Below are 56,329 nucleotides of genomic sequence, written 5' to 3'. Positions count from 1 at the left end.
TCGGGGGTCCTGGCGGATCGGAGTATCGGCCTTCACCCGGGCAGGGTAAGGGCTCCGGCGGGGCGTCCATGCGGTGGATCGGGCCGCCGGGGCAGGGTGCGGCCGGCGGCGGGTCGGCGTCGTGATCGCGAATAACCTAGTCAACCGATCGGTTTTGTCCTATATTCTCTTGCTGATTTCGACCTGGCAAGGAGCTTGGACACATGCGTCGCATCATCGCCGCCCTCACGGGACTCTTCCTGCTGCTCGGATCGGGAGCGCTCACCGCGTGCGGGGGTGAGCGGGAGGCCGGCGCGTCCGGTGGGGCACTGCGCGTCGGCTACCAGCGGTTCGGCGGGCTCAGCCTGCTCAAAGTGCGCAACGCGGCGCCGCGGGGCACGAGCTGGTCGCTGTTCGAGAGCGGCCCGGCGCTCACCGAGGCGCTCAAGGCCGGATCGATCGACATCGGCCAGGTCGGCGAGGCGCCGCCGATCTTCGCGGCGGCCGGACGCGCCGACTTCAAGATCATCGGCACCTCGGCGCCCGTCCCCAAGGGGGAGGCGGTGCTGGTGAAAGAGAGCAGGGGGTTCCGGTCGTTCAAGGACCTCAGGGGCAAGACGATCGGGCTCAACAAGGGCTCCAACGTGCACTGGCTGCTGCTCCGGCTGCTGGAGTCCAACGGGATGACGATCAAGGACGTCCAGGTCAGGTATCTCAAGCCGGCCGAGGGACGGCCCGCGTTCGACAACGACCAGATCGACGCCTGGGTCATCTGGGATCCGTACTTCGCGCTGGCCGAGCGGCCCGGGGTGAAGATCCTCGCGGACGCGAGCGGGCTGGCGAACAACCGCGAGTACGTCCTGGTCTCGCCCGAGGCGCTGAAGGAGAAGCCCGATCAGCTGAAGGCGTTCCTGCAGCAGTACCGGCAGGTCACCGACTGGGGCATCGCCAACCCGGCGGAGCGCGCGAGGATCCTGGCGCCGGAGCTGAAGATCTCCGAGGACACCGCCGAGCGGGCGCTGGCCCGCAGCGCGCAGCCGCTCGCCCCCGTGGACGCCGCGGTCGGCGCCGAGCTGCAGAGGATCGCGGACGGGTTCACCGGGCTGGAACTGATCCCCGGCGAGGTCGACATGAAGGCCCGGGTGGACGAGCGGTACTCGGGGATCTTCAAGTGAGCCTCCGGGTCCGGCGGCTGACCACGCCGATCACGCTGCTGGCGCTCTGGGAGGGGACGGCGCGCGCGGGCGTCCTGGCCCCGGACAAGCTGCCCCCGCCCAGCGCGGTGCTGGAGGCGGCGTGGCGGCTGTCCCGGGACGGCACGCTCGGCGCCTCCCTGCTCGACTCGCTGCAGCGGGCGGTGCTCGGGCTGCTGATCGGCGGCACGCTCGCGCTGGTCCTCGGCGCGGTCGCGGGGCTGGTGCGCGCCGGCGACGACCTGGTCGACCCGACCGTCCAGGCGGCCCGGATGCTGCCGCACCTCGGGCTGGTGCCGCTACTGATCATCTGGCTGGGCATCGGGGAGTCGCTGAAGATCACGCTGGTGGCGCTGGGCGCGTTCTTCCCGATCTACCTCAACACCTACGCCGGCATCCGCGACATCGACGAGCGGCTGGTCGAGGCCGCCCGCACCTGCGGGCTGACCTGGTTGGAACGTGTCAGGCATGTGGTGCTGCCCGGGGCGATGCCCGCGCTGTTCCTCGGGCTGCGGCTGGCGTTCGCCGCCGGGTGGCTGAGCCTGGTCGTCGGCGAGCAGGTCAACGGGCAGAGCGGGCTCGGCTTCATGATGATGGAGGCGCGCGAGTTCTCCCAGACGGAGGTCGTGGTGCTGGGCCTGCTGGTGTACGCGCTGCTCGGGCTGCTGTCGGACCTGGCCCTGCGGATGGGAGAGAGGAGGCTGCTGACGTGGCGACGCGGACTGCGAGCCGTCTAGTCGAGGCCGCCGGCGTGCGCCGCTCGTTCGGCGGCACGGTCGTCCTGGACGGGGTCGACCTGGCCATCGACCGCGGCGAGGTGGTCGCGCTGCTCGGCGCCAGCGGCTCGGGGAAGAGCACGCTGCTGCGCATCCTGGCCGGGCTCGACGACGAGGCGTCCGGGAACGTGTCGGTGCCCGCCTCGCGCGCCGTGGTGTTCCAGGAGCACCGCCTCCTTCCGTGGAAGCGGGTGGCGGCGAACGTGACGTTGGGCGTCCGCGCCAAGAACGCCGCGTCCCGCACGGCCGCCGCGCTCGCCGAGGTCGGCCTGGCCGACCGCGGCGACGCCTGGCCCGCCGAGCTGTCCGGCGGCCAGTCCCAGCGGGTCGCGATCGCCCGCGCCCTGATCCGCGAGCCCGAACTGCTCCTGCTGGACGAGCCGTTCGGCGCCCTGGACGCCCTCAACCGGCTGAAGATGCAGGCCCTCTTCAGCCGCCTTCGCGCCGTCCACGAGTTCGCGGCGCTCCTGGTGACCCATGACGTGGACGAGGCGATCCTGCTGTCGGACCGCCTCCTGGTCCTGGACGGCGGCCGCATCATCGAGACGATCGACGTCGACCTGGACCACCCCCGCGCCGTGGACGCCCCCGGCTTCGCCGACCTGCGCCGCCGCCTCCTGACCCTCCTGCGCGTCCCGGCCACCCCGGACGAGGCCCTCTCCCAAGGGCGCTCCTAGGGCCTGTTCCCCATCGGCCGCGCCTGGCCACGCCCGGCCGCGGGTCTAGGCGAGTGGCGCGGCCACCTGGGGGGCGACCCGGTCCGCCCAGAGCCCGAGGACCTCCTCCGCGTCGGGAAGCTGGGATTCGAGGAGCACGGCGCCCGGGGTCGGGACGTGCGCGCCCAACTCCACGAGCAGGGGCCGCAGGTGCACCTCCACGGCGAGGGCGTGGCGGGCGTCCCCCATCACCAGCAGGGGCAAGGCGGTCGTCGAGGCCAGCGCCGCGCCCGGCAGCCGATCGAGGAACGCCTTCAGAAGGCCCGTGTAGGTGCCCTTGTAGGTGGGGCTGGCCACCACCAGGACGTCCGCGCCGCGCACCAGGTCAAGGGCGACCTCGACCATGGCGGACGGGGTGGCGGCCAGTAGGTGCGGCGCCAACGCGGACAGGTCGACGGTCTCGGCCGGTTTGACGTCGTCGAGCCGGTCGGCGACGGCGCGGGCGGCCTGGGCCGCCACCTGGTGCGTGCGCGACGCCGGCCTGGGATTTCCCACCAGCGTGACGATGCTCTTGGCCATCCGGCCGCCCTCCTTGAACGCGTTAAACCTACTTATTTGATAGAGATTAGTCGGAATACGGGCGGCCCACCACCGCGGCGTGGGCCTTGAGCAGGTCGAGGAGGCGGGCGACCTGGGCGGGCGGGTGGCGGGTGCGGGAGTGCTGGGCGACGAGGAGGACGTCCGGTCCCCCGGTGGTCAGCGGCCGGCAGGTGATGATGCCGCTCTGTTCGAGGGGGTCTCCGGCGATGCTGTAGTCGGGCAGCAGCGTGACGCCCAGCCCTTGGGCGACCATCACCTTGCCCATCTCGGCGCCGTCCACGAAGTAGGCGATGGCCGGTTCGCGGCCGTCCAGCAGGCGGTGCACATAGCGGTGCATGAGATAGCCCGCGCGCATCGCGACGAAGGGCTCCGCCAGGAACCGGGCCAGCGGAACCTCGCGCAGCCGGGCGAGCGGGCTGTCGGCGCGGCAGCAGACCGCCGCGCGGCCGCGCAGCAGCTCGACCGTGGCCAGGTCCGGGGGCGGGTCGTCGCCGTCGATGACGTTGATCAGGCCGAGGTCGAGCCCGCCCCCGCGCAGCGACTCCTGGATGTCGGCCTGCCGGGCGGTGATCAGCTCGACCTGCGTGTCGGGACGCGCCGCGCGGAAGCGGCTCAGCACGGGCAGCACGAGCGGGACCGTCGCGGCGTGCACGGTGCCGACGCGGATGCTCCGCCGGGACCGGAGCGTGTCGTCGGCCGCCGCGCGCAGCCGGTGCACCGCGTCCAGGACCTCGACGATCCCGGGCAGCAGCTCGCGTCCGCCGGCGCTGAGCCGGGCGCCCGAGCGGTGCCGTTCGAGCAGCGTGACGCCGAGCTCGCGCTCCAGGTTGCCGATGGTCTGGCTGAGCGCCGGCTGCGACATGTGCAGGGCCTCGCTGGCGCGGCGCATCGACCCCAGGCGGGTGACGGCCGCGACGCACTCCAGCTGCTCGATTCGCATGGGCTCCCCCGTGGGCGTGCCTGCAAGGTTCGGCCTATCACCCCGTCAGGAAGACCACATTGACCTGGACGGGCGGACATCCGACAATCCTAACTATGTCTGTAGGAAATATCGATTATCGGGACGAGTTCCCCACGCTCGGCGAGCCGCGGCCGGAGCACGACGACCTCCGCCGGCGACGAACGGTTCGCCGGCGACGGGCGGTTCGCCGGCGACGGGCGGTTCGCCGGCGCGCCGCGGCCAAGGAGTGATCGGCATGACCGCAGTCGGCGTCGACCTGCGCCGTGTCTACGGCGCGTACCCGACCGGGGTGACGGTGGTCGCGGGGCTGACGGGCGGGAGCCCCGTCGGCATCGCCGCCAGCTCGTTCGTCCCGGTGTCCCTGGACCCGCCGATGGTGTCGGTGTGCGTCGCGCACACCTCGACGACCTGGCCGCTGCTGCGCGGGCTCCCCCGGATCGGGATCAGCGTGCTGGCCGCCCACCAGGCGCACGTCGGACGGCGGCTCGGCTCCCGGGACGCGGACCGGTTCGCCGGCGTCGACTGGCGCTCCACCCCGGACGGATGCGTGCGCATCGAGGGCGCGGCCGCCTGGTACGACTGCTCCATCGAGCAGCAGTTCCGCTCCGGCGACCACGACATCGTGGTCTTCCGCGTCAACGACCTCGACGCCCGAGCCGGCGTCCCTCCCCTGGTCTTCCACGGCGGCGCGTTCCGCGACCTGGCCGACGTCCCGCTCTCGGAACGCTCCACCACCGGCTGATCAGGCATTTCCACTGTCAACGACCTGTTAACTATGGAGAGGAAGACCCCGTGACCTTGATCTTCCACTGGTTCCTGCCCACCTACGGCGACAGCCGCTACATCGTCGGCGGCGGGCACGGCCTGCCGGCCGGCGCCGCGAGCGGCGACCGTCCGGCGACCCTCGGCTATCTCGGGCAGGTGGTGCGCGCGGCCGAGGAGATCGGCTTCGTCGGCGCGCTGACCCCGACCGGGGCGTGGTGCGAGGACGCCTGGCTCACCACCGCGCCGCTGGTGGAGTCCTCGGAGCGGCTGAAGTTCCTGGTGGCGTTCCGTCCCGGGCTGCTCAGCCCGACGCTGGCCGCGCAGATGGCCGCCACCTACCAATGGCACTCGGGCGGACGGCTGCTGCTGAACGTGGTCACCGGCGGCGAGCAGCACGAGCAGCGCGCCTACGGCGACTTCCTCGACAAGCCCGCGCGGTACGCGCGTACGGACGAGTTCCTGCACGTCGTCCGCTCCCTGTGGAAGGGCGAGAAGGTCGACTTCCACGGCGCGCACGTCCAGGTCGAGGGAGCCCTGCTCGGCCGCGTCCCCGACCCGGTCCCGCCGGTCTACTTCGGCGGCTCCTCCCCCGACGCCGGACGGGTCGCCGCCCGGCACGCCGACGTCTACCTCACCTGGGGAGAACCGCTCGCCGCCGTCGCCTCGAAGATCGCCTGGATCCGGGGACTCGCCGCCGAGCGGGGACGCCGGACGCGGTTCGGCATCCGCCTGCACGTCATCTCGCGCGACACCGCCGAGGAGGCCTGGGCCCAGGCCGGGCGGCTGCTGGCCGGGGTCTCGGACGAGGCGATCGAGAAGGTGCAGGCGAACCTGCGCCGCAGCGAGTCCGAGGGCCAGCGCCGGATGCTCGAACTGCACGGCGGCTCCGCCAAGGGCCTGCGCGAACTGGAGGTCGCGCCGAACCTGTGGGCGGGCGTGGGCCTGGTGCGCGGCGGCGCCGGGACGGCCCTGGTCGGCAGCCACGAGGAGGTCGCCGACCGCATCACCGAATACGCCGAACTCGGACTGGACGAGTTCATCCTCTCCGGCTACCCGCACCTGGAAGAGGCGTACTGGTTCGGCGAGGGCGTCCTGCCGATCCTGCACCGCCGCGGACTCTGGACGCACCCCGCCGGAGACCCGGCCGGCATCACCCCCGCCGCCGTCCCCTTCTCCGCCTCCTGATCCGCTTCTCCGTCTCCTGAGCCGCTTCTCCGCCTCCTGAGCCGCGCGAGGCGGCCGCCGCCTAGGCGCGGGCGATCAGGTCGGCCAGGTCCGGGAGGACGGCGTCGGCGACGGTGATCTTCCGGTCAAGCAGGCCGTTGGCGTGCAGCAGGTCGGCGGCCCGCTGCTGCTCGGCGACGAAGTCGTCGCCGACCGGGAGCAGCCCGAACGGGCGGCCGCGCAGCGCGTGCTCCCACGCGTCGAGGTCGTCGCCGTCGTCGGCGGCGAACAGCGCGGCCGCCTCGCGGGGGTTGGCGCGGATCCAGGCGTCCGACTCCTGCAGCGCCGCGACGATGGCCGCGAGGACATCGCGGTGCCGGACGGCGAAGTCGCGCCGCGTGAACCACAGCGAGCGGTGGCTGAACAGCCCTTCGGTCTCGATCAGCGTCCGCGGTTCCGTCTCGCTCTCCAGCGCGGCGAGCGCGGGGTAGCTGCCCGTCCAGGCGTCGACCTTGCCGTCCAGGAGCAGTTGCGCGCCCTCGGCCCCGGCGTCGACCGGCTCGATGTCGCGCCAGGTCAGCCCGGCCCGGTCGAGCGCGAGCAGCAGCAGCGTGGTCTGCCAGGAGCCGTGGCCGAGGGCGACCCGCTTCCCGGCCAGGTCCGCCGGGGAGTCGATGCCGGAACCGGGCAGGGCCACCAGCCGCCCGTTGTCCACCCGCGGCCCGGAGATCGCCACGTAGACGATGTCGTGGCCGCGGGCCTGGGCGGTGACCGGCGGCGTGGAGCCGGTGCCGATGAAGTCGTAGCCGCCGTCGAACAGGTGGTCGCCGTGCAGGGACGGCAGCCCCTGCGTCGGCGCGGGACGGGCGCCGGCGGGAAGGGACCGCAGGTCCACCCACTCCACGTCTGGCAGCGATCGCTCCAGGACGCCCCGGTGACGCAGCACCCAGAGCGAGTTGTTGTGGGGGAAGAAGCCGACGCGGGTCATCGTGTGGATCCTTTCGCTTGGAGATTTTCGAGAGAGGGGACGGATCTGTCGGGCGCGGTGTCCGGCCAGCGGCCGCGCAGCAGGGGAAGGACGTTCTCGCCGACGCGGCGCGCCTCTTCCAGGTGCGGCACTCCGGCGAGGATGAACGCGTCCACGCCGAGCGCGATCAGCTCGTCGAGGCGGGCGGCGACCTGCGAGTAGCTGCCGACCAGCCCGAACGCGGGACCGCCGCGCAGCAGGTGGAACCCGCCCCACACGTTGGGGCTCGCCTCCAGTTCGCGGGGCGCGCGCACCGGCCAGTCGACGAACCGCGAGCTGCGCAGCCAGCCGACCGAGTCGCCGGTGGACTCGGGGCCCCGCAGCCGCTCGGGGTCGACGTGCCGCCAGCCGCGGCGGATCTCCGCCCACGCCTCGTCCTCGGTCTCGCGGGCCAGCACGTCGATCCGCACCGCGAAGCGGGGTGACCGGCCGATCGCGGCGCTGTGCTCGCGGACCTGGTCGAACTTGGCGGCCAGCGCGGGGAACGGCTCCAGCCACGACAGGTAGAAGTCGGCGTGCCGCCCGGCGGCCTCGATCGCCGCCTTGGACGACCCGGAGAAGTAGACCTCGGGGAAGGGCTGCCCGGCGAGGCGGTCGGGGAGCCCCGCGCCCTCGACCCGGTAGAAGCGGCCGTGGTGGGTGACCGGGCCTCCGTACCACACGGCCTTGAGGACGTCGAGGAACTCCGAGGTCCGGGCGTACCGGTCGTCGTGGCCGACCTTGTCGCCCCACCACAGCTGGGCGGGTCCGCCGCCGCCGGAGATGATGTTGTAGACGACGCGTCCGCCGGTGGCGCGCTGCAGGCTCGCCGACATCCGCGCCGCCTGCACCGGGTGCAGGAAACCGGGCTGGAAGGCGATCATGAACCGGTAGGTGGTGGTCTCGCGCGCCAGGCTCGCGGCCGCCGCCCAGGGGTCGTCGGTGAAGGGGAACGAGGGCAGCAGCCCGCCGACGAACCCCGACAGCTCGGTGGAGCGCGCGACGTCGGCCATGTGGTCCAGGTGGCTGTACCCGTCCGGGCGGCCCTCGCGCAGACCCGGGGTGATGGTGCCCGGCACGACCGGGGACCAGTCGCCGCGGGTCACCAGGCGGCGGCGCAGGGACGGCTGGTCGCCGTGCGTCCCGATGCGCCAGTAGATGTCAATCGACATGGGCGTGCTCCCGAACGAAGAGGGGCAGCAACTGCTCCCCGAGCCGGTAGATCTCCTCGACGTGCGGCGGCGGCGCCAGGACGAACGTGCTCACGCCCCGGTCGGCATAGCCCCGCAGCTCCCCCGCGACCTGCTCGAACGACCCGGTGAGGGCATGCTCGGGGACGTCCCGGACGGCGTGCGCCTCGTCCTCGTCCTCGCGCGCCGCCACGGTCAGCCGCAGTCCCGAGGCGACGGTCCGGCCGCGCTCGGCGGCGCGTTCGCCCAGGTCGGCTATGAGCGCGTCGAGGTCGTCGGTCACGTCGAAGACGTGGACGTCGGCGTGCTTGGCGGACAGCTCCAGCGCGTCGGCCGAAACGCCGGACAGATGGACGGCTGGGAAGCGCCGTCCGGCCAGCGGTCCCTGGAAGCCGCCCGCGAGAACCTGGAAGAACCTGCCCTCGTAGGTGTAGTCCTCGTGCTCCCACACGCCCTTGGCGATGGTGAGGAACTCGTCGGCGCGGACGTACCGGTCCGGGCCTTCCAGGAAGTCGCCCTGCGCCCGCGCCGTCGCCGGGGGAAGGTCGACGACCGGCCACCAGCCGAAGCGGTCGTCGGTGAACCGCTGCAGCGACGCCGACAGCTTGGCCGCGTACACCGGGGTCCCGACGCCGGGATGGAAGCCCGCGACGCCGTGGATCCAGCGGTTGTGGCGCAGCAGCCCCGCGACCACCACCAGCGACTCCTCCGCGTCGGGGGCGAAGGGGGCGACCACCCCGTCGAACCCGGTGACCTCGGCGGCGCGTCCCACCTCGCCGATCGTGTCGAAGGGCCCGTACCGGCCCTGGCGGGTGTCGGTGACGAACTCCGGCAGCGGCGCCGGGGCCGCGTCCGGCCCGGTCGTCGGCAGCGTGAGCAGGAACCTGGGCGCGCTCATGCCGCCGTCCTCGCGGAGACCTCGCGCAGCGGCTCGGGCGCCGCCCACGACACGACGTCCACGTCGGCGGCGAGGAAGCCGTGGAGCAGCAGGAAGTCCTTCTGCTTCACGAGCAGGTCGAGGCGTTCGGGCGACAGGTCGGGACGCAGCGTGCGGTGGAACCCGTCGCGGTAGGCGGTGCGGACGCCGGACGCGCCCGACCGGGTCTCCCCGGCGAGGATCCGCCGCACGCCGTCCAGGTCGGCGGCGGCCCACTCGGCCGCGCGCAGCGTGGCGGCGAGGAACGCGGTCACCAGCTCGGGCCGCTCGTCCAGCAGCCGCTCGTGCACGGTGATCGGCCGCGGCGTGCCGTTGTTGACGCGGGTCGCCGGGTCGGGATGGGCGTCCAGGTCGACGCCGACGACGAGGCCGAGCGCGGCGGCCTGCTCGGCGGCGCGGGCGCCCTTGACGTAGACGGCGTCCACCTGCCCGCGGGCGAGCTCGTCCAGGCCGGGCCAGGCGATGCGGCCGCCGCGCGCGTCCCGTCCCACCGATGGGGACAGGTCGGCGGCGACCTCGACGAACCTGACGTCGTCCAGGCTGAGGCCGCCCTGGGTGAGCGCGCCCTTGACGCCGTGCAGCGCCATCGCGCGCGGGAAGCTCTGCGCCCTGGTCGTGGCCCAGCCGGGCAGCGCCACGCGCGCGCCGCGCAGGTCCTGCGGTCCTTCGATGCCCGAGCCGGGACGGACGAGGACCGACTGCCACTCCTCGATCCACGTCAGCCCGATCAGCCTCGTCGGCGCGCCCTCGCTGCGGGCGGCCAGCGCGGGGACGTTGCCGCCCTCGCGGAACAGCCCCGGCAGGTCGTGGTCGAAATGGTGGCGGGCCAGTTCGGGTTCCGCGTCCTGCAGGACGCCCACCTCCAGCCCGTACGGCGCGAACGCCTCGGCGAGGCCGCCGAGCCGGTGGGCGAGGCCGCTGGCGGTCGGAACCGGGCAGCGGGTGAACCAGATCTTGTCGACACCACGGGTACGCGGACTGCTCATGCGATCACTCCTCGGTCGGACATCAGGTCGGCTTGATCGGACATCAGGTCGGCTTGGTCGGACGGCGGGGAGACGCCCAGGCGGGCCAGCAACTCCCGGCGGTGCTCCAGCACCGCCGGGTCGGACGCGGCCGACGACACGCCGCGGGGACGGGGCAGATCGATGGCACGGTCCACCACGAAGGCGCCGTCGTCCAGCACGGCGACCCGGTCGGCCAGGCGCACGGCCTCGTCCACGTCGTGGGTGACGAGCACGACCGCGGGACGGTGCCGCGCGCACAGCTCGGCCACCAGGTCCTGGGCCTGCAGCCGGGTCAGGGCGTCGAGGGCGGCGAACGGCTCGTCCAGCAGCAGCACCTGCGGGTCGCGCACCAGCGCGCGGGCAAGCGCCACCCGCTGCGCCTCCCCGCCGGACAAGGTGGCGGGCCAGGCGCGCTCACGTCCGCCCAGACCGACCTCGGCCAGCGCGCGGCCGCCCTTGTCACGCGACGGACCGCGCGTCGAACGCGGCAGCCCGAGCGTGACGTTGGCCAGCACGCGTCTGGACACCACCAGCCGGGGCTCCTGGTAGACCGTGGTGACGCGCGGCGCGGTCAGCACCGTCCCCGCGTCGGGCCGCTCCAGCCCGGCCAGCAGGCGCAGCAGCGTGGTCTTTCCGGTGCCGCTCGGGCCGAGCAGCGCGAAGAACTCGCCCCGCCTGACCTCCAGGTCGATCCCGTCCAGGACGGTCTTGGCGCCGAACGCCTTGCGCAGCCCCCGGACCCGCACCGCCACCTCGTCCTCGCCGCGGGTCATCGGGCCGTCACCTGCCCGCGCCACGGCGTGGCGAGCCGTTCCAGCCCTCTGATCGCCAGGTCGATGAGCAGCCCGAGCAGCGCGTAGATCAGGATGCACAGCACCATGTAGTCGTTGCGGTAGTACTGCTGGGCGAGCGTCACCAGGTAGCCGACGCCCTCGGTCGCGCCGAGCTGCTCGGCGGCGATCAGCCCGGTCAGCGACACCGACAGGCTGATCCGCAGGGCCATCAGCACGCTGGGCAGCGCGGACGGGAGCACCACCGACACCGCCAGCCGCAGGCCGCGCAGCCCGAAACCGCGCGCGGCCTCCACCACCTTGCGGTCGACGCTGCGCACGCCCAGGTAGACGTAGGCGTACATGGGCGCGGACGCGGCCACCGCGATGAGCGCGACCTTGAACGTCTCGCCGACGCCGAACCAGGAGATGAACAGCGGCACCAGCGCCAGGAACGGCACCGCCCGCTTCATCTGCAGGGTCAGGTCGATCAGTTCCTCGCCGAGCGCGGACAGCCCGGCGGCCGCGCCGAGCACCAGCCCCGCGCCGCAGCCGACCAGGACGCCGAGGCCCGCGCGGCGCGCCGAGGCGAGCACGTAGTCGGCGAGCTGCCCGGTGGAGGCCAGCTCCCCCAGGGCGGACAGCACCGCGCCCGGCCCGGTCAGGACGTCCGGCGGGATGCGGCCGCTGCCCGACCCCCACCACCAGGCGACCAGCAGCGCCAGCGGCACCGACACCCGCAGGGCCAGCGAGACCGCCGGGCGCCGACGCCGCTGCCCCAGCCACGGCGGCGGCCGCAGCTCGCCGCCGGTTCCCTCCGCCGGACGCCGCCCCACGGCCGCGGCGTCGGACGCGACCTCGGCGGTCATCGGACGGCCCCCAGCTTGAACAGGACGTCCTCGGGCCGGATCGCGTTCGGCAGCACGCCCTGCTCCTGGAACAGGCCGGCGACCGCGGTGACGTGCGCGCCGTCGGCGTCGGTGACGGGGCGCGGCACGTTCTGGTAGCGGGCCTTGGCGATCGCGTCGTCCAGCCGTGCGCCGGACAGGGCGGTGGGCCCCTTGTCGAGGAACACGTTCTGGAACTTGCGCGGGTCGCGCTTCTCCTGTTCGGTCAGCTCGCGGACCACGTCCAGGAAGACCTGGACGGCGCGCGGATTGGCCTGGAGCACCTCGGTGCGCGCGGCGAAGATGGTGAGGTCCCGGTCGGGCAGGTCGCGGCCGTGCAGCAGGACCCGCGCGCCCTTGGCGACGACCTCGGGATAGGCGTCGACGATCGCCCACCACGCGTCCACCTTGCCGGTCGCGAACGCCGACGCGCCCTGCGCCGGGTTCAGATGGACGCGCTGGACCTGCGAGGCCGGGATCCCGGCCTGTTCGAGCGCGAGCAGCAGCAGGTACTCGCCGCGTCCGGCCTTGTTGACGGCGACGCGCTTGCCGACCAGGTCGCGCACCGTCCTGGCCGGGCTGTCCGCCTTGACGACCAGTCCGTCCTCGTGCGGCGCGGCCTTGTCGGCGACCCGGTCGGCGGCGGCGAAGATGCGCAGGTCGCGACCGTTGGCCAGGTAGCCCACGGCCGGTGAGATCGCGCCCTGCAGCACGTTCACCGACCTGGACCGCACCGCGTCGATCGTCGCCGTGAACGAGGCGTACGAGCCGCCCCACTCCACCCGCGCGCCGGCGGCCTCGAGCCGCTTCTCCAGGATCTTCTCGCGCTTGGCGTAGGCGAGCACGCCGGCGTTGCCCGGGTCGCTCAGCTTGATCACCGAGCCGGGCCCGGAGCCGCCGCCCCCGGCCGTGGCCGACCCGCCGCAGGCGGCGACCAGGCTCAGCAGCAGCGCGGCGACGGCGCAGGCCAGCGGCGGCCGGCGACGTGGGGCTTTCGCCCGGGAGGCGTGCGGAACGGAACTCGACATGGCTGACTTGGCCCTTCACGAACGAGCGAGAAGACCGCCGCCGCGTCCGGGCAGGACAGGGCCGCGGGTTCTCGCGGAGGAGAACTCGAGGGGAGGAGGAGAGAGGGCGGGTCCCGGATCAGCGACAGAGAGTGCTGTCCAGCCGCATGTGGTCCACCACACGCCGGACGGTCAGTGCGTGCGCCATATTCCTATAATTATGGTAGGAAAAATATGTGTCAAGTCCGTATTGCGCAGGTCAGCCCGACCGCCACCCCGGCACGGCGGCGCGTCGGGCGCGCCGCGACCCACCTTCGAGCACCCGCCGGAGCCAGGGCGTCAACTTCGAGGGCCGCGGCCGAGGCGTCGCGGTCGCGGGTCAGGTCACCTCGTTGAGCTTGCCGGTCGCGACGTCGAAGACGAAGCCGCGGACGGCGTCCTTGTGCGGGATGAACGGGCTGTTCTTGATGCGGGCGATGGACTGGCGCACGTCCTCGTCGGGGTCGGGGAACGCCTCCGCGGACCACGGGGGCTTGATTCCCGTCTCGTCCTGGATCGCGCGCTTGAACTCGTCGTCGCGGAAGGTCAGCATCCCGCAGTCGGTGTGATGGATGAGAATGATCTCCGTGGTGCCCAGCAAACGCTGGCTGATCGCCAGCGAGCGGATCTCGTCGTCGGTGACGACACCGCCGGCGTTTCGGATGACGTGGGACTCGCCGTCGCCCAGGCCGAGGATGGCGTAGACGTTGAGCCGGGCGTCCATGCAGGCGACGACGGCGATGTTCCTGGACGGCGGCAGCGGCAGCGGTCCGTCGAAGCTCTCGGCGTAGCGGGCGTTGTTGGCCAGATACTCGTCGGTCACGGTCATGTGAACTCCTCCAGACGGCGCGGAAACCCGCAGCAGCCGGCGGGGTCGTCGCACCAATCGCCGCGCCAAACTTTCCCTACCTATTAAGTAGAGAATTGGAGACGATGTCAAGAAGCCCGGCAACAGATCGTCCGCTGTCAGGCCAAGCGCCGACAGCGAACGCAGGTGGGCAGCACGACGCGGCGCGGACGATCAGTCGTCATCGCCGCCGTCATCGTCATCGCCGCCGTCGTCATCGTCCCCGGCCGCACAGCCGGCTGTGATGGCCACGGTCGAGCCGACGGCCACGAGGGTGGCGACGGCGGGAACGGACGTCGGCAACAGGGTCATGACGACGGCGAACAGGCCCTTGAACAACGCGTGCAGCAGTCTGGCCAGCATGGCAACCCTTCCTTGGGTAATAGCGATCCGAGGGTAGAGCGCCGCCTGGACGATTCGCCGTCGAACGCATGGATAACGCGTGGCTCGAAGTGGACGCCGTATCAGGGGATGACGGTGATCTTGCCGTGGGTCTGGCCTGCCTGGCTCCTGTCGTGGACGAGAGTGAGGTCGGCCAGCCGGTGGGATTCGGTGATCTCGACGGAGTCGATGAGCTTGACGATCTCGGCGAGCTGGGCGGAGTCATTGCGGGCGACGAAGTGGACGGCGGTGATTCGCGCACTGTCGGGCGGCTCGATCGGCGTGGCGATCGAGACGATGACGCCGCCCTCCCGGACCAGCGGAACGAGGTCGGCCGCCGCCGCAGGCGGGATCGCAGCGAGGTTGATGACAACGTCGACCTTGTCGTCGAGCGCGTCGGCCAGGGACGCGGCGATGTAATCGATGATCTGGCCGGCCCTCTGGGCGCGGACGGCCGCGGTGCTGCGTCCACCGGCGGTGGCGACCACGGTCGCGCCGATGCGCTTGGCGAGCTGCACGGCGACCGCGCCGACGCCGCCACCCGCGCCGTTGATCAGGACGCGTCGTCCCGCAGTGAGAGGCGGCCGATCACCTGGTCGCCCGCGGTGAGCGGGCCGGGCTCGCTTCCGGTCTGCGTGATCGTGCCGGCGACGTCCAAGCCCAGGATGTAGGACGCTCAACCGGCAGCACGTCCTGCAGGTATCCGGCACGGAGTGCGGCATCGGAGGGGTTGTAGGAGGTCGCCGCCACCCGGATCAGCACCTGATCCGGGTCGGGCACGGGTAGCGGTATCTCCTCATAGCGGATGACGTCGGCATCGCCGTACTCGTGGATACGGGCTGCTCTCATCGTGTCGCGGAAGACGCTGGAGTGGTCGACCACCCACTCGCGGAACGTGCGGGCAGCCGCCCCGGTGACCTTCTCCACTGTGGAGGTGACCGGCCCGGGGTTGGTCACCAGTTCGGCCTGGGCGTCGAGGACGCCGTCCACGGCAATGCTCGGCCAGCCGCGTTCGAGCAACTCCCGGCGCGCGATCTCCGCTGGGCTCTCAATCCACTGCGCCGGGACCTCAACGTCTGACGGCAGGCCCGCCGCTTGGGGATCACGGGCCAGTGGCCGGCCGTGGAGCGTTGGGGCGAGCTCACCTGGCTGGGATCGGGGGCGGTGGCCGTCATCGGGTGGGCGCTTGGCCAAGGCGGCTCGTGGGGGGCACGAGCCGCCTTGGCCAGGCACAAATCATCAGGCTTGCGGCCGGCCAAGAATAATCTGTTCCGCATTGGACCCTCTTTTCTCGACAAGCACATTGGAAAGCCATAAATTGAAATCTATATCGGACCTTGGCGATGTATGCCGCGTCGAAAGCGGGGGCCGGGCATGTTATTCGTGTTCCAAGGCGCGGTAATGTGCGGTGAAAGGACGAGGCGATGGAGATACCGCCGGAGGTTCTTGCGGCTAGAGAGCTGCTGGAAGGGCCACTGCTGGCGACCGGAGTCATCACCGGCATCGACTTCGGCGTCCGCGACGAGGAGCAGCCCGACCCGGACGACCTGGCGTTGCGGGTGTTCGTCGCCGATCTCGATGACGTTCCCTTCGAGGTGCAGGTCGCACTCGCAGGCTTCCCATTCCCCGTGGTCTTCCTTCAGCGGGTCTTCGTGTTCACCCAGACCACGTTGCCCGACACGGGGATCCACCGTCCGCTTCGCGGAGGGTATTCCATCGCCGCGGCCCGCTTCCAGTTGACGGATGCCGACGTGCACACCGGTACGCTGGGCGCGATCGTCACCGACACCCTCGATCCCACGATCACCTACGGCCTGAGCAACTACCACGTGCTCTGCTACGACCTCGGACGGCGGGTGGGCGACGAGATCATCCAGCCGGAGCCGGAACCGTTCGGCCGCGTCCAGGGCGACCATGCGGGCACCCTGTCCGACTGGTCTTTCCCGGAGGACACGCCGGAGGGGCCCGCCGACGCGGCGATCTTCCGTGTGGACGTCGGCGCGCTCCCGGAGATCGAGGGGATCGGCCCCGTCGGCGGAGCGATCGGCGTCCAGCACGCCATGCTCGTCACCAAACGCGGTAAGACGACCGGGCGCACTTTCGGCTGGACGTCCGGTGTCAGAGGCAGCTACCCCATCAACCGCCCTCAACTGCCCCCGGTCGGCACACCGCCCTCCACAAGGCGGAAGCTGACAGACCAGATCCAGATTCACGTCGACTTCCCTCATTCCATCGTCTGGTCCGAGTCGGGCGACTCCGGCTCGGTCGTGATCGGGGACGGGAACGGAGTCGTCGGTCTGCACTGGGCGTCGGGCTTCGACCCGGAAGAGCCGGGGAATCCGATGAGGTACGGCCTGGCCACACCGGCGATCACGGTGGAACGCGTGCTGGGCATCAGCTTCGGAGCCCCCTGAGCCGCCACCCGCTCCACGCAGCGCACCAGGGATGCCGACCTTCGACGGCGTGGGCGTGCGCGGCCCGGCGAAACGGTGAGCTGCGCCCGTCGACGAATCTGCCGCCGGAAAGGTATTGCTCGCCGCGGGTGTTAACTCGCGTCGGTTTCTACGACTTGGAATCCACCGCCCGACATCGGCGCGTTGGCATCCCCGCCGGCCATCACCCGTGCGGTCGTTCAAGCGCCTGAGCCGCTGACCTGGCTGCGCTGATGCCGGGGGTGGACGCGTTCTGGGTGTTCGTCGACGAGGGCGGACGCGACCTCAGGCCCCTGGGCACGCCTCACGTCATGCATTCGCCTTGACCGAATGCGTGCCTACGGCGTCCTCTTCGCAGGGGCTGGCTCGATGTCAGGGGCTGGTGGGCTTGCGCTGATCGTTGTCGAGTAGTGCGATGCGGGGCTCGGCGCACTGGGCCGGGCTGGGTGGTCGTGACGTGTTGTGGGCTCGTCCTGGCTTGGGGGTTCGTGCGACGATTAAGGCGATATCGTCCGGGAGGCACCCCCATGAGTGAGCGTGACCGGTCGCAGGCGTCGGACGAGGCGGAAGGCGACTTTCGCGGTGTGGTGCTGGACGCGTCCGAGGGCGTCGAGACCGTTTCCGAGCCGCCCGCTGAACCGGCCCAGCCGCCGTCGCCTCCCGGCGGCCCGGCGGAGCCGCGCTGACCGGGATGGTCCCCTCCTCGGTCGCGGCGGTCGTGGTGTTCCTGGTCCTGGTCACACCCGGGACCGCGTTCGAGCTGCTGTGGCAGCGCACCCGTCCGCGCCGCGACGAGAGCGCCTTCATCGAGGTCAGCCGCGTCGTGCTGACCGGGGTGGTGTTCAGCGCGGCGGCGACCGCGACCCTGGCTGGGGTGGCTGCGCTGGTGACGGGCTCAGCGGTGGATCCGGTCGCGCTGCTGCGCGACGGCGGCCGCTACGTCGACCGGCATCCCGCGCTGACCATCCGCAGCTTGGCCGCCCTGCTCGGGCTCGCGCTGCTGTACGCCGTGGCGGCGCACGATCTGCTGACCCCGCCGAACGCGCGGCGGATCGTCCAGGAGACGGCATGGCACACGGCGTTCAGCCGGATGGCAGGACGGGGGGCGCGGGCGTTCCTCAGTGTGCAGCTCAAGGACGGCACCACCGTCACGGGCTATTCGGCCGGCTATTCGACCGAGCCGGATCCCGCCAAACGCGATCTCCTGCTCGCGGCGCCGCTGGCCATCAGGCCGCCCGGTGACGACGAGGCGAAGGCGCTGGAGCGGGCCTGGCAGACGCTGGCGATCTCGGGCGCCGAGATCAGCACGATCGCGGCGTGCTACGTCACGCGGCCCGATCAGCCTGCGGGCTCGGGGACGAGGCCGCGAGCGCCCACCTGGCTCCGGGAACGGCCGTGGCGGTCCTGCCTGGCCGGGGCCGCCGGGATCGTCGCGCTGCTGATCGTGTTCTCGCTGATCTGACGGGAGGTGGGCGCGGTTGGGGCGCAGGATCGACCTCTTGCTGGTGGGCGCGGCCGTCAGAGCCGCCGAACGGTTATGGGCGGAATGGGACGAGATCAGCGCCCTGCCCGAGGACGAGCGCCGATCCGTCGTCGCGGAGGTCCGCAGCGGCCTGGCGGACGACGACGTCCTAGAGAGCGCCGCCGACCTGCGTTCGCGGCATCTCCGGGCCGGGCGGCGCGGCGGCCGGGGCGACCTCGACGTCCGGGTGGCCGCGCGGATCGCGCAGCTCATCTGGTACCGCTACAGGTTCCTGCCGGAACGGGCCCCCGCGGAGGAGCTCGTGTTCGCGTTCTCCCTGTTCCGCCGCGTGCACGCGCATGACCCGTCCGCGGTCCCCGCCATGATCTCGCCGTTGTTCTCCGCCGACCCGGCGACGGCGGACGGACGGTACGAGGACGACCTGCACACGCTGATCGCCGCGGCGGGCGACCTGATCGGCCACGGAGGCGACGAGCACAGGCGCCATGCGGCGGCGCTCGCGCACGGCGCGGTGGATCTCGCCCTGCGGACGCGTGGGGTCGGCCCGGCTCTCCGCGCCGAGCTGACCGGGCTGCTATTCGACGCCCACGTCGGCCGTCCCCGCGACGACCTTCTCGGGCTGGCTCTGCCCTGCGCGCGGGCGGCGGTCCTGCTGGCCCCGGCGCACGCCGGGCATCTGGTGCGCCGGATCGGCGCGCTCGCCGTCGCCGCCGGGACCTCCGCGCCCGGCGGTCAGGACCGGCTCCGGCTCGGGGAGGCGCTCGAACGGCTGGCGTCGGCGGCCCGCGTCCTTCCGCAGCCGTCCCCCTCCCACTCCGGTGACGAGGGGGCTTCGCTGCGGCGGTCGCTCGGCGCGCTGGCGTCGGTGATCCACCGCCGTCCGCGCACGGATCCGTCGCTGTCGCTCTCCGCCAAGATCCTGACCTATGGCGTGGTGATCGGCTGGTCCCGGAGCCCGGCGGTGACGTACCGGTCGGTGGTGGAGGCCAGCCGGGTGCTGGACCTGATCGGCGCGGACGATCCGGACCGCGACCGCACGGTCATGGACGCGCTCCTCGCCGGCGCGTTCCACGTCCTGTCCCCGGACGACGCGGGACCGCCGGGCGAGGTACGGCGCGCGATCGAGGAGCGGCTCGGCCGCGGATTCCCTCCGGCGGCAGGGCTGGACCCGGCGTTCGACCTGGAGGTGGCCAAGGAACTCGCCGGCCTCTGCTGGGACCGGTACACGTCCGCGCCGGACGACGTCCCGGAAGACCGGACGGCGTTCGCGATCTCGCTGTTCGGGCACCTCCACGCGATCGACCCGGGGCTCGTCCCGTCCGTCCTCGTGCCGTCGTACGACCGGGACGCGCCGGAGACCGCGCGAGACCAGGCCGATCTCTCGCTGCTGTCGTCGTGCGCGCGCGACCTGCTCGCGTCCGCCGCCGACCTCCCCGCGGGCCGGACGGGCGCCGAGATCCGCCGTCACGCCGTCATCCTGATCGAGCGGGCCAGAGCGCTCGGACGCCGGCTGGGGCCGGTCGATCCGGCCGTCCAGGCCATGCTCGTCTCGGCGCTGGCGAAGCTGCTCGACGACACCCTCGACGCCGCCCTGCTCGACGAGATCGACGAGCTGGCCGCCTCCTTCGAGCTGACCGCGCTGCGCAGCCTGACCGGGGACGGGACGGCGGACTCGATCGAGCGGCTCCGCGAGGACCTGGTCCGCCGCCCGTACGCGCAGCGCCATGGGAGGGGCAGGGCACGGGAGTCCGATCTCCGCCTCATCATCGTGCTGGCGGCCGTCTATTTCGCCCGCTACCGGTTCCGCGCGGGCGAGGGGGGCTTCCAGCTGGAGTTGGCGCTCGCCGTTTACGGGCGCCTGCACACGGTCGACCCGGGGCTGGTGCCGTTCAGCCTGCGCCGCGTGTTCGACCCGCGCTACGAGCGGCCGGACGACTTCACCGACCAGGACGTAGAGGCCAGCATCGCGTGGGCCGACGACCTGTTCACATACGCGCAGTCGCTCGCGGGGACGCCCGGCGCCCAGGACGAGCTTCGCGGCCGCTGCCTGAGACACGCCGCCGCGCTCCTCGGGCAGGCGCGGGAGCACGCCGACCGGCTCGCCGATCTCACCCCGTCCACCCGGGCCGAGCTGGCCTTGAGCATGGTGAACTGGCACGAGCATCTCAGCGGGGAGCCGGTGCTCGACCGCGCCGTGGCCGATGCCCGCCGGGCGCTGGCGGAGACCGCCGACGACGAGGAGCGGCTCGACCGGCTGGGCGTCCTCGGCTTCGCGCTCGCGCAGGTCGCCGAGACGAGGGGGGACCCGGACGCACTGCGGGAGGCGATCGGCCTGCTGCGTCCCGCGATCAGCGCGGCCGGTCCGGAGCATCCGCACATCGTGCGGGCCGCCCTCGGGCTGCTCCGGGTGCTGACCCAGCGGGGCGCCTGGAACACCGGGCTCGCGGCGACGGCCGAGACGGCCGTCGAGCTCCGCCCGCTGCTCGACCTCGTCCCGGAGGACCATCCCGGCCGGAAGCTGCTCCTGCTGCCCGTGCTGGTCGCCGAGTTGAGCCACCTGTTCCAGATCGGCGACTACAGCGGAGCGCGGGAGCGGCTCCGCGCCGTCGACCTGGCCGTCCGGGACCTGCCGGAGGACGAGCCGCTCCGCGATCTCTACCGGCTCATCCTGGCGTCCCACGTGGTCCTGGAGCGCATGCTCGCCCAGGAGCCCGGGCTCGAAGAGGCCCTCGCCGACTACCGCGAGACCTTCGACCGCGTCGGCCGCACGATGGACCCGCGGGACCGGGCGGCGCAGCTCGACACGATGATCACCGTGCTGCTGGAGGCGGACTCCACGATGGGCCTCCCCGGCGTCGCCGACGGATGCGCCGCCATGCTGACCGAGGCGATGGACGGCATCGCCGACGACACCGAGGAGTACCAGGCGCTCAAGGCCCAGCTCGGCACCGTGCTCACCGCCCGGTTCCCAGCCTCGGGGGAACGGGACGACCTCGAACGCGGCATCGGGATGCTGCGCGAACGGCTGACCGGCCTGCGGAATCGCCGTGCGGAGATCAGCGACCCGACGAGCCGGTTCCTGGTCGCGTCCTCCCTGGGGGAGGCGCTGGCCAAGCAGCACCGGCTGACCGGCGACGAGCGGTCCTACCGGGAGGCGATGTCCCTGCTGGAGGCGAACGCCCGCGACCCGGACCACCTCGTGATCGGACGGTTGAGCGACACGTGGAAGGCCGGGCGCATCGCCGCGGAGGCTGGTCGCTGGAACGACGCGCTGGGCGTCCTCGCCGACGGCATCGCGCTGTCGGCCGAGCTCGCCTGGCGCGGCCTCGACCGGCCGGACCAGGAGCAGGCGCTCGGCCTGTGGAGCGGGACGGTGAACGAGGCCGCGGCCGCCGCGATCCGGGCCGGCGACCCGGGCCGGGCCGTCGAACTGCTCGAACAGGGCAGGGCCGTGCTCATCCACCGAACACTCGACGTGCGCGGTGACGCCGCCCGCCTCCGCGCCGCGCACCCCGGACTCGCCGACCGGCTGGAGGCGGTCGGACGGGAGATCGACGCGACCCGCGACCGCGACCGGCGGCACGCCCTCGGCCGCGCATGGGACGGCCTCGTCGCCGAGATCCGGGCGCGTCCCGGCTTCGGCGGCTTCCTGCGTCCGCAGGGGTTCTCCTCCCTGCGCCCGGCGGACGGGCAGACGGTCGTCATCGTCAACGCGGCCGAGTTCGGGTCGGACGCGCTCCTGGTCACCGGCGCCGGCGTGCGGGTCGTCGAGCTGCCGGGCCTCACCGTCGAGGAGACCAGGGAGCGGGTCACCGCCTTCCTCGACGCACTCGACCAGCGCACCAGACCGACCGGCCCGGCCGGCCCGGCCGCGCGAGCGGCGGCCGACGCGACGATCGGCGACGTGCTGGACTGGCTCTGGCGCACCACCGCCCGGCCCGTCCTCGACGCGCTCGGCCACACCCGTCCGCCCGCGCCCGGACGGCCCTGGCCCCACCTGCACTGGTGCCCGACCTGGCTGCTCACCTTCCTGCCCTTCCACGCGGCCGCGGCCGCCGACCCGTCCGGCGACGGCGACGGCGACTCGGTGCTGGACCGGGTCATCTCGTCCTATGCCGTCAGCCTGCGCACACTGCGCTCGGGCACCGAGCAGGGCGACCCGCCGCCATCGAGAAGGTCGCTGCTGGTGATCTCCATGCCCGGCACGCCGGACCTGCCGTCCCTGCCGGGTGCGCTGCGGGAGTCGTCGCTGCTCTCGGGCCTGCCGGTCCCGACCCGGACGCTCACCGGCGACCAGGCCGACCGCGCGGCCGTCCGGCGCGCCTTGGACGAGCACGCGTGGGCGCACTTCGCCTGCCACGCCGCGCAGGACCTGCGGCACCCGAGCCGGGGGCGGCTTTTCCTGCACGACCACCGGACGCGCCCGTTCACCGTGCTGGACATCTCGCGGATGCATCTGCGGCACGCCCGGTTCGCGTTCCTGTCGGCCTGCGAGACCGCCCGCGGCGGACGGCGCCTGCCGGACGAGGCGCTGCACCTCGGCGGCGCACTCCAACTCGCCGGATACCAGCACGTGATCGCCACGCTGTGGCCGGTCAAGGACGCCGTCGCGGCAGAGGTGACCGCCGACGTGTACGCCAGGTTGCACACGTCCGAGGGCTCGATCGACACGGCGCGGGCGGCGGCCGCCGTCCACGAGGCAATGCGGACCCAGCGCGACCGCCACCCCGACGACCCGGCGCTGTGGGCCGGCTACGTCCATTTCGGCCCTTGAACCAGCTCAGGGCACGGCGAGGACGTCCCTGCTCGTCACCTGCGGTGTTCCGCCGGGAGGACGGTGATCTGGGGGTGGCCGCTGCGGGGGTGCTCGACGACTTCGGCGTCGACCCGGTAGACGTCGGCGAGCAGGTCCGGCGTGAGCACGTCCCCCGGCGGTCCCGTCGCGACGGTCCGGCCCGCGTTCAGGACGTGGAGGCGGTCGCAGAACGAGGCGGCCAGGTTGAGGTCGTGCAGGGCGGCGACCGCGGTGACGCCGAGCCGGCGGACGAGGTGGAGGGCGTCGGTCTGGTGCCGCAGGTCCAGGTGGTTGGTCGGTTCGTCCAGGACCAGGACCCCGGTTCGCTGGGCCAGCGCGCGGGCGATGAGGACGCGCTGCTTCTCACCGCCCGACAGCCGGTCGAAGGGCGCGTCGACCAGGTGCGCGGCCTCCAGCTCCGCCAGCGACCCGGTGATGATCTCGCGGTCGTCCGTGTCGTCGCCTTGGAAGGCGCGTTTGTGCGGGGTGCGGCCCATCGCGACGACGTCGTACACGGTCAGCTCGAAGTCGCCGGGTGTCTCCTGCAGGACGGCGGCCAAGCGCCGGGCTAGGTGCTTGCCCGGCATGCGCCAGATGTCCTCGCCGTCCAGCAGGACCCGCCCCGAGGTGGGGCGCCGGGCCCGGTAGAAGGTGCGCAGCAGGGTGGACTTCCCGGCGCCGTTGGGGCCGACGAGCCCGACGATCTCCCCCGGCGCCGCCGTCAGGGAGACGGCGTCCACCAGCGTCCGGCCGTCGACGACGACCGTCACCGCTTCGGCCCGCAGCGTCCCGGCCGGTGGCCCGGCGCCCGTGGCGGGCGTGCCCGTGGGGGTCGCGTCCATGCTCACCGCGCCGCCTTCCGCCGCATCAGGAAGAGGAAGAAGGGGCCGCCGACGAGCGCGGTGAGGATGCCGACGGGGATCTCCTCGGGACTGATCAGGGTCCGCGCCGCCAGGTCGGTGACGATCAGGAACGCGGCGCCCAGCAGGGCCGCGGCCGGCAGCGCGCGGCGGTGGTCGGCGCCGACCAGCAGCCGCACCGCATGGGGCATGATCAGCCCGACGAACCCGATCGAGCCGCTGACCGCGACGATCGCGCCGATCATCAGGGCGACCAGCGCGAACAGCGCCCCGCGGAAGCGGTGCACGTCCAGTCCGAGGGCCGCGGCCGCCTCCTCCCCGGCCAGCAGCAGGTTCAGGGGACGGGACAGGCCGAGCAGGACCGCCGTGCCCGCGAGCACCACGGCCGCGGGGATCCACAGCACGGTCCAGGTGGTGCCGGCCAGGCCGCCGAGCATCCAGCGCAAGGCCGACTCGGCGGCGCGCGGGTCGCCGGAGGTGAGGACCAGGTAGCTCGCGACCGCCGTGAGCACCTCGGCGGTGGCGACTCCCGCCAGTACCAGGCGCACCGTGGTCATCCGCCCGCCGGAGCGGGCCAGGAAGTACACCAGCACCAGGGCCAGCAGGGCGCCGCCGAACGCGGCGAGCGGCAACGAGAACATCCCGAACCACGCCATGGGGAACACCACCACGAGCACCGCGCCGACCATCGCGCCCGAGGACACCCCGAGCAGCATGGGGTCGGCCAGCGGGTTGCGGACCACGGCCTGCAGGACCGTCCCGCAGACCGACAGGCCCGCCCCGACCGCCGCGCACAGCAGCACCCGCGGCAGCCGGACGTCCATCACGATGGTCTCGCGGACCGGCGGCCAGTCCGGGTCCGCGAGCGCGGGATGCACCTGGTGGAGCAGGATGCCCCAGACCTGGCCGGGCGGGATCCGCACCGAGCCCGCGGCGATTCCCGCCGTGGCCGCCACCAGCACCAGCGCGCCGAACAGCGCCAGGACCAGCGGATAGGGAACGCGGACGCGGCCGCGAGGGGCGGCGGCGACCGCCGTCCGTCCGCGGGAGACGCGGGGCTCGGCGACGCCGGTCATGTGAAACGGTCCGGGTGCAGCTGCCGGGCGAGCGACTCGACCGCTCCGGCCGCCCGGACGCCCGTCACCGTGGACGACAGCGGCAGGACCGCGAACCGCCTGTTCTTGATCGCTGGAACGTCCTTCAGCGCGGGGCTGGCCAGCAGGAATCTCCGCTTGGCGTCGGCGGACTGGTCTCCGTAGTCGTAGATGACGATGACCTCGGGCGCCCGCGCGGCCAGCTGCTCGAACGAGACGTCCCCGTAGGCCTTGCGCACGTCGGAGAACAGGTTGGTCCCGCCCGCCAGCCGGATGATCTCGTTGCCGATCCCCGCGCCGCCCGCCGTGAACACGGTCTTGTCGCCGCTGTCGTAGACGGCGACCTTGACCGGCGTCGCGGCGGGCGCGGGTTCGGCGAGCCGGGCCTCGACCCGGTCCAGGACGGCGCGCAGCGAGGCGATGCGCCGCTCCGCCCGGTCCGGCACGCCGAAGATCTTGGCGACGGTCCGGATCTCCTCCTCGACCGTGGCCATGGTCACCGGGCCCCTGGGGCATTCCTCGACGTTGAGGTGGGTGTCGATCCCGGCCTTCTTCAGGGCGGCCCGGCCGCGGCCGTCCTTCTCCTCGAACGTGCTCGCCCATCCGCCGTAGACGAAGTCGGGCTCGGCCGCCAGCAGCGTCTCGTAGGACGGGTACTCCTCGGACAGCACCTTCACCCGGTCGAAGGCGGCCTGGAACTCCGGGAGGATCCGGTCGTCGAGGTAGCCCGTCCCGACCATCGACTTCTCCAGGCCGAGCGCCAGCATCACCTCGGTCGCGTGCTGGTTCAGCGACACCGCGCGCCGCGGGGGCCGCTGGTAGGTCGTCGTCACCCCGCAGTTGGCCACCGTCACCGGGAAGCCGGGCGGGGCCGCGTCCGCGCGGTCGTCTCCGGCGCGTCCGGTGTCACCGCCGCATCCGGCGATCAGCAGGACCGCGACGAGCGTCGCCGACGCCCGGGCGCGGATACGGGTGCCGAAACCGACGGTCGCCACGGCAGTCCGGCGTGCGGTCGTCCGGCGTGCGGTCGTCCGGCGCGGCGCCGGGCGTGTCGAGCCCTTGGGCATGCAGCCCTCTCCTCTCTGGGGAGATCCGCCCCAGTCCTGTCGAGGAGGCGACCGCGTGAGTCTCCTGGCTCTCGGGTCGATGCTCGTCCCGGCCTTCCCGCCCGCTCGCGCGGGCAGTGGCGTCGTCGGGATCCGCTCGCCGATCACAGTGGCGGGACCGCGCCGGAATCGCACCGGCTTCCTCGTCCGCCATCGCCTACACCGCACATGGTGACACATGTCATGGCAATGAGTACGGAAGTGTTACCCGTCCCGGCCCATGACCTGGGTATGCGTGATCTTGACAGCCGCGGGAGCGGGACCGTACCGTCCCCCCTGTTCCGCGGTTGTCCGAGGGAAATCCGGTGAGAGGCCGGTGCGGACGCGCCACTGTATCCGGGTCGGCGAACCCGGGAGCCAGGTCACTCGGACCACCGCGACCTCACCTGTCCGGGACGCGCAAGATCCCTCATGGAGGTGCCGTGGGTTCGCCGCCGGTTCCAGACGGCCGCCTGAACGACGCCTATCCGTTCACCGCCGTCGTCGGCCTGGACGACCTGAAGCTGGCGCTGCTGCTCAACGCCGTCTCCCCGCGGGTCGGCGGCGTGCTGGTGCGCGGCGAGAAGGGCACCGCCAAGTCGACGGTCGTCCGCGCGCTTGCTGCGCAGCTTCCCGCCGTCGACACGGTGGCGGGCTGCCGGTTCGCCTGCGATCCGGACGCGCCCGACCCGTCCTGCCCGGACGGCCCGCACGAGCGGGGCGTCCAGCCGGTGCGGCGGCCGTCCGCGCTGGTGGAGCTGCCGGTCGGCGCGTCGGAGGACCGGGTCGCCGGGTCGCTGGACGTGGAGCGCGCGCTGACCGAGGGCGTCAAGGCGTTCGAGCCCGGCCTGCTCGCGGCGGCGCACCGCGGCGTCCTGTACGTGGACGAGGTGAACCTGCTGCACGACCACCTCGTCGACCTGCTCCTCGACGCGGCCGCGCTCGGCACCTGCTACGTGGAGCGCGAGTCGGTCTCGGTCCGGCACGCGGCGCGGTTCCTGCTCGTCGGGACGATGAACCCGGAGGAGGGCGAGCTGCGCCCGCAGCTGCTCGACCGGTTCGGGCTGACGGTGGAGGTGCGGGCGTCGCGGGAACCGAAGGAGCGCGCCGAGGTCGTCCGGCGGCGGCTGGCGTTCGACGCCGACCCGGCGGGCTTCGCGGCGCGCTGGGCCGCCGACGAGACCGCTCTCGCCGGGCGCATCGCGGCCGCCAGGGAGCGGCTGGCGGGCGTCCGGCTGCCGGACGAGCGGCTGGAGCAGATCGCTGCGGTGTGCGCCGGGTTCGAGGTGGACGGCCTGCGCGCCGACCTCGTCACGGCGAACGCCGCGCTCGCGCACGCCGCCTGGCACGGCCGCGACGAGGTGACGACGGACGACGTCCGCGCCGCCGCCCGCCTGGCGCTGCCGCACCGCCGCCGCCGCGACCCGTTCGACGCCCCGGGGCTGGACGAGTCGCTGCTGGACGACCTGCTCGGCGAAGCCTCTCCCGACGATGACCCGCCACCCGGCGGCGACGATGGAGGCACGGGCGGGAGCACCCCTCCTCCCGAGGGCGGCGAGGGCGGAGCCGAGCCGCCCGCATCGGCGCCGGAGGACGGCGACCGGCCCGGCGGGGCGAACGGAGGCGGCGAGCGGGTCGCGTCCGCCGCCGAGCCGCACGCGGTGCCGCTGCTGGAGGTTCCCGGGGTCGGCGACGGCGTCGCGGGACGCCGGTCGCGGTCGCGGACGCCGCGCGGCCGCGTCGTCGGAGCGCGCCGTCCGGCCGCGAAGGTCCGCGACCCGCACGTGGTGGCGACCATGCTGGCCGCCGCACCGCACCAGCGGGCGCGCGGCCGGACGGGCGCCGGGCTCGTGCTGCGGCCGGACGATCTGCGCGAGTCCGACCGCGAGGGCCGCGAGGGCAACCTCGTCCTGTTCGTCGTGGACGCCAGCGGTTCGATGGCCGCGCGCCGCCGCATGACGGCGGTGAAGACGGCGGTGCTGAGCCTGCTGCTGGACGCCTACCAGCGCCGCGACAAGATCGGCCTGATCACCTTCCGGGGCCGGACGGCCGACCTCGTGCTGCCGCCGACGTCGTCGGTCGAGGCGGGCGCGGCGCGGCTCCGCGCGCTCCCCACCGGCGGGCGCACGCCGCTGGCCGCCGGGCTGGTCCGGGCCGCCGAGGTGCTGCGCGCCGAGCGGCTGCGCGACCCGGCGCGGCGCCCGCTGCTCGTGGTCGTCACCGACGGCCGCGCGACCGCCGAGGGCGACGTGGCGCGGGCCGCCGGGCTGCTCGCCGGGACGGCCGGGATCGTCGTCGACTGCGAGGACGGCCCGGTCCGGCTCGGTCTCGCCGGACGGCTCGCGGTCCGGCTCGGGGCGCGGCTCGTCCCACTCCGCGACCTCGACGGGGTCGTGCGCGATCAGCGGAAGGCGGCCTGAGATGCCCCAGGGGAAGCCCGTGTCCGTCCCCGACGACGGCCTGACCACGCGGCAGCGCCGCAACCGGCCGCTGCTGATCGTCCACACCGGCGCCGGGAAGGGGAAGTCGACGGCCGCGTTCGGGATGGCGCTGCGGGCGTGGAACCAGGGCTGGCCGATCGCGGTGTTCCAGTTCGTGAAGTCGGCGAAGTGGCGGATCGGCGAGGAACGCGCGCTGCGCGTGCTGGGCGACAGCGGCGAGGGCGGCCCGGTCGCGTGGCACAAGATGGGCGAGGGCTGGTCGTGGATCCGGCGGCCCGGCGCCGAGGACGACCACGCCGCCGACGCGCGGGAGGGCTGGGCGCAGATCAAGCGCGACCTGGCCGCCGAGGCGCACCGCTTCTACGTGCTGGACGAGTTCACCTACCCGCTCAAGTGGGGCTGGCTCGACCTGGACGACGTGGTCGGGACGCTCACGTCCCGCCCCGGCGACCAGCACGTCGTCATCACCGGGCGGGACGCGCCCGCCCGGCTCGTCGAGGCCGCCGACCTCGTCACGGAGATGGGCAAGGTCCGGCACCCGATGGACGCCGGGCAGAAGGGCCAGCGGGGCATCGAGTGGTGACCGCCCGCGTCCCGCGGCTGGTGGTGGCGGCGCCGGCGTCCGGGAGCGGGAAGACGACGGTGGCGACGGGGCTGATCGCGGCACTGCGGGCGCGCGGCCTGAGGGTGTCCCCGCACAAGGTCGGCCCCGACTACATCGATCCGGGTTATCACGGGCTCGCGGCCGGGCGCCCCGGCCGCAACCTCGACCCGTGGCTGGTCGGTGAGGAGCGGATCGCGCCGCTGTTCCTGCACGGCGCCGCCGGGTGCGACGTCGCCGTGGTCGAGGGCGTGATGGGCCTGTTCGACGGGCGCGGCGACGGCGACTTCGCGTCCACGGCCCATGTCGCGAGGTCGCTCGCCGCGCCCATCGTGCTCGTGGTGGACGCGGCGCGGCAGAGCCGTTCGGTCGCGGCGCTCGTGCACGGCTTCGCGTCGTTCGAGCCGGGCGTCCGGGTGGGCGGGGTCGTCCTCAACCGGGTCGGGTCGGACCGGCACGAGGAGCTGTGCCGGGGCGCGCTGGAGGCGGCGGGGACGCCGGTGCTCGGCGCGATCCGCAGGGACGACGCCGTCGTGACGCCGTCCCGGCATCTGGGCCTGATCCCGGCGGCCGAGCGCGGCGCGGAGGCCGTGCGCGCGGTCGACCGGCTCGGCGGCCTGGTCGCCCGCTCCTGCGACCTGGACGCGCTGCTGCGCCTGGCCGCCACCGCTCCCCCGCTGCCGGGCCGTCCCTGGGACCCCGCCGCGCAGGTGGAGCCGGTGCCGGGCGGCCCGGTCGTCGCGATGGCGGGCGGGAAGGCGTTCACCTTCTCCTACGCCGAGCACGCGGAGCTGCTGCGCGCGGCGGGCGCCGACGTCGCCGTCTTCGACCCGCTGCGCGACGAGGCGCTCCCGGACGGCGCCGCCGCGCTGGTCATCGGCGGCGGGTTCCCGGAGGCGCACGCGGGCGAGCTCGCCGCGAACACGGCGATGCGCGCGGCCGTGGCGGGGTTCGGCGGCCCGATCGCCGCCGAATGCGCGGGCCTGCTCTACCTGTGCGAGGAACTCGACGGCGAGGGCATGTGCGGGCGGGTGCCGGGACGGGCGCGGATGACGTCCCGGCTGACGCTCGGATATCGGGACGCGGTCGCGACGGCGGAATCGCCGCTGACCCGGCCGGGCGAGCGGTTCCATGGCCACGAGTTCCACCGGACGGCCCTGACCGCCGCCGCGGACCCGCTCTTCCGCTGGGCGGACGGCGGCGGAGACGGGTACGGCGACGGGTACGGCGACGACCGGATCACCGCGTCGTACCTGCACCTGCACTGGGCCGGGCATCCGGAGGCGGCTCAGCGGCTGGTGTCGTCCTCGTCGTCCTCCAGGTCGCCTTCCGCTTTGAGGTAGGCCGCCTGCAGCGCCTGGAGGATCTCCGGGTCCGGGTGCTCCCACATGCCGCGCTCGGCCGCCTCCAGCAGCCGTTCGGCGATGCCGTGCAGCGCCCACGGGTTGGACTCCTGCATGAACGCGCGGTTCTCCTTGTCCAGGACGTAGGCGGCGGTGAGCCGGTCGTACATCCAGTCGGCCATGACGCCGGTGGTGGCGTCGTAGCCGAACAGGTAGTCGACGGTCGCGGCCAGCTCGAACGCGCCCTTGTAGCCGTGCCGGCGCATCGCCGCCAGCCAGTTCGGGTTGACGACGCGGGCGCGGAAGATCCGCGCGGTCTCCTCCGACAGCGTCCGGGTGCGGACCGCGTCCGGGCGGGTGCTGTCGCCGACGTAGGCGGCGGGGTCGCGGCCGGTCAGCGCGCGCACGGTCGCGATCATCCCGCCGTGGTACTGGAAGTAGTCGTCGGAGTCGGCGATGTCGTGCTCGCGCGTGTCGACGTTCTTGGCGGCCACGGCGATCCGCCGGTAGGCGCTCTCCATGTCGGCGCGGGCCGGGACGCCGTCCAGGTCGCGGCCGTAGGCGTGGCCGCCCCACACCGCGTAGACCTCGGCGAGGTCGGCGTCGTCGCGCCAGTTGCGGCTGTCGATGAGCGGCAGCAGGCCCGCGCCGTAGGCGCCGGGCGCCGACCCGAAGACGCGGAGGGTGGCGCGCCGGTCGTCGCCGTGCCGCTCCCGGTCGGCCCTGACGTGCGCGCGGACGTGGTTGTCGGCGTCGGGTTCGTCGAGGGCGGCGACGAGCCGGACGGCGTCGTCCAGCATCGCGACGACGTGCGGGAACGCGTCCCGGAAGAACCCGCTGATGCGGACGGTCACGTCGATGCGCGGCCTGCCCAGCTCCGCGACCGGGACCGGCGTCAGGGCGGTGACGCGGCGGGACGCCTCGTCCCACTCCGGGCGGACGCCCAGCAGCGCCAGCACTTCGGCCACGTCGTCGCCCGCCGTGCGCATCGCGCTCGTCCCCCACACCGACAGGCCCACCGAGCGCGGCCATTCGCCGTGGTCGGCGCGGTAGCGCTCCAGCAGCGACCCGGCCATCGCCTGCCCGGTCTCCCAGGCGAGGCGGCTCGGCACGGCGCGCGGGTCCACGGAGTAGAAGTTGCGGCCGGTCGGCAGGACGTTGATCAGCCCGCGCAGCGGCGAGCCGCTCGGCCCGGCCGGGACGTAGCCGCCGTCCAGGGCGTGCAGGACGTGGTCTATCTCGTCGGTCGTGCGGGCCAGGCGCGGGACGACCTCGGTCGCGGCGAACGCCAGCACCCGTCCCACGAGGTCACGACGCTCCTCGGGCGCCTGTGCCGCCACCTGCGGGACCGCGTCCGGTCGCCAGCTGGCGTCCTCCATCGCCTGGACGAGCGAGCGGGCCGCGGCTTCGGCGGCGTCCACGTCGGCGAGCGCCTCGCTGCCGTCCTCGGTGAGGCCGAGCGCCTCGCGCAGGCCGGGCAGCGTCTCGCGCCCTGACCACATCTGCCGCGCCCGCAGCATGGCCAGCACCAGGCCGACGCGGACCGACCCCTCCGGCGCCTCGCCGAGGACGTGCAGGCCGTCGCGGATCTGCGCGTCCTTCACCTCGCACAGCCAGCCGTCGACGTGCAGGATGAAGTCGTCGAACTCGGCGTCGTGGGGACGGTCGTCCAGGCCGAGGTCGTGGTCGAGTTTCGCGGCCTGGATCAGCGTCCAGATCTGGGCGCGGATCGCGGGGAGCTTCGCGGGGTCCATCGCGGCGATGGTGGCGTGCTCGTCGAGGAGCTGTTCGAGGCGGGCGATGTCGCCGTAGGTCTCGGCGCGGGCCATCGGCGGCACCATGTGGTCCACGAGCACGGCGTGCGCGCGGCGCTTGGCCTGCGTGCCCTCGCCGGGGTCGTTGACGAGGAACGGGTAGATCAGCGGGACGTCGCCGAGCGCCGCGTCGGTGCCGCACGACGCCGACATGCCCGCCGCCTTGCCGGGCAGCCACTCCAGGTTGCCGTGCTTGCCGACGTGCACGATCGCGTGCGCGCCGAACTCGTCCGAGAGCCACCGGTAGGCGGCCAGGTAGTGGTGGCTGGGCGGCAGGTCGGGGTCGTGGTAGATCGCGATCGGGTTCTGCCCGAATCCGCGCGGCGGCTGCACCATGACGACGACGTTGCCCGCGCGCAGGGCCGCGAGCACGATGTCGCCGTCCTGGACGAACAGCTCGCCGGGCGCCGGGCCCCAGTGCCGCTCCATCTCCTCCCGCAGATCCGGTGGGAGGGTGCGGTGCCAGCGCTCGTAGGACGCGGCGGAGATCCGGACGGGGTTGCCCGCGAGCTGCTCCTCGGTGAGCCAGTCCTCGTCCTGCCCGCCCGCCGCGATCAGCGCGTGGACGAGCGCGTCCCCGTCCTGCTCCGCGACTCCGGGGAAGCCCTCGCCGAGGTCGTATCCCGCTTCGGCGAGCCGGGCCAGGAGCCGGACGGTGCTCGCCGGGGTGTCCAGCCCCACGGCGTTGCCGACGCGGGAGTGCTTCGTCGGGTACGCCGACAGCATCACCACCAGGCGCCGCTCGGCGGGCGGGGTGTGCCGCAGGCGGCCGTGCCGGACGGCGATGCCCGCGACCCGCGCCGCCCGCTCGGGGTCGGCGGCGTAGACGGTCAGGCCGTCCTCGCCGGTCTCCTTGAACGAGAACGGGACCGTGATGATCCGTCCGTCGAACTCGGGGATGGCGACCTGCGACGCGGCGTCCAGCGGGGACAGGCCGTCGTCGCTCGCCTCCCAGTCGGCCCGGGGCATGGTGAGGCAGAGTCCTTGCAGGATCGGGACGTCCAGCTCGGCGAGTGCGCCGACGTCCCACGCCTCGTCGTCGCCGCCCGCCCCGGCCGCCGCGGGCCGCGACCCGCCCGCCGCGAGGACGGTCACGACCAGCGCGTCCACCTCCCGGAGGGTGGCCAGCAACTCCGGCTCCGCCGCGCGCAGGGACGAGCAGAACACCGGCAGCGGCCGTCCGCCCGCGTCCTCCACGGCGGCGCACAGCGCCTCGACGAATGCGGTGTTCCCGGCCACGTGATGGGCGCGGTAGTACAGCACCCCGACCACGGGGCCGTCGGAGGCGCGGGACGCGCGCTCCAGCCGTCCCCAGGTGGGGGTGGGCTGAGGCGGCGCGAAGCCGCGGCCGGTGAGCAGCACGGTGTCGCAGAGGAAGGCGTGCAGCTCCGTCAGGTTGCCGGGGCCGCCGTGCGCGAGGTAGGCGTGCGCGTCGGCGCACACGCCGCCGCTCACCCCGCCGCCGAGCCGGGACAGCTCCATCAGCTCCGCGTCGGGCGCCTGCTCGCCGCCGAGCACGACCACCGGCCGCGGGCCCGCCAGCAGCGCGTCCAGCCCGTCCTCCCAGGCGCGCCGCCCGCCGAGCAGCCGGACGACGACGAGATCGGCGCCCTCGACCAGCTCCGGCAGGTCGTCCACGGCGAGCCGCGCGGGATTGCCGAGCCGGTAGGCGGCGCCGGACGCGCGGGCGCTCAAAAGGTCGGTGTCGGATGTCGAGAGCAGCAGCACAAGTCGTTCCGGGGGGTGTGGGGGGTCGGCCCCCCACGCGTGACGGGTGCGCTCCTGCGCGGACGTGTCGGCGGACACGGCGGATCCTCCCCTGGGGTCCTCGCCCCGGTCGCGGGTGTCACGACGGCGGGAGTGTCCTGGCTTCCGGATCAGCGCTCGCCCCGGCCTTCCCGTCCACGAGGGACAGTGGCCTCAAGCGGGGGTCGCTCCCCGGTGACAGTGGCGGGACCGCGCCGGATTCACACCGGCTTCCTCCATTGTCGTCGTCGTGCAGAAGCGTACGGCAGCGCGAGCCGCCCGCAAACGGGGGTTAGCATCCTCATCGTGCCGAATGTCCATGCGGTGGGGAGAGCGCGCGCCGACGCGTGCCCCGGAGCTCTGCAGACGCACGACGCAGCCGACGGCCCGCTGGCGCGCGTCCGCGTCCCCGGCGGGGCGGTGTCCGCCGCGCAGCTCCAAGTGCTCGGCGCCGCCGCGCGCGAGCTGGGCCGGGACGTCATCGAGCTGACGTCCCGCGCCAACCTCCAGCTGCGCGGCGTGCGCGACCCGGCGGCGCTCGCGGCGCGCCTCACGGCCGCCGGGCTGCTGCCGTCGGCGTCCCACGAGCGGGTGCGCAACATCGTCGCCTCGCCCCTCGGCGGGCGCGGACGGCACGGCCGCCTCGCGACCGACCCCCTGGTCGCCGCCCTCGACCGGGCGCTGTGCGCGCGTCCCCGGCTGGCCGGGCTCCCGGGCCGGTTCCTGTTCGCGCTGGACGACGGCACCGGCGACGCGGCGTCCCTGGACGCCGACCTGACGATGACCCCCGACGGCCTCCTCCTGGCCGGAACCCCGCTCGCCCCGGCGTCCGCCGATCCCGTCCAGACCATGATCGCGGCGGCGGAGGCGTTCCTCGACGTCCGCGGCGGCGCCTGGCGGCTGGCCGAGGTGCCCGGCGGGGCGGGCCTCGTCGCGGAACGGCTCGGCGGAGTCCCGGCGGACGGGAGGCACGTCCCGGACCCGCCCGCCCCGCACGCGGGGATCATCCGGCAGCGGGACGGGCTCGCCGCGCTGGAGGTCGTGCCGCCGCTCGGGCGGATGTCGGGCGCGCAGGCCGAGGCGCTCGCCGACGTCGCGGGCGAGGCGCGCCTGACCCCGTGGCGGAGCGTCGTCCTGCGGGACCTGCGACGGGACGAGGCCGAACGGGACGCGGCCCGCCTCGCGCGGCGGGGATTCGCGACCGATCCCGGCTCGCCGTGGGTCGGGGTGACGGCGTGCACCGGCAGCCCCGGCTGCGCGAAGTCGCGCGGCGACGTGCAGGGCGAGGCCCGCCGCTGGGTGGACGGCCTCGACCGCGCCGCACCGATCCCCGTCCACTGGGCGGGCTGCGACCGGCGCTGCGGGATGCCGCGCGGCCCCGTCACGCTGAAGACCGTGGACGGCGAGGAGCGATGACCGACTACATCCGCGACGGCGCGGAGATCTACCGCCGGTCGTTCGCGACCATCCGCGCGGAGGCCGACCTGTCGGATCTGCCGGACGACGTGGCGCGGGTCGCCGTCCGCATGATCCACGCCTGCGGGATGACCGACCTCGTCGACGACCTCGCCTGGTCGCCGGGGGTCGTCGCGCGGGCGCGGGCCGCGCTGCTGGACGGCGCGCCGATCCTGTGCGACGCGCGGATGGTGGCGGCCGGGATCACCCGGGCCCGGCTCCCCGCCGGGAACGAGATCGTCTGCACGCTCGGCGACCCGCGCGTCCCTGAGCTGGCGGCCCGGCTCGGCACGACGCGCAGCGCGGCGGCCCTCGACCTGTGGCGGGACCGCCTCGACGGCGCCGTCGTCGCGGTCGGCAACGCGCCGACCGCGCTGTTCCGGCTGCTGGAGCTGGTCGGTCAGGGCGCGGCGCGTCCGGCCGCGGTCCTCGGGATCCCGGTCGGGTTCATCGGGGCGGCCGAGTCCAAGGAGGCGCTCGCCGCGAGCGACCTGCCGCACCTGGTGGTGCGCGGGCGGCGCGGCGGCAGCGCGATGACGGCGGCGGCGGTCAACGCCGTCGCCAGCGAGGCGGAGTGATGACGGGACGGCTCTACGGCGTGGGCGTCGGGCCCGGCGACCCCGAGCTGGTCACCGTGAAGGCGGCCCGGCTGATCGGCGCGGCGGACGTGGTCGCCTACCATTCCGCGCGGCACGGCCGCAGCATCGCCCGCGCCATCGCGGCGCCCTACCTGCGCGGCGGCCAGGTCGAGGAGCAGCTCGTCTACCCGGTCACCACCGAGACGACCGATCACCCCGGCGGCTACAAGGGCGCGCTGGAGGAGTTCTACGCCGACTGCACCGCCCGGCTCGCCGCGCACCTCAACGCGGGCCGGACGGTCGTCGTCCTGAGCGAGGGCGACCCGCTGTTCTACGGCTCCTACATGCACCTGCACAAACGGCTCGCTCCCCACTACCCGGCCGAGGTCGTGCCGGGCGTCACCTCGCTCAGCGCCGCCGCCGCCGCGGCGGGACGCCCGCTGGTGGAGCGCGAGGAGACGCTGACCGTACTGCCAGGCACGCTCCCCGGCGACGAGCTGACCGAACGGCTGCGCTCGGCGGACGCGGCCGCCGTCCTCAAGCTCGGCCGGACGTTCCCCAAGGTCAGGCAGGCGTTCGAGGACGCGGGGCGGCTCGGCGACGGCTGGTACGTCGAACGGGCCGCCACCGACCGGCAGCGGGTCGAACCGCTCGCCGACGTCGACCCGGCGGACGTCCCGTACATGTCGCTGGCGTTGCTGACGAGCCCGGCGGAGCAGACGTTCACCGCGCCTTCCCCGGCGCGGCCGGAGGGGCCGGGAGGGGTCGCGGTCGTCGGGCTCGGCCCGGCGGGACGGCCGTGGCTCACCCCGGAGGCGCAGGACGTCCTGGCGTCGGCCACCGACCTCGTCGGCTACGGCCCCTACCTGGACCGCGTGCCGCCCAACCCCCGCCAGCGGCGGCACTCCACCGGCAACCGCGTCGAGGCCGACCGGGCCCGGCACGCGCTGGCGCTCGCCCGGGACGGCGCCCGCGTCGCCGTCGTCTCGTCCGGCGACCCGGGAGTGTTCGCGATGGCGACCGCAGTGCTGGAGGCGGCGGCGGAGGACGAGTTCGCCGGCGTGCCGGTGCGGATCGTCCCGGGCCTGACCGCCGCCCAGGCCGTCGCCGCCCGTGCGGGCGCGCCGCTCGGCCACGACTTCTGCGTCCTGTCGCTGTCGGACCTGCTCAAACCCTGGGACGCGATCGCCCGGCGGATCACCGCAGCGGCGGAGGCCGACCTGGTGCTCGCCCTGTACAACCCGTCGTCGAGCCGCCGCAGGCACCAGCTTCCGGCTGCCCGCGACCTGCTGCTGGAACACCGTTCGCCGGAGACGCCGGTGGTGATCGGACGCGACGTCGGCGGCCCCGAGGAGAGCGTCACCGTGACGACGCTCGGCAAGCTCGACCCCGACCTCGTCGACATGCGCTGCCTGGTCATCGTCGGATCGTCCACGACCCGGGTCACCGGCCGCGGCGTGGTCTACACGCCCCGCCGCTACCCCTGAGCCCAGCGCGCGGCGGCGGCCGCGTCCCCGGTCTCCGCGACGCCGCCCGGGACGGGCGGGCGATCGACCATGATCACCGGCAGCCCGGCGTCCCGCGCGGCGGCGAGCTTCGCGCGGGTCATCGCGCCGCCGCTGTCCTTGGTGACCAGCACGTCCAGCCGGTGCTCGCGGATCAGCGCACGCTCGCCGTCCACCGTGTAGGGGCCGCGGGAGAGCAGCACGCGCACGTTGGACGGGACGGGCGGCTCCGGCGGATCGACCGACCTGGCGAGGAACCACACGCCGGTGCGGGCCGCGAACACCGGGAGGCTGCGCCGCCCGGTGGTGAGGAACGCGCGGGCGCCGTCCGGCAGCGCGGCGGCGGCCTCGCCGAGCGAGGGGACGCGGTGCCACTCGTCGCCGTCCCCCTCACTCCAGCCGGGGCGGCGCAGCGCGAGCAGCGGCACGCCGGCCAGCTCGGACGCCCGCGCCGCCGAGGCGCTCATCCGCTCCGCGAACGGGTGCGTGGCGTCCACGAGGCGGTCGATCCGGTGCGCGCGGAGCCACGCCGCCAGCCCGTCCGCGCCGCCGAAACCGCCGACGCGCACGTCCCCGGCGGGCAGCCGCGGGTCGGTGACGCGCCCGGCGAGCGACGACACGACGTGCACGCCCGGGACGCCGGACAGCCGCGCCGCGAGGTCCCGGGCCTCCGCCGTGCCGCCGAGGATCAGGACGCGCCTCACACCCGCTGCCGCCCGGCGCTGTAGAGGTGGCTGTCGGGGAACGCCGACGCCGTCAGCACCCGCCCGACGACGATCACGGCGGTGCGCTTCACCCCGGCTTCGCGCACCAGGCCGGCGATGTCGGCGAGGGTGCCGCGCAGGATCAGCTCGTCCGGGCGGCTGGCGCGGGCGACCACCGCGACCGGGCAGTCCGCGCCGTAGTGCGGCAGCAGCTCGGCCGTCACCTCGCCGATGCGCTGGACGGCCAGGTGCAGCACCATCGTCGCGCCGCTCGCGCCGAGGGTGGCGAGGTCCTCGCCGGCCGGCATCGGCGTGGCCCGCGCCGCCGTCCGGGTCAGGACCACCGTCTGCCCGACGCCCGGCACGGTCAGCTCCCGCCCCAGCGAGGCCGCGGCCGCCGCGAACGCCGGGACGCCCGGGACGATCTCATGCGGCACGCCAGCCGCGTCCAGCCGCCGCACCTGCTCGGCCACCGCGCTGAACACCGACGGGTCGCCCGAGCACAGGCGCGCCACGTCCAGCCCGTCCCGGTGCGCGGCGATCAGCTCGGCGGCGATCTCGTCCAGCGTCAGGTTCGCGGTGTCGACGAGCCGGGCGCCCGGCGGGCAGGCGTCGAGCAGGTCGCGCGGCACCAGCGACCCCGCGTACAGGCACACCGGCGCGGACTCCAGCACCCGCAGCCCCCGCACCGTGATGAGGTCGGCGGCGCCGGGACCGGCCCCGACGAAGTAGACGGTCATCAGGCGTCCTTCCGTGTCGTCCAGATGGTGACGGGCATCGCCGGGCGCCACCCGGTGAACCCGCCCAGCGGCCCGGCCCGCTCGATGCCGACGCGGACGAGTTCCCCGCCGTGCGTCTCGCGCGCCTGGGCGACCCGGACCTCCCCTTCGAGGGTGACGGCGTTGGCGACGAGCCGCCCGCCGGGTCTCAAGGCGTCCCAGCAGCGTTCCAGCAGACCGGGCACGGTGAGGCCGCCGCCGACGAAGACGGCGTCGGGGGGCGGCAGCCCGTCCAGCGCGTCCGGCGCCCGGCCCGTCACGACCCGCACGCCGGGGACGCCGAGCGCGGCGGCGTTCCGGCCGATCCGCTCCGCCCGCTCCGGACGGCTCTCCACCGCGACCGCCGCGCAGGACGGATGCGCCCGCGCCCACTCGATCGCGACGCTGCCCGCACCGGCGCCGACGTCCCACAGCAGCTCGCCGGGCAGCGGCGCGAGACGCGACAGGGTGACCGCGCGGACCTCGCTCTTGGTGAGCTGCCCGTCATGGTCGAAGGCGTCGTCGGGAAGCCCGGACGTGCGGGGAAGCGGCGCCGCGCCGGGACCGGGCGCGCACTCCACGGCGACGATGTTCAGCGCGGACGCGGCGGGCTCCGTCCATTCCCCGGCGGCCCCGTGCCGCACCGTCTCGGCCTCCGCGCCAAGGTCGCACAGCACGGTCATCCGGCTGGGCCCGAACCCGCGCCCGGCGAGCAGCGCCGCCACGACCGCCGGCGCCTCGCGGCCCGCGCCGAGCACCAGGATCCGCCTGCCGGGCGCGACGACCGCGTTCAGGGTCTCCGCCGGGCGGCCGACGAGGCTGACGACGTCCGCCCGCTCCAGCGGCCAGCCGAGCCGCGCGCACGCCAGCGACGCCGACGACGGATGCGGCAGCACCCGCAGCCGCGCCGGGCCGAGCAGCTCCGCGAGCGTGGACCCGATCCCGTAGAACATCGGATCACCGCTGGCCAGGACGGCGACGGCACGCCCTTCGTAGCGCCGGATCAGGCCGGGCAGCGCGGGCAGGAGCGGCGAGGGCCAGGGCACCCGCTCCGCCCTCCCGGCCGGGACGAGCCCGAGCTGGCGGCGGCCGCCGAGCAGCACGTCCGCCGCCCGCAGCGCCTCCCGGGAGGCCTCCGCGAGCCCGTCCCACCCGTCGGCGCCGATGCCCACGACGGAGACGGCACGCGCGTCCAAGGGCCTCCTTCCACCGCCGGGAAATGCGGCGACAAGCCTATATGAGCGGTTCTGGCACACTTGTCCGGGTGAAGCGGCTCCTGATCATCGGCATCGGGGCGGGCGACCCCGGCCACCTCACCTTCCAGGGCGCCGCCGCCATCGCCGCCGCCGACGTCTTCCTCCTCGTCGGCAAGGGCGAGGCCAAGGACGACCTGACCCGGCTGCGGCGCGACCTCATCGCCGCGCACGGCCGCGAGCCGTACCGGATCGTGGAGGCCCGCGACCCCGAACGCGACCGCGCCGCCCCCGCCTACACGGCGGCCGTCGAGGACTGGCGCTCCCGCCGCGCCCGGATCTACGAGTCCTTCATCGCCGACGACCTCGCCGACGGGCAGACGGGCGCGCTCCTCGTCTGGGGCGACCCCGGCGTCTACGACAGCACCCTCGCCGCCCTGGAGGAGATCGACGCCGGGTTCGAGTACGAGGTCGTCCCCGGCATCAGCAGCGTCTCGGCGCTCACCGCCCGCCACCGCGTCGCCCTCACCCGCGTCGGACGCCCCGTCCACATCACCACGGGCCGCCGCCTGGCCGCCGAGGGCCCCACCGCCGACGACGTCCTCGTCATGCTCGACGCCGCCTGCTCCTTCACCGGCGCGGGCGACGACTACCACATCTACTGGGGCGCCTACCTCGGCACGCCCGACGAGATCCTCATCGAGGGCCCGGTCACCGAGGTCGCCGACCGCATCCGCACCGCCCGCGCGGACGCCCGCGCCCGCAAGGGCTGGATCATGGACACCTACCTCCTCCGCCGCGACCTGAGCGGAGACGGCCGCGATGTCACGGGGTCAGCGTCCAGGACACGAGGCTTCCTGCGTCGAGTTTGTAGGCGTCTCGTACGCGCAGGCGCCAGGCGCCCGCGCGGGGCTCGGAGCTGAGGTCGGCGGTGTGGTCGGCGGTCAGGTCGGCGGCGGAGTCGTCGGGGTCGGCGGCCTTGAGCGGGTAGACGGTGCCGTCCGGGGCGATCAGGTCCAGGACGAGGTCTCCGCGGTAGGTGTGCCGGATGTCGACGGAGACCTTGGCGGTGGCCGAGCCGTTGCCGGCGCAGCCGGTGGCGGTGATCGACCGCTCGACGGTCTCCCGGTCGGCCAGCTGGACGGACGGCGCGTCGGTGAACGGGCCGCAGGCGGTCGGCGCGATGGGCGGGACGTAGAGCAGCCGGTTCGGGGAGCCGCTGCCCGCGCCGGTCACCTTGCCGGGCGTGGCGTCGGCCACGATCTTCTGGGCGATCTGGGCGGGGGTGATGCCGGGAATGGCGGCGAGATGGATTGCCGCGGCCCCGGCCACGTGGGGTGACGCCATGGACGTTCCGCTGATCGTGTTGGACGCGGTGTCGCCGGTGTGCCAGGCGGAGGTGATGCCGCCGCCGGGGGCGAACAGGTCGAGGCACCGGCCCCAGTTGGAGGTGCTGCGGCGGGCGTCGTCGCTGTTGGTCGCGCCTACGGTGACGACCTCGGGGACGTTCGCCGGCCCGACCTGGCAGGCGTCGGCGTCGTCGTTGGCGGCCGCGGCGACATAGGTGTAGCCCTTGGCCACCGACGCCTGGATCGCGGCGGTCAGCGCCGTGCTCCGGGAGGTCTTCACGCTCACGTTGACCACGGCGGGCCCGGTGGAGTTGGCCGCGATCCAGTCGACGCCGCCGAGGACGCTGGAGTTCGGCCCGGTGCCGTCGCAGCCCAGCACGCGCACGGCGATGAGCTTGGACTTCTTGGCGACGCCGTAGCGGGCGCCGCCGGCGGTCGCGGCGACGTGGGTGCCGTGCCCGTTGCAGTCGCCGGCGTCGCCGTCGCCGTCCTTCAGGTCCGTGCCGTAGGAGGCGCGGCCGCCGAAGTCGGCGTGGGAGATCCGGATGCCGGTGTCGATCACGTAGATCCGTACGCCGTCGCCGGCGCCGCCATAGGTGTACGACTTCGACAGCGGCAGGTCGCGCTGGTCGATCCGGTCCAGGCCCCAGCTCGGCGGGTCGTCCTGGCGGTCGGAGATCGTGGCGAGCCGGTCCTCCTCCACGTAGGCGACCGCCGGGTCGGCGGCCAGCCGCCGGGCCTCGGCCTGCGACAGTGAGACGGCGAAACCTTGGAGGGCGCTGGAGTACGTCCGGGAGAGCAGTCCGCCGTAGTCCGCGGCGAGCCTCCTCGCCGTCGCGGCGACGCCCTCGGCGCGCAGGCCCGGGGTGTTGTTCAGAACGACGATGTAGCGGTCCGGGATGGCGTCGGGCCCGGCCTTGACGAGGGTGCCCTGCGGGGCCGGCGGGGATGCGGCGAGCGCCGTCCCGCTCGGGGTGGTGGGTGCAGCGGCCACCGCGATGACGGTGACCAGTGCGCGGATGCGTCGTTTCATACGCCGAAGGTCCCGCGAAATCGTTCAGTTGTGGGACTCGTAGTGCCAGCGGCACCAATGCGCCACCATTGCCCTCTAAAAACAGACACATATGCCGTTAGTGGGGCATAGCGCGCAGCACCCGGTCGTCAATTCACGGAACAGCAAGCGTCTGGCCACCGCGCTGCGCAGGCAGGACTCCGACTGACCTGCACTTATACGCGCCCTTCTATTCACTGAATGGCTCTCTGTCAACAGGCTCGGCCATTGACAGCGCGACCACGCCAAGTAGCTTTCCAGTCGCCGTGGGCCCACGGATCCGTATCGGCCTCTACCCCCCGTCCCCCCCGCCGAGAGGAAAACGATCGTGATCCCTCACGACAAGCGGCACCGGCTCATCGCCGGCACCGCAGGACTCGTGCTGGTGCTGGCCGCACTCAGTGCGGCGCCGGCGCACGCCCTCAAGGGCCAGGCCCAGGAGAAACCGGCCGCTCCCCCGGCCCCGCCGCTCCCCGCCGCCAGGGCCGTCGTCCCGCAGCTGTCCGAGAAGAACACGCGCACCCAGGCCGTCGCCCTTTCCGGCACGTCCTCCCGGGCGTCCGCCCGCGAGATCTGCAGCCCCGGAGCCAAGTGGCTGAGGCTGCGCTTCACCGAGCTGGACCTGCGCGGCGCCGACAGCCTCACCGTGGCCGGGTCCTACGGCGGCTTCGGCTTCACCGGCGGCAAGTGGCGCGACCGGGTGTTCACCACCCGGGCGTTCCGCGGCGAATGCGTCAAGGTGCGGCCGAAGTTCGCCGATCCCGGCAGCAGGTACGCCGTCGACAGCTTCCAGGCCGGCGCCCGCGACCTGGCCCAGGCCGACGCCGTGGTCGCCGGAGCCGGCGACATCTGCGGCAGCGCCTGCGCCGACACCGCGAAGCTGATCACCGGCATGAACCCGGACGCGGTGTTCACCGCCGGCGACAACGCCTACGACAGCGGGACGCTCAGCGAGTACAACGGCCCCTACAAGCGGACGTGGGGCGCCTTCCTCGACAAGACCCGTCCCACGCCCGGAAACCACGACTACAAGACCAGCGGCGCCAGGGGCTACTTCGACTTCTACGGCGCCCGCGCCGGCGAACCCGGCAAGGGCTGGTACAGCTGGGACGTCGGCGACTGGCACTTCGTCGCGCTCAACAGCAACGTCTCGATGAGCGCCGGCTCGGCCCAGGAGCAGTGGCTGCGCCAGGACCTGGCCGCCAACACCAAACCCTGCACCGCGGCCTACCTGCACCACCCGCTCTACAACATCGGCAACCACAGCCCGTCCACCGGCACCCGCCCGCTGTGGAAGGCGCTGTACGACCACAAGGCCGACCTGATGCTGGCCGGTCACGACCACAACTACCAGCGGTGGGCCCTCCAGGACCACCAGGGCAAGGCGGACCCGAACGGCATCCGGGAAATCCTCGTCGGGACGGGCGGGAAGAGCTTCTACTCCGTGAGCTCCACCAACCCGCCCAACCTCCAGGCCAAGAACGCCAACACCCACGGCGTGCTGAAACTGACGCTGTCGAGCACCGGCTACAAGGCCGACTTCGTCCCGATCGCCGGCCGCACCTTCACCGACACCAGCTCCGCGACCTGCCACAAGGCGGGCTCGAACCAGGCCGACTTCGGGATGACCGCCGCCCCGGCCGACCTGAACGTCGCTCCCGGCGCCTCCGGCGGCTCGACGGTGAAGGTGACCAGCCTCAACGGCTTCGCGGGCAGCACCCAGCTCAGCGTCTCCGGCCAGCCGTCCGGCGTCACCGCGACGGTGGCCCCGTCCTCGGTGGACGTCACCGGCGGCGGCAGCGCCGACGCCAAGCTGAACGTGTCGGTGCCCGAAGGGACGCCGAACGGCAGCCACACCCTGACGGTGACCGGCACGTCGGGTGCGCTCACCCACACCGCGGCCGTCAGGCTCACCATCGGCGTCCAGCCGCCGGGCTTCTCCGACGACTTCGAGTCCGACAAGGGCTGGACCGTCAACTTCGCCCAGACCGACACCGCCACCGCCGGCGGCTGGGAGCGGGGCGACCCGGAGGAGACCGCCGAAGCGGGCGTCAAGCAGCTCGGCACCACGCCGAGCGGCGCCAACGCCCTGGTCACCGGCAGGCTGGCCGGATCGGGGCCGGGCATCCATGACGTCGACGGCGGCGTCACCAGCGTCCAGTCCCCGTCCATCGCCCTGCCCGCCGGAGCCGGCGCCGCGTTGAAGTTCTCCTACAACTTCGCGCACCGCGACAACTCCGGCCCCGACGACTTCCTCCGGGTCAAGGTCGTCGGCTCGACCACCGCCACCGTCCTGAACGTGACGGGCACCGCCTCGACCGACCTGGACGGCTCCTGGAAGGCGGCGACCGCCGACCTGTCCGCCTTCGCCGGGCAGAGCGTCCGCATCGTCGCCGAGGCGGCCGACAACGGGACCGGAAGCCTGATCGAGGCGGCGATCGACGACGTGAGCGTCACCACGGCGCCCACCGGGACCACCTTCCGCAGCGACACCCCGTTCCCGATCCCCGACCGGGGCACCGCCGAGAGCCCGATCACGGTCTCGGGCCGGACCGGCAACGCCCCGTCCGACCTGCGCGTCAACGCGCGCATCACCCATCCCTACGGCGGCGACCTGGCGGTCGAGCTGGTCGCGCCCGACGGGCGCACCTTCCCGATCAAGGCGTCCCGCAGCAAGGAGGACGGAGCCGATCCCGCGATCAACGCGACCGTGGACGGCTCGGCGACGGCCGCCGCGGGGCAATGGCGGCTGCGGGTGAAGGACACGCTCGACCAGGACGACGGCGTCCTGAACTCGTGGAGCCTGACCTTCTGACCAGGCCCCGGGGGCGCGGCACCGCTGGCCGCGCCCCCGGACCCCCGCCGGGGCCGTGCCCCGAGACCTCGCCGGCCCCTGTTCCTGAAGGCGAGCTGAGCCGTGTATCTGTCCAACGTGCGCGCCACCGGCGCCTCCCCGGCCGCCCGGCGTCCGACGGCGCGGGTGCCCGCCACCGTGGTGGCCCTGGGCCTGGTCAGCTTCTTCACCGACGTCTCGTCCGAGATGGTGGCCGCGTTCCTGCCCATGTACGTGCTGTACGGCCTGGGCGCAAGTTACGTGCACCTCGGCGTGCTCGACGGTCTCTACACCGGTGCCAGCGCGCTGCTGCGCCTGGTCGGCGGCCACCTGGCCGACCGGTCGGCCAGGCCGAAGGCCGTGGCCGTGGCGGGCTACGGCCTGTCGGCCGCGAGCAAACTGATGTTCCCGCTCGCGGGCGGGATGCTGGGCGGCATCGGCACGGCCGTCGCCGTGGACCGTGCCGGAAAGGGGCTGCGGACCGCTCCCCGCGATGCCCTCATCACGGCCGCGGCGCCCCCGAAGCAGGTCGGGGCCGCCTTCGGCGTGCACCGGGCGCTGGACACCGCGGGCGCGCTGCTCGGCCCCATGGTGGTCTTCGCGCTGGTGGCCGGCGTCGGGCAGGCCTACGACGCGGTCTTCGCCGTCAGCTTCTGCCTGGCGATGACCGGCCTGATGATCCTGATCTTCTTCGTCCGGGACCGGACGGTCGCGCCGGGCGCCCGGCCGCGCGTGCTGCCGCGGGACGGATGGCGGCTGCTGGCGCGGCCGCCGCTGCGGCGCGCCGCTCCCTACGCGGCGCTGCTGGGGCTGGCGACGGCCGGCGACGCCTTCGTGTTCGTCGCTGTGCAGCGGCAGTCCGGTCTCGGCGTGGCCGCGCTGCCGCTTCTGCCGCTGGGCACCTCGCTGGTCTTCCTGGCGGCCGCCGTCCCGGCGGGCCGGCTCGCCGACCGCGTCGGCGGCTGGCGGGTGTTCCTGGTCGGGCATGTCCTGCTGGCGACGGCCTATGGACTGCTCGCGGGCGGGCCCGGCGGAGTGGGCGTGGCGCTGGCCGTCCTGCTGCTGCACGGGCTGTTCTACGCCTCCACGGATGGCGTCCTGATGGCCTGTCTCGCCCCGCGACTGCCCGAGCACCTGCGCGCCAGCGGTCTGGGCATCACCCAGGCCGGGCAGGCCATGGCCCGGATGTGCGGCGCGATCGGGTTCGGCGCCCTCGCCAGCGGCTGGGACCTCCGGACGTCCTTCACGGTCTTCGCCGCACTCCTCGCCGCCGGGCTCGTCCTCGCGTCCGCCTTCCCACCCCATGAGCTGAAGGAGCAGCCGTCGTCATGAAGATCCCCCCACGCGCGATCGCCGGGTTCAGTTCGATCGTGGCCCTGCTGTGCGCAGGCAGTGGCTACGTGACGTGGTCGGTCTCCAAGAACCAGGGCCCGGTCGGGTCGGCCGCGCTCGCCGCCGAGCCGGGCACCCTCATGTTCCTGGACGGCGGCCGCGACCTCGTCCAGGTGCCCGCCGGACGGGCCGCCTCCGCACCGGTCCGGCGCGGGCTCGCGTGCCTGCGCGCCTACACCGCCCGCGACACCACGATCTGCCTACGCCCGGTCGCGATGCCCGCCGGTTTCGAGGCCGCGTTCCTGCGCGGAGGGAAGGAGATCGCCGATCCGACGCGCATCGACGGCACGCCCAGCCGGGCCCGAGTCTCCCCCACCGGACGGCTGACGGCCTGGACCGTGTTCCGCTCCGGCGACTCCTACGATCCCGGCGCGTTCGCCACCACCACCGGCATCTACGACACCGTGACGAGGAGGCTGCACGGCTCGCTGGAGGACTTCACCGTCATCATCGGCGGCCGTCCGTACCAGCGCGAGGACAGGAACTTCTGGGGCGTCACGTTCGCCGCCGACGACCAGACGTTCTACGTCACGATGAGCTCGGCCAAGCGGATCTGGCTGCTCCGCGGGCAGTTGTCCACACGGACGCTCACCGCGATCGGCCGCGACGCCGAATGCCCTTCGCTCTCCCCCGACGAGACACGGCTGGCCTACAAGAAACGGGCGGGCGAGCACTGGCGCCTCCATGTCCTGAATCTCCGGACCGGGCGCGAGACGCCGCTCGCCGAGACGGCGGACGTGGACGACCAGGCCGCCTGGGTCGACGACACGTCCGTCGTCTACGGGCGTCCGACCGGCGGCGGGCGGCGGTCGCTGTTCACCGTCCCGGCCGACGGAACCGGCGCGCCGCGCCTGCTCCGCCACAACGCGACCTCGCCCTCCGTCCTGCGGTGAGCCGCGGCCTCGCGGCCCGGGTCACTCCCACTCCCAGTCGACGCCGTGGAGGCCCGGCTCGGGATCGAAGACGATGAGCGCGGCCGTGCAGGAGCCGATCCACAGGTCCTCGGCGGTGACCTTCGGATGGGCGATGGACGGCTGGAAGAAACTCCGGCACCGGGCGGGCAGCGCCGCCCGGTCGAACGTCACCTCCACGGAAAGCTCGCGCGTGCCGGGCTCCACCCGGTGGCGCGAGTGCGGCTCCAGGTGGCCGGGCGGGTAGGCCAGCGTGTACTCCACCACCGCCCGCTCCCCCATCGCCAGGGGGCGGTCCAGAATCATCTCGTGCACCTCGAAGCCGGTTTCGTGGTCGCTTCTGACCCGGCCCGCCCGCCAGCCGCGGGCGTCCTCGATGACCGGGCCCCGCACCCCCGCCATGTGAAAGTGGTGGACGATCAGCGCGCGCCGCACCTGCGGGCGTCGCGACTCCACCACCATCTGCATGGTCAGCGTGCGGACCTGGCGATGCGCGTCGAGCCGCTCCTGCACGCTCCGGCGCCGCTGCAGCAGATGGGCCAGGTGCTCGGGCGCCGCGCCGACCTGGGCAAGCACGCGCAGCACGCCCTCGGGCCTGGCCCACGTGCGGTCCGGTCGCGGCGCCTGGGCCGCCGGGTGGGCGCTCCACCGGCCGCGCGGACGCGGTGGCCCGAGCAGGCCGGTCAACGCCCCTTCCGGGACGTCCAGCACGTCTTCGAGGAGGCGCACGGCGCGCACCGACTCGGGCCGCTCCGGCTGGGTGCGGCCGGACTGCCAGTAGCTCAGCGTGGTCCTGCTCACCGAGATCCCCCGGCCGTCCAGCCGGCGCTGGAGCCGGTCCAGGCTCAGCCCGCTGGCCTGGATCGCCAGCCGGAGCGCCACGCTGAACGGCCCGTCGTCCAGCGCCTGCGCGAGGGAATTCCGCAACGTGTCGGGCGACTGCCTGTTCACTCTCCGCTCCCTTCCAGCCCGTCCGGCCCGTCCGGCGCGCGTCCGGCGCGCGTCCGGGCCGGAGTCACAGCCAGCCGTTCCGCGCCGCCGCGACGGCCAGCTGGAACTTGCTCGTGGTCGCCGTCAGGGCCATCAGCTGCTCCACCCGGCGGTAGAACGTCCTCCTGCTGATTCCGAGCGCCTCGGCCGCGCGGGAGTCGCTGACCCCGGCGTGCAGCAGTGCGAGCAGCCGGCGGTCCTCGGCCCTGATCGTCGTCTGGGGGCCGCCCGACTGGTGCAGCGGGACGGCCACCTTCCAGCAGATGTCGAACAGGCCGATCAAGGCCTCCAGCAGCCCGCCCGAGTAGACGATCGTCAGCGTCGCGTCCAGGCCGTCGCTGGGCCTGGCCATCCAGGCGAGGTCGTGGTCGAGGATGGTCATGTTGACCGGCAGCTCCTCCGCGACCCGCGCGAGCTCCCCGGCCTCGACGCACGGCATGACGTTCCCGGACAGGTAGCCGGGCTGCTCCAGACTCTGCGGCGAGTACACCACCCGGTAGACGATCCCGCGTTCCAGCTGGTCGAGCTCGGCGCGGTTGACGGTGCCGAACAGGTGCGGGGGGCGGTCGAGCCTGCGGATCTCGTGCCGCACGCTGCTGACCAGCTGACGTATCCGCTGCTTCACCGCCGCTCCGGTGACGACCTCGACCGGCGACTCCACGTCGTTCTTCCACGCGGACCTGCGATGGGTCTCGAAGGCGTGGCCCACGGCGACCCTGGCACGCTCCACATCCGCCTCACGCTGCCGCGCCAGCGCGCCCAGCCCCACATCGGGCATCACCGCCCGGTACTCGTGCTCCGCATGGCGCCCGGCCAGGCCCCAGGTGGTCAGTTCCTTGAGCGCGGAACGCACCCGGTCGGCCCGCAGCCCCAGCGCGCCCGCCAGTTCCGTGTCGGTCGCCTGCTTCAGTTTGAGCAGGTGCCCGTACACCCGGGCCGCATTTTCTCCGAGGCCGAGGAGAATAAGCTGATCAAATAGACCATCCTGCTCCACGCGTGCACTATACGTAGCGCCCCCATCCGGTTAAAGGGCTCCCCTGCCCGCACCGCCGATCGTCGTTAAGTTGTGACCATGGAGACGCGGCGGCCGCGCGGCGAAATACCCGCCCTCCGGCGGCCTGACGTTCAAGCCGTCCATTGTCTATCGGGTTTCCGCGCGAGATGATGTCCCTCCGACGCCAATGGCGCAAATGAGGCGCGCCGACCGCGAAGCACGCCTCGCGACAGGGCTGGATCTGAAGCCTTCCACGGCGAATCCCGCGGCCGCACGGCCGCCCTTCACGACCGCAACGCCATACCTCGAAAGGCTTATTGTCGCCAATGGCGTAAGTGCGCAACAGAATGCGTGATCGCGGCTTTACCTTGAGGGCGCTCTCACCCCGTCCCCCGCAAGGAGTCGCACATGACCGTCCGCCGAGCCGTCACCGTCCTGGGCGCCGCGCTGGCGCTGACCAGCGCAATGGCCCTCCCCGTCGCGGACGCCGCCCCGCCGCCGATCATCGGCGGCCAGACGGTCACCGACGCCCCATGGGCGGCGTCGGTCTACCAGAGCGGGACGTTCGCCTGCTCGGGCTCCATCGTCGCGCCGACCTGGGTTCTGACCGCCCGCCACTGCACCAGGAGCAGCAGCCTCTCGGTGCGGGTCGGCAGCGTCCACCGCTCCCAGGCCACCACGATCAGCGTGACCGAGGTCTCGGTGCCGCCGAGGGGAGACCTGGCCCTGCTCCGGCTGTCCCGTCCGCTCCAGACGACCTACGCCCAGCTCCCCGAGACCGACCCGCCGACCGGCTCCACCAACCAGATCTGCGGCTGGGGCCGCACCGGCTACCCCAGCGGGCCCACGTCCGACCAGCTCAAGTGCGCCGACGGCCCCGAGCTCCACAACGGGCAGCAGGTGGGCGTGGCCTCCACCGCCGACGGCAAGACCCGGCAGACCTACGCCAGCGTCCCGGCCGGACGGGCCTGGATCCGCTCCATCGCCGGCGTCTGACCCCGCCGGACCCGTCCATGTTCGCGGGGTGGTGTGTGGGTGCTGTGTGCAGATGTTCGCAGACGGTGAGTGGTCGGCTGGACGACCATGGCCGCTGACGTGCCGGTGTGGACGAATTGATCCCAGGGAGCCGGGAGGATCGCCGTGTCGGAGCCGCTTCGCCCTGGAGATCCGCACCAGCTGGGGGACTACTATCTCGACGGCCGGCTCGGCTCGGGTGGTCAGGGCGTCGTCTACGAGGGCTTCGGGCCGGACGGGGCGCGGGTCGCCGTCAAGGTTCTGCGCCGGGTGAGCGACGCCGATCTCGCGACGTTCGACAGGGAGATCCGGGCCTGGCGGCGGGTGGAGCCGTTCTGCACCACCAAGGTGCTCCATGCCGATCTCAGCGGTCCGTTGCCCTATGTCGTCAGCGAGTATGTGCCAGGTCGCGACCTGGGCCGCGATGTGTGGGAGAAGGGGCCTTTCGGGCCTGAGAATGTGCGCCGCCTGGCGCTGGGCGTGGCGACGGCGCTGGTGGCGGTGCATCGGGCCGGGGTCGTTCACCGGGACCTCAAGCCGGAGAACATCCTGCTCGGGCCGGACGGACCGCGTGTGATCGACTTCGGCATCGCCCGGATCGAGGAGCCGTCCGACACCACGGCCGTCGTCATGGGGTCGCTCCGCTACATGCCGCCCGAGCGGTACCGGAGGGAACGCGGTGACGCCAAGGTCGACATCTGGGGCTGGGGCGCCGTCGTCCTGTTCGCCGCGACCGGTCACGACGCCTTCGACGGAGCCACCCTCGATCAGCTCCGCGACCAGATCGAGCACCGGGATCCCGACACCTCCGCGCTCGACGAGCCGCTGCGCGGTCTGGTGCGGTCGGCTCTGGCCAAGGATCCGGCCGGCAGGCCGACGTCCGAGCAGCTCCTGCTGACCCTCGCGGGACGCGCCGATCTCGCCGAGGTCGTGGACCAGACCGTGCCCGTCGATCGGTCCGTTCCGTCCGACCCGTCCCGGGCGGAGAAGGCCGAGCGCGTGTTCGGGGAACTCGGCGCCGGGGCCCGCGACGCCGTGCCGCGGATCATGCTGCGCATGGTCGCCGGCGGCGAGCAGGCGGAGGACGCGCTGCGCTCCGCGTCCCGGGCCGAGTTCGTCGACGAGTCGACCGGCGCCGAACTCGCCGGCGAGGTCCTGGACGCGTTCATCGGCGCCGACGTTCTGGTCCGGCGCGACGACGGGGCCGTCACCCTCCACAGCGCCGCGCTGCTTCGCTCCTGGGTGCGGTTGGGCGAGTGGGTGCGGGCCGACCGCGACGGGCTGGCCGTCCACCATGACCTGACCGTCGCGGCCCGGCGCTGGGACGAGAACGGCCGCAAGCCCGGCGACCTCTATCAGGGGTCGGCGCTGGCGCGGGCACTGTCCTGGCTGACCTCGGGTCGTGTCCACCTGGCGCCGAACCACGCCGAGCGCGCCTTCTTGAACGCTTCGCTGGCGCTGTCGCAGCGGCGCGGCCGGGTGCGCACCGTGCTCACCGCCGTCCTGGCCGCTCTGCTGGTCCTCGCGGTCAGCGCCGCCGCGATCGCGTTCGACCAGCGGCAGACGATCGCCGGCCAGCGCGACCGCGCGGCGTCCGCGCAGGTGGCGGGCCTGGCGCAGACGCTCCGCCGCTCCAATCCGGAACTGGCCCGGCGCCTCGCCGTCGCGGCCGAGGGCCTGGCCGCGACCCCGCAGTCGTGGTCGGCGCTTCTCGCGCTGCGGCATCAGGCGGAGGCCGGCATGTTCAGACTGCCCGACTTCGCGTTCTCGGACGCCAGGCTCGACGCCGCCGGCCGCGTCCTCGCCGCGGCGGGAGGCGGCATCGGGCAGGGCAGCGTCCGCGTCGAGTTCTGGGACCTCGACGCCCGGCGGCGGATCAGCGCCTATGCCCCGCCGAAGGCGACGGTCAACGGCGTCGCCCTGTCCGCCGACGGCCGGACGGCCGCCGTCAGCACCAAGGAGGACGGGCTGACGCGGCTGGTGGACACCGCGACCGGCCGCCTCCGCGACGGCCGTACCTATCCGAGCGCCCGGGGCCAGTACGGCCCGACGGTGTCGATCAGCCCGCTGGGCACCTACCTGCTGATCGGCGAGCTGACCACGGATTCGGAGGGCCGTTCCCAGCGGGTGCTGGGCATCTGGGACACGCGCAGACCCAAGAAGATCATCACCGTGTCGGGCGGATTCGCCGACCTCAACGCCTCGTTCTCCCCGGACGAGAGGATCGTGTCCCTGCCCGCGTCCAGCGGCAAGGGCAGGCCCTTCACCTGGTACGACACGCACACCAAGAAGAAGATCACCGCTCCCCGCTTCGACCTGGACGGGGGCGAGATCTCAGGCCCGGTCGTGTTCAGCCCGGACGGCCTGCGCGTCGCGGTCAAGATCGGAAAAGGCGACGTCCGCGTCCACAACCTGCAGTACGGATACAACGAAATCGATCTGGACACGCCGCTGGAAGACGGGGTCTTCGGCTTCGCCCCGGACGGGCGGCACGCGGTCTTCAACGGAAGGCTCTGGCGGCTCAGCAGCAGTTTTCTGGTGAGCGGGCAACCCATTCTGAACTATTCGACGACTCAGGGAGAGTGCCGGCCCGACGCCGGTTTCCGGCTCTCTGCCGACAGTTCCGAAATGCGGTGCGTGGGTGAGGACGGCGCGTATCGGTCGCTCGACATCAGCGCCCTGACCAAAGCGAAGAAGCTGGGCACCGAGAGTCTGTACACGCAGGGCGGGTTCACCGAGGACGGGTCGACGGTCGGCATCGCCACCACCTCCACGACCGAGCTCTGGTCGCTGCGAACCCACACCTTGCGGGCGACCTGGGACGGCGCCGCCCACCAGATGTCCGAGGCCCTGTTCAACCGTGACGCGACCATGCTGGCGGGCCTCGCCGCCGACCACTCCGCCATCGAGATCTGGGATGTGAACAACAAGTCCAGACTCGGGCGGTTGACGACCCCGCTCAACGGCGAGCCGCTCGAACGGACGACGCAGACGATGGCGTTCTCGCCCGACGGGAAATCGCTCGCGTTCTACGTTGTCCGGCCGAACGGAAAACACAGCCTGACGTTCTGGAACCTGACCACGATGAAGAAGGTGTACGAGACGACCGAGCAGATCGGATGCTATTCGGCCCTGACGGCGATCCTGGGCACGTCCGAGGTCTCGCTGACCTTCCGCCCCGACGGCGGATCCGTCCTCGCCGCGCCCTGCTTCGGCCTGGTCGAGCATCCGAGCGGCCGGCTCGTCCGGACCAAGGGCCCCGTCGGCGCGATCGTCGACGCGGTCAGCCGCGACGGCACGACGTTCTACACCTTCCCGCGAGGGGGCGCGCCGTGGGTCAGGTTCTGGGACGCGCGGACCCTGCGTCCCAAGGGCGAGGACCTGCGCACGGGACCGGTTTCCGCAACGGACGCATCGGGAACGGCCCTGTCACCGGACGGGGGCATGGTCGCCACCGTCCACCAGACCGGACCTCTCATCGGCGAGACCTATCAGATCAAACTGTGGGACGTCCGCTCCCGAACCCAGCTTGGCGTCCCGCTCACCGGATCCATCGGAGAGATAACCGCACTGGCCTTCTCCCCCGACGGCAAGGCATTGACCAGCGTGGACAAGAACGGCCGGATCAATGTCCATGACATAGCGCGCACCCGCCTCGTCCGGGCCCTCTGCTCTCAGTCCGGTCGCCTTTCCAAGCGGGAATGGCAGCAGCACATCCCCGACATCCCCTACCGCAAATCCTGCTGACCGCTTTCTGGGCGAGCTGGCCGTGCGGCTCTGGGCAGCGAGCGGCAAGCAGGCACATCGACGCCGCGGCCTCTGGCCTGCCCTCACCGATCACTGAACCCGCCTCCCCGGCGGCCGAAGCCCGTCCGGCGGGCTTGACCGCGCCAGTTCTCTCAGCAAGTATTGACTCAATCATGGTTGAGGCAAATGAGATCGAGCGGCGGGCGGCCGTCCATGCGGCGCTGGGTGAGCCGGCCCGGCTGGCCATCGTCGATCACCTGCTGCTGGGCGACGCCGCGCCCGGTGAGCTGGGGGCGGTGCTGGGCATGCGCTCCAACCTGCTGGCCCATCACCTGCGGGTTCTGGCCGAGGCCGGGGTGGTCGACAGGACGCGGTCAGAGGCCGACCGGCGGCGCACCTACGTGCGGCTGGCGCCCGGGGCGCTCGCCGCGCTGGCTCCGGCCGCATGGGTTCGGGCGGTCGCGGCGTCGCGGGTGGTGTTCGTGTGCACCCGCAACTCGGCGCGCTCGCAGTTGGCCGCGGCCTTGTGGACGCAGCGCAGCCCGATCCCCGCGACGTCGGCCGGCACCCGTCCCGGTCCGCGCGTGCACCGGCGCGCGGTCGCGGTCGCGCGCCGGCACGGGCTGGCCCTCCACGGGCGCGGGACGCGGCACGTCCGCGACGTGGTCGACGCAGACGACCTGGTCGTGGCCGTCTGCGACAACGCCTACGAGGAACTCGACCCCAAACCGCGACTGCACTGGTCGGTGCCCGACCCGATCGGCGCCGGCACCGACACCGCGTTCGAGACCGCGTTCACCGAGATCGCCTCCCGCGTCGACCGCCTCACCACGGCGGTTCGTCCCCGGGACGGCGATTGACCGTCCGTGAGTGACCGACCATCCCCTGGGAGGGTGTTCCGATGCCCAGCAACTCGTCGTCCAAGAGCCCGACGTCCGAGAGCCCGGCCACCGAGGCGTACCGCCGCGCCGGACTGAGCGTCGATCAGCAGCATGCCCTGTTCACCGCGGCCCGCCGGCTGGCCGACGAGTTCTCCGGCACCTTCGGCGCCGAGACCATCGACCGGTACCTGCACACCAGTTATGACCAGTTCGCCGGACGCGCCACCGTGCCGCACTTCCTGCCGCTGCTCGCCGAGCGGTTCGCCCGCCAGCGCCTCCACGCCCTCGCCCGCGTCGAGGGCAAGGACACCGGCGCGACCCCGATCGTGCTGTTCCTGTGCGTGCACAACGCCGGACGCTCCCAGATGGCCCTGGGCTTCTTCACCCACCTGGCCGAGGACCGGGCGATCGGCTGGTCGGGCGGGTCCGAGCCCGGCGACCAGATCAACCCCGCCGCCGTCCAGGCGATGCGCGAGGCCGGCATCGACATCACCGCCGAGTTCCCCAAGCCCTGGACCACCGAGATCGCCCAGGCGGCCGACGTCATCGTCACCATGGGCTGCGGCGACGCCTGCCCGGTCTTCCCCGGCAAGCGCTACCTGGACTGGGCCCTCGACGACCCCCGGGGCAGGGATGTGGCGGCCGTCCGTCCGATCCGGGACGAGATCGAGCAACGCGTCCGCGCCCTGCTGGACGACCTGAAGGTCCCCGTCCGGGAGTGATCCGAGCCCACCGGCGATCACTTGCCCACACGACTCGGGGCTGGTCGGGATTTTGAGTGAATAGTCCGATTTTAGCCCTGTTCGCTTCCACCTTACTTACGATGTATTGAGACCTTACTCTATGGGTAATGGTGACCAACTTCTGGGCGTCGGTACTTTGTATTCGACAGGACTCGGACCCCGGCAAGAAGGGAGGTCACTCATGAACCGGGAAAAGGAGAATTACGAGCCGCCGCTGATGGTGGAGGTGGGCGACTTCATGGACGTCACCCTCCGCCAGGGCACCTGGGGCTGGGACAAGTACGACCAGTGCAAGTGGCTCTGCTGACCGGGAACTGACCATTAGGTAGAAATGCCGAAGTGGATCCGGTTGTCGTGTGGCGGCGCCCGCAA

The 56,329-nt window shown here is 73.3% G+C and carries 48 protein-coding genes and 3 riboswitches (1 of these 51 cut by a window edge); of the genes, 24 read left to right on the top strand and 24 right to left on the bottom strand.

Going from position 1 to position 56,329, the window contains the following annotated elements:
- Position 1 carries a 1-nt sliver of a hypothetical protein gene (locus ACH35V_RS40000; protein ID WP_395980107.1) on the bottom strand. The gene continues 521 nt to the left of window position 1, outside the view, so only 1 of the gene's 522 nt is visible here; its start codon straddles the left edge of the window (only 1 of its three bases is visible, at position 1); the stop codon falls past the left edge of the window.
- Between the two features lie 202 nt (positions 2-203).
- Here ACH35V_RS40000 and ACH35V_RS39995 point away from each other — a divergent pair, with 202 nt between their 5' ends.
- The 3 genes from ACH35V_RS39995 to ACH35V_RS39985 are packed head-to-tail and all read left to right on the top strand — an operon-like array spanning position 204 to position 2,625.
- Positions 204-1,154 (top strand): aliphatic sulfonate ABC transporter substrate-binding protein, encoded by a 951-nt coding sequence (locus tag ACH35V_RS39995; RefSeq protein ID WP_395980106.1) that lies wholly within the window; start codon positions 204-206, stop codon positions 1,152-1,154.
- A complete protein-coding gene (locus ACH35V_RS39990) occupies positions 1,151-1,909 on the top strand; it encodes an ABC transporter permease (RefSeq protein WP_395980105.1) in 759 nt (252 codons plus the stop codon). Before ACH35V_RS39995 ends, ACH35V_RS39990 begins: the two co-directional genes overlap by 4 nt.
- The gene (locus ACH35V_RS39985; RefSeq protein ID WP_395980104.1) at positions 1,882-2,625 is read left to right on the top strand and encodes an ABC transporter ATP-binding protein; all 744 of its coding nucleotides are present in this window, start codon (positions 1,882-1,884) and stop codon (positions 2,623-2,625) included. The genes ACH35V_RS39990 and ACH35V_RS39985 overlap by 28 nt, the downstream gene beginning before the upstream one ends.
- 45 nt (positions 2,626-2,670) lie before the next feature.
- Here ACH35V_RS39985 and ACH35V_RS39980 read toward each other — a convergent pair whose 3' ends face one another.
- On the bottom strand, positions 2,671-3,183 hold the full coding sequence (locus tag ACH35V_RS39980; RefSeq protein WP_395980103.1) for an NADPH-dependent FMN reductase: 513 nt from the start codon (positions 3,181-3,183) through the stop codon (positions 2,671-2,673).
- Between the two features lie 46 nt (positions 3,184-3,229).
- Positions 3,230-4,144 (bottom strand): LysR family transcriptional regulator, encoded by a 915-nt coding sequence (locus ACH35V_RS39975; RefSeq protein ID WP_395980102.1) that lies wholly within the window; start codon positions 4,142-4,144, stop codon positions 3,230-3,232.
- A gap of 256 nt (positions 4,145-4,400) precedes the next feature.
- On the opposite strand from ACH35V_RS39975, the gene ACH35V_RS39970 reads away from it, so the two are divergent.
- Complete coding sequence (locus ACH35V_RS39970; RefSeq protein WP_395980101.1) at positions 4,401-4,907, top strand: flavin reductase family protein; 507 nt, start codon at positions 4,401-4,403, stop codon at positions 4,905-4,907.
- A 50-nt stretch (positions 4,908-4,957) separates the two neighbouring features.
- The gene (locus ACH35V_RS39965) at positions 4,958-6,115 is read left to right on the top strand and encodes an LLM class flavin-dependent oxidoreductase (RefSeq protein ID WP_395980100.1); all 1,158 of its coding nucleotides are present in this window, start codon (positions 4,958-4,960) and stop codon (positions 6,113-6,115) included.
- A 61-nt stretch (positions 6,116-6,176) separates the two neighbouring features.
- Here the strand turns inward: ACH35V_RS39965 and ACH35V_RS39960 are convergent, their stop codons facing one another.
- From ACH35V_RS39960 to ACH35V_RS39910, 11 genes are all read right to left on the bottom strand, one after another.
- Complete coding sequence (locus tag ACH35V_RS39960; RefSeq protein WP_395980099.1) at positions 6,177-7,082, bottom strand: ABC transporter substrate-binding protein; 906 nt, start codon at positions 7,080-7,082, stop codon at positions 6,177-6,179.
- Positions 7,079-8,272, bottom strand: coding sequence for an LLM class flavin-dependent oxidoreductase (locus ACH35V_RS39955; RefSeq protein WP_395980098.1), 1,194 nt, complete (start codon positions 8,270-8,272; stop codon positions 7,079-7,081). The genes ACH35V_RS39960 and ACH35V_RS39955 overlap by 4 nt, the downstream gene beginning before the upstream one ends.
- Positions 8,262-9,188, bottom strand: coding sequence for an LLM class flavin-dependent oxidoreductase (locus tag ACH35V_RS39950; protein WP_395980097.1), 927 nt, complete (start codon positions 9,186-9,188; stop codon positions 8,262-8,264). The genes ACH35V_RS39955 and ACH35V_RS39950 overlap by 11 nt, the downstream gene beginning before the upstream one ends.
- Entirely contained in the window at positions 9,185-10,213 is a 1,029-nt protein-coding gene (locus tag ACH35V_RS39945; protein WP_395980096.1) for an ABC transporter substrate-binding protein, read from the bottom strand. Before ACH35V_RS39945 ends, ACH35V_RS39950 begins: the two co-directional genes overlap by 4 nt.
- Positions 10,210-11,007, bottom strand: coding sequence for an ABC transporter ATP-binding protein (locus tag ACH35V_RS39940; RefSeq protein WP_395980095.1), 798 nt, complete (start codon positions 11,005-11,007; stop codon positions 10,210-10,212). Before ACH35V_RS39940 ends, ACH35V_RS39945 begins: the two co-directional genes overlap by 4 nt.
- The gene (locus tag ACH35V_RS39935; RefSeq protein ID WP_395980094.1) at positions 11,004-11,873 is read right to left on the bottom strand and encodes an ABC transporter permease; all 870 of its coding nucleotides are present in this window, start codon (positions 11,871-11,873) and stop codon (positions 11,004-11,006) included. Before ACH35V_RS39935 ends, ACH35V_RS39940 begins: the two co-directional genes overlap by 4 nt.
- Positions 11,870-12,919, bottom strand: coding sequence for an ABC transporter substrate-binding protein (locus ACH35V_RS39930; protein WP_395980093.1), 1,050 nt, complete (start codon positions 12,917-12,919; stop codon positions 11,870-11,872). Before ACH35V_RS39930 ends, ACH35V_RS39935 begins: the two co-directional genes overlap by 4 nt.
- Positions 12,920-13,277: 358 nt before the next feature.
- Positions 13,278-13,766 (bottom strand): beta-class carbonic anhydrase, encoded by a 489-nt coding sequence (locus ACH35V_RS39925; RefSeq protein ID WP_395980092.1) that lies wholly within the window; start codon positions 13,764-13,766, stop codon positions 13,278-13,280.
- Between the two features lie 192 nt (positions 13,767-13,958).
- Positions 13,959-14,147 carry a hypothetical protein gene (locus ACH35V_RS39920; protein WP_395980091.1) on the bottom strand — a complete coding sequence of 63 codons (189 nt, stop codon included), beginning with the start codon at positions 14,145-14,147 and terminating at the stop codon, positions 13,959-13,961.
- A 101-nt stretch (positions 14,148-14,248) separates the two neighbouring features.
- Positions 14,249-14,683: a zinc-binding dehydrogenase gene (locus ACH35V_RS39915; protein ID WP_395980090.1), complete on the bottom strand. Its 435-nt coding sequence runs from the start codon at positions 14,681-14,683 to the stop codon at positions 14,249-14,251.
- Between the two features lie 70 nt (positions 14,684-14,753).
- Positions 14,754-15,185, bottom strand: a complete 432-nt coding sequence (locus ACH35V_RS39910) for a hypothetical protein (RefSeq protein ID WP_395980089.1) — start codon at positions 15,183-15,185, stop codon at positions 14,754-14,756.
- 404 nt (positions 15,186-15,589) lie between these two features.
- Between ACH35V_RS39910 and ACH35V_RS39905 the strand changes: the two genes are divergently transcribed.
- The 4 genes from ACH35V_RS39905 (at position 15,590) to ACH35V_RS39890 (ending at position 22,854) form a co-directional block, all read left to right on the top strand.
- Positions 15,590-16,579, top strand: coding sequence for a hypothetical protein (locus tag ACH35V_RS39905; RefSeq protein ID WP_395980088.1), 990 nt, complete (start codon positions 15,590-15,592; stop codon positions 16,577-16,579).
- Between the two features lie 545 nt (positions 16,580-17,124).
- Positions 17,125-17,283 carry a hypothetical protein gene (locus ACH35V_RS39900; protein ID WP_395980087.1) on the top strand — a complete coding sequence of 53 codons (159 nt, stop codon included), beginning with the start codon at positions 17,125-17,127 and terminating at the stop codon, positions 17,281-17,283.
- Positions 17,284-17,288: 5 nt separating this feature from the next.
- On the top strand, positions 17,289-18,059 hold the full coding sequence (locus ACH35V_RS39895; RefSeq protein ID WP_395980086.1) for a DUF6338 family protein: 771 nt from the start codon (positions 17,289-17,291) through the stop codon (positions 18,057-18,059).
- Positions 18,060-18,075: 16 nt separating this feature from the next.
- Positions 18,076-22,854: a CHAT domain-containing protein gene (locus ACH35V_RS39890; RefSeq protein ID WP_395980085.1), complete on the top strand. Its 4,779-nt coding sequence runs from the start codon at positions 18,076-18,078 to the stop codon at positions 22,852-22,854.
- 35 nt (positions 22,855-22,889) lie between these two features.
- Here the strand turns inward: ACH35V_RS39890 and ACH35V_RS39885 are convergent, their stop codons facing one another.
- Genes ACH35V_RS39885 through ACH35V_RS39875 form a run of 3 tightly spaced genes read right to left on the bottom strand, consistent with a single transcriptional unit; the run spans position 22,890 to position 25,896 of the window.
- Positions 22,890-23,717 carry an ABC transporter ATP-binding protein gene (locus ACH35V_RS39885; RefSeq protein WP_395980134.1) on the bottom strand — a complete coding sequence of 276 codons (828 nt, stop codon included), beginning with the start codon at positions 23,715-23,717 and terminating at the stop codon, positions 22,890-22,892.
- Between the two features lie 2 nt (positions 23,718-23,719).
- A complete protein-coding gene (locus ACH35V_RS39880) occupies positions 23,720-24,811 on the bottom strand; it encodes a FecCD family ABC transporter permease (RefSeq protein ID WP_395980084.1) in 1,092 nt (363 codons plus the stop codon).
- Positions 24,808-25,896, bottom strand: a complete 1,089-nt coding sequence (locus tag ACH35V_RS39875; RefSeq protein WP_395980083.1) for an ABC transporter substrate-binding protein — start codon at positions 25,894-25,896, stop codon at positions 24,808-24,810. Before ACH35V_RS39875 ends, ACH35V_RS39880 begins: the two co-directional genes overlap by 4 nt.
- Before the next feature lie 36 nt (positions 25,897-25,932).
- Positions 25,933-26,132, bottom strand: a riboswitch (cobalamin riboswitch).
- 99 nt (positions 26,133-26,231) lie between these two features.
- Positions 26,232-26,301, top strand: a riboswitch (cobalamin riboswitch).
- A 56-nt stretch (positions 26,302-26,357) separates the two neighbouring features.
- Between ACH35V_RS39875 and ACH35V_RS39870 the strand changes: the two genes are divergently transcribed.
- From ACH35V_RS39870 to ACH35V_RS39860, 3 genes are read left to right on the top strand one after another with little or no spacing between them, the layout of a single operon-like run.
- Entirely contained in the window at positions 26,358-28,334 is a 1,977-nt protein-coding gene (locus ACH35V_RS39870; RefSeq protein WP_395980082.1) for a magnesium chelatase subunit D family protein, read from the top strand.
- 1 nt (position 28,335) lies between these two features.
- On the top strand, positions 28,336-28,938 hold the full coding sequence (gene cobO / locus ACH35V_RS39865; RefSeq protein WP_395980081.1) for a cob(I)yrinic acid a,c-diamide adenosyltransferase: 603 nt from the start codon (positions 28,336-28,338) through the stop codon (positions 28,936-28,938).
- Positions 28,935-30,299, top strand: a complete 1,365-nt coding sequence (locus ACH35V_RS39860; RefSeq protein WP_395980080.1) for a cobyrinate a,c-diamide synthase — start codon at positions 28,935-28,937, stop codon at positions 30,297-30,299. Before cobO ends, ACH35V_RS39860 begins: the two co-directional genes overlap by 4 nt.
- On the opposite strand, the gene cobN is transcribed toward ACH35V_RS39860, so the two are convergent.
- Positions 30,245-33,841, bottom strand: coding sequence for a cobaltochelatase subunit CobN (gene cobN / locus ACH35V_RS39855; RefSeq protein ID WP_395980133.1), 3,597 nt, complete (start codon positions 33,839-33,841; stop codon positions 30,245-30,247). The two genes, ACH35V_RS39860 and cobN, sit on opposite strands and share 55 nt — an antisense overlap.
- 130 nt (positions 33,842-33,971) lie before the next feature.
- Positions 33,972-34,096, bottom strand: a riboswitch (cobalamin riboswitch).
- Between the two features lie 69 nt (positions 34,097-34,165).
- On the opposite strand from cobN, the gene ACH35V_RS39850 reads away from it, so the two are divergent.
- From ACH35V_RS39850 to ACH35V_RS39840, 3 genes are read left to right on the top strand one after another with little or no spacing between them, the layout of a single operon-like run.
- Positions 34,166-35,275, top strand: coding sequence for a precorrin-3B synthase (locus ACH35V_RS39850; RefSeq protein ID WP_395980079.1), 1,110 nt, complete (start codon positions 34,166-34,168; stop codon positions 35,273-35,275).
- Positions 35,272-35,892 (top strand): precorrin-8X methylmutase, encoded by a 621-nt coding sequence (locus ACH35V_RS39845; protein ID WP_395980078.1) that lies wholly within the window; start codon positions 35,272-35,274, stop codon positions 35,890-35,892. Before ACH35V_RS39850 ends, ACH35V_RS39845 begins: the two co-directional genes overlap by 4 nt.
- A complete protein-coding gene (locus ACH35V_RS39840; protein WP_395980077.1) occupies positions 35,892-37,379 on the top strand; it encodes a precorrin-2 C(20)-methyltransferase in 1,488 nt (495 codons plus the stop codon). The genes ACH35V_RS39845 and ACH35V_RS39840 overlap by 1 nt, the downstream gene beginning before the upstream one ends.
- Here the strand turns inward: ACH35V_RS39840 and ACH35V_RS39835 are convergent.
- From ACH35V_RS39835 to cbiE, 3 genes are read right to left on the bottom strand one after another with little or no spacing between them, the layout of a single operon-like run.
- Positions 37,370-38,101 (bottom strand): cobalt-precorrin-6A reductase, encoded by a 732-nt coding sequence (locus ACH35V_RS39835; protein WP_395980076.1) that lies wholly within the window; start codon positions 38,099-38,101, stop codon positions 37,370-37,372. The two genes, ACH35V_RS39840 and ACH35V_RS39835, sit on opposite strands and share 10 nt — an antisense overlap.
- Positions 38,098-38,841, bottom strand: a complete 744-nt coding sequence (gene cobM / locus ACH35V_RS39830; RefSeq protein WP_395980075.1) for a precorrin-4 C(11)-methyltransferase — start codon at positions 38,839-38,841, stop codon at positions 38,098-38,100. The genes ACH35V_RS39835 and cobM overlap by 4 nt, the downstream gene beginning before the upstream one ends.
- Complete coding sequence (gene cbiE, locus ACH35V_RS39825; protein WP_395980074.1) at positions 38,841-40,055, bottom strand: precorrin-6y C5,15-methyltransferase (decarboxylating) subunit CbiE; 1,215 nt, start codon at positions 40,053-40,055, stop codon at positions 38,841-38,843. Before cbiE ends, cobM begins: the two co-directional genes overlap by 1 nt.
- 68 nt (positions 40,056-40,123) lie before the next feature.
- On the opposite strand from cbiE, the gene cobF reads away from it, so the two are divergent.
- Positions 40,124-40,975 carry a precorrin-6A synthase (deacetylating) gene (gene cobF, locus ACH35V_RS39820; RefSeq protein WP_395980073.1) on the top strand — a complete coding sequence of 284 codons (852 nt, stop codon included), beginning with the start codon at positions 40,124-40,126 and terminating at the stop codon, positions 40,973-40,975.
- On the opposite strand, the gene ACH35V_RS39815 is transcribed toward cobF, so the two are convergent.
- Complete coding sequence (locus ACH35V_RS39815) at positions 40,878-42,434, bottom strand: S8 family peptidase (protein ID WP_395980072.1); 1,557 nt, start codon at positions 42,432-42,434, stop codon at positions 40,878-40,880. The genes cobF and ACH35V_RS39815 overlap by 98 nt on opposite strands.
- A 346-nt stretch (positions 42,435-42,780) precedes the next feature.
- On the opposite strand from ACH35V_RS39815, the gene ACH35V_RS39810 reads away from it, so the two are divergent.
- From ACH35V_RS39810 to ACH35V_RS39800, 3 genes are all read left to right on the top strand, one after another.
- The gene (locus ACH35V_RS39810; RefSeq protein WP_395980071.1) at positions 42,781-45,267 is read left to right on the top strand and encodes a proprotein convertase P-domain-containing protein; all 2,487 of its coding nucleotides are present in this window, start codon (positions 42,781-42,783) and stop codon (positions 45,265-45,267) included.
- Between the two features lie 102 nt (positions 45,268-45,369).
- Positions 45,370-46,617: an MFS transporter gene (locus tag ACH35V_RS39805; RefSeq protein ID WP_395980070.1), complete on the top strand. Its 1,248-nt coding sequence runs from the start codon at positions 45,370-45,372 to the stop codon at positions 46,615-46,617.
- The gene (locus ACH35V_RS39800) at positions 46,614-47,570 is read left to right on the top strand and encodes a TolB family protein (RefSeq protein ID WP_395980069.1); all 957 of its coding nucleotides are present in this window, start codon (positions 46,614-46,616) and stop codon (positions 47,568-47,570) included. Before ACH35V_RS39805 ends, ACH35V_RS39800 begins: the two co-directional genes overlap by 4 nt.
- A 21-nt stretch (positions 47,571-47,591) precedes the next feature.
- Here the strand turns inward: ACH35V_RS39800 and ACH35V_RS39795 are convergent, their stop codons facing one another.
- Entirely contained in the window at positions 47,592-48,539 is a 948-nt protein-coding gene (locus tag ACH35V_RS39795; protein ID WP_395980068.1) for a hypothetical protein, read from the bottom strand.
- A 64-nt stretch (positions 48,540-48,603) separates the two neighbouring features.
- Entirely contained in the window at positions 48,604-49,572 is a 969-nt protein-coding gene (locus ACH35V_RS39790; RefSeq protein WP_395980067.1) for a helix-turn-helix domain-containing protein, read from the bottom strand.
- A 408-nt stretch (positions 49,573-49,980) separates the two neighbouring features.
- Between ACH35V_RS39790 and ACH35V_RS39785 the strand changes: the two genes are divergently transcribed.
- From ACH35V_RS39785 to ACH35V_RS39765, 5 genes are all read left to right on the top strand, one after another.
- On the top strand, positions 49,981-50,568 hold the full coding sequence (locus tag ACH35V_RS39785) for a S1 family peptidase (protein WP_395980066.1): 588 nt from the start codon (positions 49,981-49,983) through the stop codon (positions 50,566-50,568).
- Between the two features lie 144 nt (positions 50,569-50,712).
- Entirely contained in the window at positions 50,713-54,333 is a 3,621-nt protein-coding gene (locus tag ACH35V_RS39780) for a protein kinase (protein ID WP_395980065.1), read from the top strand.
- Between the two features lie 173 nt (positions 54,334-54,506).
- Positions 54,507-55,193, top strand: a complete 687-nt coding sequence (locus tag ACH35V_RS39775) for an ArsR family transcriptional regulator (protein ID WP_395980064.1) — start codon at positions 54,507-54,509, stop codon at positions 55,191-55,193.
- 41 nt (positions 55,194-55,234) lie between these two features.
- Positions 55,235-55,936, top strand: coding sequence for an arsenate reductase ArsC (locus tag ACH35V_RS39770; RefSeq protein ID WP_395980063.1), 702 nt, complete (start codon positions 55,235-55,237; stop codon positions 55,934-55,936).
- Positions 55,937-56,138: 202 nt separating this feature from the next.
- A complete protein-coding gene (locus tag ACH35V_RS39765) occupies positions 56,139-56,264 on the top strand; it encodes a lasso RiPP family leader peptide-containing protein (RefSeq protein ID WP_395980062.1) in 126 nt (41 codons plus the stop codon).
- Positions 56,265-56,329: the final 65 nt, after the last annotated feature.

This window comes from Actinomadura sp. 1N219, assembly GCF_044326405.1.
Taxonomy (GTDB): Bacteria; Actinomycetota; Actinomycetes; order Streptosporangiales; family Streptosporangiaceae; genus Spirillospora.
This window is presented reverse-complemented; position numbering and strand designations above follow the sequence as displayed.

What these genes read in the sequence shown, in the direction of transcription:
- ACH35V_RS39995 (WP_395980106.1), top strand. Translation starts at nt 204, where the DNA reads ATGCGTCGCATCATCGCCGCCCTCACGGGACTCTTCCTGCTGCTCGGA.
- ACH35V_RS39980 (WP_395980103.1), bottom strand. Translation starts at nt 3,183, where the DNA reads ATGGCCAAGAGCATCGTCACGCTGGTGGGAAATCCCAGGCCGGCGTCG.
- ACH35V_RS39975 (WP_395980102.1), bottom strand. Translation starts at nt 4,144, where the DNA reads ATGCGAATCGAGCAGCTGGAGTGCGTCGCGGCCGTCACCCGCCTGGGG.
- ACH35V_RS39970 (WP_395980101.1), top strand. Translation starts at nt 4,401, where the DNA reads ATGACCGCAGTCGGCGTCGACCTGCGCCGTGTCTACGGCGCGTACCCG.
- ACH35V_RS39960 (WP_395980099.1), bottom strand. Translation starts at nt 7,082, where the DNA reads ATGACCCGCGTCGGCTTCTTCCCCCACAACAACTCGCTCTGGGTGCTG.
- ACH35V_RS39955 (WP_395980098.1), bottom strand. Translation starts at nt 8,272, where the DNA reads ATGTCGATTGACATCTACTGGCGCATCGGGACGCACGGCGACCAGCCG.
- ACH35V_RS39950 (WP_395980097.1), bottom strand. Translation starts at nt 9,188, where the DNA reads ATGAGCGCGCCCAGGTTCCTGCTCACGCTGCCGACGACCGGGCCGGAC.
- ACH35V_RS39945 (WP_395980096.1), bottom strand. Translation starts at nt 10,213, where the DNA reads ATGAGCAGTCCGCGTACCCGTGGTGTCGACAAGATCTGGTTCACCCGC.
- ACH35V_RS39940 (WP_395980095.1), bottom strand. Translation starts at nt 11,007, where the DNA reads ATGACCCGCGGCGAGGACGAGGTGGCGGTGCGGGTCCGGGGGCTGCGC.
- ACH35V_RS39935 (WP_395980094.1), bottom strand. Translation starts at nt 11,873, where the DNA reads ATGACCGCCGAGGTCGCGTCCGACGCCGCGGCCGTGGGGCGGCGTCCG.
- ACH35V_RS39930 (WP_395980093.1), bottom strand. Translation starts at nt 12,919, where the DNA reads ATGTCGAGTTCCGTTCCGCACGCCTCCCGGGCGAAAGCCCCACGTCGC.
- ACH35V_RS39925 (WP_395980092.1), bottom strand. Translation starts at nt 13,766, where the DNA reads ATGACCGTGACCGACGAGTATCTGGCCAACAACGCCCGCTACGCCGAG.
- ACH35V_RS39920 (WP_395980091.1), bottom strand. Translation starts at nt 14,147, where the DNA reads ATGCTGGCCAGACTGCTGCACGCGTTGTTCAAGGGCCTGTTCGCCGTC.
- ACH35V_RS39905 (WP_395980088.1), top strand. Translation starts at nt 15,590, where the DNA reads ATGGAGATACCGCCGGAGGTTCTTGCGGCTAGAGAGCTGCTGGAAGGG.
- ACH35V_RS39900 (WP_395980087.1), top strand. Translation starts at nt 17,125, where the DNA reads ATGAGTGAGCGTGACCGGTCGCAGGCGTCGGACGAGGCGGAAGGCGAC.
- ACH35V_RS39895 (WP_395980086.1), top strand. Translation starts at nt 17,289, where the DNA reads ATGGTCCCCTCCTCGGTCGCGGCGGTCGTGGTGTTCCTGGTCCTGGTC.
- ACH35V_RS39885 (WP_395980134.1), bottom strand. Translation starts at nt 23,717, where the DNA reads ATGGACGCGACCCCCACGGGCACGCCCGCCACGGGCGCCGGGCCACCG.
- ACH35V_RS39880 (WP_395980084.1), bottom strand. Translation starts at nt 24,811, where the DNA reads ATGACCGGCGTCGCCGAGCCCCGCGTCTCCCGCGGACGGACGGCGGTC.
- ACH35V_RS39875 (WP_395980083.1), bottom strand. Translation starts at nt 25,896, where the DNA reads ATGCCCAAGGGCTCGACACGCCCGGCGCCGCGCCGGACGACCGCACGC.
- cobO (WP_395980081.1), top strand. Translation starts at nt 28,336, where the DNA reads ATGCCCCAGGGGAAGCCCGTGTCCGTCCCCGACGACGGCCTGACCACG.
- ACH35V_RS39845 (WP_395980078.1), top strand. Translation starts at nt 35,272, where the DNA reads ATGACCGACTACATCCGCGACGGCGCGGAGATCTACCGCCGGTCGTTC.
- ACH35V_RS39840 (WP_395980077.1), top strand. Translation starts at nt 35,892, where the DNA reads ATGACGGGACGGCTCTACGGCGTGGGCGTCGGGCCCGGCGACCCCGAG.
- cobM (WP_395980075.1), bottom strand. Translation starts at nt 38,841, where the DNA reads ATGACCGTCTACTTCGTCGGGGCCGGTCCCGGCGCCGCCGACCTCATC.
- ACH35V_RS39815 (WP_395980072.1), bottom strand. Translation starts at nt 42,434, where the DNA reads ATGAAACGACGCATCCGCGCACTGGTCACCGTCATCGCGGTGGCCGCT.
- ACH35V_RS39800 (WP_395980069.1), top strand. Translation starts at nt 46,614, where the DNA reads ATGAAGATCCCCCCACGCGCGATCGCCGGGTTCAGTTCGATCGTGGCC.
- ACH35V_RS39785 (WP_395980066.1), top strand. Translation starts at nt 49,981, where the DNA reads ATGACCGTCCGCCGAGCCGTCACCGTCCTGGGCGCCGCGCTGGCGCTG.
- ACH35V_RS39775 (WP_395980064.1), top strand. Translation starts at nt 54,507, where the DNA reads ATGGTTGAGGCAAATGAGATCGAGCGGCGGGCGGCCGTCCATGCGGCG.
- ACH35V_RS39770 (WP_395980063.1), top strand. Translation starts at nt 55,235, where the DNA reads ATGCCCAGCAACTCGTCGTCCAAGAGCCCGACGTCCGAGAGCCCGGCC.
- ACH35V_RS39765 (WP_395980062.1), top strand. Translation starts at nt 56,139, where the DNA reads ATGAACCGGGAAAAGGAGAATTACGAGCCGCCGCTGATGGTGGAGGTG.